Annotated in this window: 54 protein-coding genes, 3 pseudogenes and 1 riboswitch; of the genes and pseudogenes, 27 read left to right on the forward strand and 30 right to left on the reverse strand. The window is 66.7% G+C overall.

Features of this window, described 5'->3' with window-relative positions:
• Positions 1–100 precede the first annotated feature (100 nt).
• Positions 101–964 carry an SDR family NAD(P)-dependent oxidoreductase gene (locus AC5Y3P_RS19695; protein WP_500047622.1) on the forward strand — a complete coding sequence of 288 codons (864 nt, stop codon included), beginning with the start codon at positions 101–103 and terminating at the stop codon, positions 962–964.
• A gap of 9 nt (positions 965–973) precedes the next feature.
• Positions 974–1,906, forward strand: a complete 933-nt coding sequence (locus tag AC5Y3P_RS19700) for a TIGR03564 family F420-dependent LLM class oxidoreductase (protein WP_500047623.1) — start codon at positions 974–976, stop codon at positions 1,904–1,906.
• A 17-nt stretch (positions 1,907–1,923) separates the two neighbouring features.
• Here AC5Y3P_RS19700 and AC5Y3P_RS19705 read toward each other — a convergent pair whose 3' ends face one another.
• The 4 genes from AC5Y3P_RS19705 to AC5Y3P_RS19720 all read right to left on the reverse strand — a co-directional run bounded on the left by AC5Y3P_RS19705 (position 1,924) and on the right by AC5Y3P_RS19720 (position 7,042).
• On the reverse strand, positions 1,924–2,562 hold the full coding sequence (locus tag AC5Y3P_RS19705) for a TetR/AcrR family transcriptional regulator (protein WP_500047624.1): 639 nt from the start codon (positions 2,560–2,562) through the stop codon (positions 1,924–1,926).
• A gap of 90 nt (positions 2,563–2,652) precedes the next feature.
• The gene (locus AC5Y3P_RS19710; protein ID WP_500047625.1) at positions 2,653–5,232 is read right to left on the reverse strand and encodes a multicopper oxidase domain-containing protein; all 2,580 of its coding nucleotides are present in this window, start codon (positions 5,230–5,232) and stop codon (positions 2,653–2,655) included.
• Complete coding sequence (locus AC5Y3P_RS19715) at positions 5,229–6,329, reverse strand: DUF8744 domain-containing protein (RefSeq protein ID WP_500047626.1); 1,101 nt, start codon at positions 6,327–6,329, stop codon at positions 5,229–5,231. Before AC5Y3P_RS19715 ends, AC5Y3P_RS19710 begins: the two co-directional genes overlap by 4 nt.
• An 11-nt stretch (positions 6,330–6,340) precedes the next feature.
• Complete coding sequence (locus AC5Y3P_RS19720; RefSeq protein WP_500047671.1) at positions 6,341–7,042, reverse strand: helix-turn-helix transcriptional regulator; 702 nt, start codon at positions 7,040–7,042, stop codon at positions 6,341–6,343.
• Positions 7,043–7,139: 97 nt separating this feature from the next.
• On the opposite strand from AC5Y3P_RS19720, the gene AC5Y3P_RS19725 reads away from it, so the two are divergent.
• The 5 genes and pseudogenes from AC5Y3P_RS19725 (at position 7,140) to AC5Y3P_RS19745 (ending at position 11,268) form a co-directional block, all read left to right on the forward strand.
• Positions 7,140–7,901: a DUF2249 domain-containing protein gene (locus AC5Y3P_RS19725; RefSeq protein ID WP_500047627.1), complete on the forward strand. Its 762-nt coding sequence runs from the start codon at positions 7,140–7,142 to the stop codon at positions 7,899–7,901.
• A gap of 158 nt (positions 7,902–8,059) precedes the next feature.
• Positions 8,060–8,506, forward strand: a pseudogene (locus tag AC5Y3P_RS19730) (dihydrodipicolinate reductase); the annotation flags it as partial.
• A pseudogene (locus tag AC5Y3P_RS19735) lies at positions 8,506–9,516 on the forward strand (hydroxyacid dehydrogenase); the annotation flags it as partial. The pseudogenes AC5Y3P_RS19730 and AC5Y3P_RS19735, both read left to right, overlap by 1 nt.
• A gap of 11 nt (positions 9,517–9,527) precedes the next feature.
• Positions 9,528–10,373 (forward strand): enoyl-CoA hydratase/isomerase family protein, encoded by an 846-nt coding sequence (locus AC5Y3P_RS19740; RefSeq protein ID WP_500047628.1) that lies wholly within the window; start codon positions 9,528–9,530, stop codon positions 10,371–10,373.
• Between the two features lie 112 nt (positions 10,374–10,485).
• Positions 10,486–11,268, forward strand: a complete 783-nt coding sequence (locus AC5Y3P_RS19745; RefSeq protein WP_500047629.1) for a TetR/AcrR family transcriptional regulator — start codon at positions 10,486–10,488, stop codon at positions 11,266–11,268.
• On the opposite strand, the gene AC5Y3P_RS19750 is transcribed toward AC5Y3P_RS19745, so the two are convergent.
• The gene (locus AC5Y3P_RS19750; RefSeq protein WP_500047630.1) at positions 11,257–12,267 is read right to left on the reverse strand and encodes an acyl-CoA dehydrogenase family protein; all 1,011 of its coding nucleotides are present in this window, start codon (positions 12,265–12,267) and stop codon (positions 11,257–11,259) included. The two genes, AC5Y3P_RS19745 and AC5Y3P_RS19750, sit on opposite strands and share 12 nt — an antisense overlap.
• Before the next feature lie 20 nt (positions 12,268–12,287).
• Here AC5Y3P_RS19750 and AC5Y3P_RS19755 point away from each other — a divergent pair, with 20 nt between their 5' ends.
• Positions 12,288–13,013, forward strand: coding sequence for an SDR family oxidoreductase (locus tag AC5Y3P_RS19755; RefSeq protein ID WP_500047631.1), 726 nt, complete (start codon positions 12,288–12,290; stop codon positions 13,011–13,013).
• A 99-nt stretch (positions 13,014–13,112) separates the two neighbouring features.
• On the opposite strand, the gene AC5Y3P_RS19760 is transcribed toward AC5Y3P_RS19755, so the two are convergent.
• Entirely contained in the window at positions 13,113–13,916 is an 804-nt protein-coding gene (locus AC5Y3P_RS19760; RefSeq protein WP_500047632.1) for a siderophore-interacting protein, read from the reverse strand.
• 480 nt (positions 13,917–14,396) lie between these two features.
• Between AC5Y3P_RS19760 and AC5Y3P_RS19765 the strand changes: the two are divergent.
• A pseudogene (locus AC5Y3P_RS19765) lies at positions 14,397–14,633 on the forward strand (alpha/beta hydrolase family protein); the annotation flags it as partial.
• A 484-nt stretch (positions 14,634–15,117) separates the two neighbouring features.
• Here AC5Y3P_RS19765 and AC5Y3P_RS19770 read toward each other — a convergent pair.
• From AC5Y3P_RS19770 to AC5Y3P_RS19810, 9 genes are all read right to left on the reverse strand, one after another.
• Positions 15,118–15,360, reverse strand: a complete 243-nt coding sequence (locus AC5Y3P_RS19770; protein ID WP_500047633.1) for an alpha/beta fold hydrolase — start codon at positions 15,358–15,360, stop codon at positions 15,118–15,120.
• Positions 15,281–15,544 carry a hypothetical protein gene (locus AC5Y3P_RS19775; protein WP_500047675.1) on the reverse strand — a complete coding sequence of 88 codons (264 nt, stop codon included), beginning with the start codon at positions 15,542–15,544 and terminating at the stop codon, positions 15,281–15,283. The genes AC5Y3P_RS19770 and AC5Y3P_RS19775 overlap by 80 nt, the downstream gene beginning before the upstream one ends.
• A 4-nt stretch (positions 15,545–15,548) precedes the next feature.
• Complete coding sequence (locus AC5Y3P_RS19780) at positions 15,549–15,956, reverse strand: helix-turn-helix domain-containing protein (protein WP_500047634.1); 408 nt, start codon at positions 15,954–15,956, stop codon at positions 15,549–15,551.
• Between the two features lie 116 nt (positions 15,957–16,072).
• The gene (locus AC5Y3P_RS19785; protein ID WP_500047635.1) at positions 16,073–16,930 is read right to left on the reverse strand and encodes a 3-hydroxybutyryl-CoA dehydrogenase; all 858 of its coding nucleotides are present in this window, start codon (positions 16,928–16,930) and stop codon (positions 16,073–16,075) included.
• Positions 16,931–17,066: 136 nt separating this feature from the next.
• Positions 17,067–17,789: a maleylpyruvate isomerase family mycothiol-dependent enzyme gene (locus AC5Y3P_RS19790; RefSeq protein ID WP_500047636.1), complete on the reverse strand. Its 723-nt coding sequence runs from the start codon at positions 17,787–17,789 to the stop codon at positions 17,067–17,069.
• A gap of 51 nt (positions 17,790–17,840) precedes the next feature.
• Positions 17,841–18,737, reverse strand: a complete 897-nt coding sequence (locus AC5Y3P_RS19795) for a patatin-like phospholipase family protein (protein WP_500047637.1) — start codon at positions 18,735–18,737, stop codon at positions 17,841–17,843.
• On the reverse strand, positions 18,734–19,141 hold the full coding sequence (locus AC5Y3P_RS19800) for a hypothetical protein (protein WP_500047638.1): 408 nt from the start codon (positions 19,139–19,141) through the stop codon (positions 18,734–18,736). Before AC5Y3P_RS19800 ends, AC5Y3P_RS19795 begins: the two co-directional genes overlap by 4 nt.
• 75 nt (positions 19,142–19,216) lie before the next feature.
• Positions 19,217–19,906, reverse strand: a complete 690-nt coding sequence (locus AC5Y3P_RS19805; RefSeq protein WP_500047639.1) for a cutinase family protein — start codon at positions 19,904–19,906, stop codon at positions 19,217–19,219.
• 235 nt (positions 19,907–20,141) lie between these two features.
• The gene (locus tag AC5Y3P_RS19810; RefSeq protein WP_500047640.1) at positions 20,142–20,468 is read right to left on the reverse strand and encodes a hypothetical protein; all 327 of its coding nucleotides are present in this window, start codon (positions 20,466–20,468) and stop codon (positions 20,142–20,144) included.
• A gap of 222 nt (positions 20,469–20,690) precedes the next feature.
• Between AC5Y3P_RS19810 and AC5Y3P_RS19815 the strand changes: the two genes are divergently transcribed.
• Both AC5Y3P_RS19815 and AC5Y3P_RS19820 read left to right on the forward strand, forming a co-directional pair.
• Positions 20,691–21,212: a hypothetical protein gene (locus tag AC5Y3P_RS19815; RefSeq protein ID WP_500047641.1), complete on the forward strand. Its 522-nt coding sequence runs from the start codon at positions 20,691–20,693 to the stop codon at positions 21,210–21,212.
• Positions 21,209–21,766 (forward strand): RES domain-containing protein, encoded by a 558-nt coding sequence (locus tag AC5Y3P_RS19820; RefSeq protein ID WP_500047642.1) that lies wholly within the window; start codon positions 21,209–21,211, stop codon positions 21,764–21,766. Before AC5Y3P_RS19815 ends, AC5Y3P_RS19820 begins: the two co-directional genes overlap by 4 nt.
• 238 nt (positions 21,767–22,004) lie before the next feature.
• Here AC5Y3P_RS19820 and AC5Y3P_RS19825 read toward each other — a convergent pair whose 3' ends face one another.
• Both AC5Y3P_RS19825 and AC5Y3P_RS19830 read right to left on the reverse strand, forming a co-directional pair.
• Positions 22,005–23,699: a PHA/PHB synthase family protein gene (locus tag AC5Y3P_RS19825; protein WP_500047643.1), complete on the reverse strand. Its 1,695-nt coding sequence runs from the start codon at positions 23,697–23,699 to the stop codon at positions 22,005–22,007.
• 163 nt (positions 23,700–23,862) lie between these two features.
• Positions 23,863–24,291 (reverse strand): CAP domain-containing protein, encoded by a 429-nt coding sequence (locus AC5Y3P_RS19830; RefSeq protein WP_500047672.1) that lies wholly within the window; start codon positions 24,289–24,291, stop codon positions 23,863–23,865.
• Between the two features lie 353 nt (positions 24,292–24,644).
• Between AC5Y3P_RS19830 and AC5Y3P_RS19835 the strand changes: the two genes are divergently transcribed.
• From AC5Y3P_RS19835 to AC5Y3P_RS19860, 6 genes are all read left to right on the forward strand, one after another.
• Positions 24,645–24,827, forward strand: coding sequence for a hypothetical protein (locus AC5Y3P_RS19835; protein ID WP_500047644.1), 183 nt, complete (start codon positions 24,645–24,647; stop codon positions 24,825–24,827).
• Between the two features lie 50 nt (positions 24,828–24,877).
• Positions 24,878–25,069, forward strand: a riboswitch (cobalamin riboswitch).
• Between the two features lie 135 nt (positions 25,070–25,204).
• Positions 25,205–26,221, forward strand: a complete 1,017-nt coding sequence (locus tag AC5Y3P_RS19840; RefSeq protein WP_500047645.1) for a FecCD family ABC transporter permease — start codon at positions 25,205–25,207, stop codon at positions 26,219–26,221.
• The gene (locus AC5Y3P_RS19845) at positions 26,218–27,009 is read left to right on the forward strand and encodes an ABC transporter ATP-binding protein (RefSeq protein WP_500047646.1); all 792 of its coding nucleotides are present in this window, start codon (positions 26,218–26,220) and stop codon (positions 27,007–27,009) included. Before AC5Y3P_RS19840 ends, AC5Y3P_RS19845 begins: the two co-directional genes overlap by 4 nt.
• A gap of 32 nt (positions 27,010–27,041) precedes the next feature.
• Complete coding sequence (locus AC5Y3P_RS19850) at positions 27,042–28,115, forward strand: ABC transporter substrate-binding protein (protein ID WP_500047673.1); 1,074 nt, start codon at positions 27,042–27,044, stop codon at positions 28,113–28,115.
• 126 nt (positions 28,116–28,241) lie between these two features.
• A complete protein-coding gene (locus AC5Y3P_RS19855; RefSeq protein WP_500047674.1) occupies positions 28,242–28,394 on the forward strand; it encodes a DUF1214 domain-containing protein in 153 nt (50 codons plus the stop codon).
• A gap of 112 nt (positions 28,395–28,506) precedes the next feature.
• Complete coding sequence (locus AC5Y3P_RS19860) at positions 28,507–29,700, forward strand: FAD-dependent oxidoreductase (RefSeq protein ID WP_500047647.1); 1,194 nt, start codon at positions 28,507–28,509, stop codon at positions 29,698–29,700.
• Positions 29,701–29,784: 84 nt separating this feature from the next.
• Here the strand turns inward: AC5Y3P_RS19860 and AC5Y3P_RS19865 are convergent, their stop codons facing one another.
• From AC5Y3P_RS19865 to AC5Y3P_RS19880, 4 genes are all read right to left on the reverse strand, one after another.
• On the reverse strand, positions 29,785–31,299 hold the full coding sequence (locus AC5Y3P_RS19865) for a wax ester/triacylglycerol synthase family O-acyltransferase (RefSeq protein ID WP_500047648.1): 1,515 nt from the start codon (positions 31,297–31,299) through the stop codon (positions 29,785–29,787).
• A 9-nt stretch (positions 31,300–31,308) separates the two neighbouring features.
• Entirely contained in the window at positions 31,309–32,514 is a 1,206-nt protein-coding gene (locus tag AC5Y3P_RS19870; RefSeq protein ID WP_500047649.1) for an alpha/beta hydrolase family protein, read from the reverse strand.
• A gap of 342 nt (positions 32,515–32,856) precedes the next feature.
• Entirely contained in the window at positions 32,857–34,461 is a 1,605-nt protein-coding gene (locus tag AC5Y3P_RS19875) for a peptide chain release factor 3 (RefSeq protein ID WP_500047650.1), read from the reverse strand.
• A gap of 97 nt (positions 34,462–34,558) precedes the next feature.
• Positions 34,559–35,557, reverse strand: a complete 999-nt coding sequence (locus AC5Y3P_RS19880; RefSeq protein ID WP_500047651.1) for an NAD-dependent epimerase/dehydratase family protein — start codon at positions 35,555–35,557, stop codon at positions 34,559–34,561.
• Positions 35,558–35,639: 82 nt separating this feature from the next.
• Between AC5Y3P_RS19880 and AC5Y3P_RS19885 the strand changes: the two genes are divergently transcribed.
• Together AC5Y3P_RS19885 and AC5Y3P_RS19890 are read left to right on the forward strand one after the other, a co-directional pair.
• On the forward strand, positions 35,640–36,101 hold the full coding sequence (locus AC5Y3P_RS19885; RefSeq protein WP_500047652.1) for a MarR family winged helix-turn-helix transcriptional regulator: 462 nt from the start codon (positions 35,640–35,642) through the stop codon (positions 36,099–36,101).
• Positions 36,102–36,329: 228 nt separating this feature from the next.
• Complete coding sequence (locus tag AC5Y3P_RS19890) at positions 36,330–36,779, forward strand: VOC family protein (RefSeq protein ID WP_500047653.1); 450 nt, start codon at positions 36,330–36,332, stop codon at positions 36,777–36,779.
• A 6-nt stretch (positions 36,780–36,785) separates the two neighbouring features.
• Here AC5Y3P_RS19890 and AC5Y3P_RS19895 read toward each other — a convergent pair whose 3' ends face one another.
• The 5 genes from AC5Y3P_RS19895 to AC5Y3P_RS19915 are packed head-to-tail and all read right to left on the reverse strand — an operon-like array spanning position 36,786 to position 43,207.
• Entirely contained in the window at positions 36,786–38,243 is a 1,458-nt protein-coding gene (locus AC5Y3P_RS19895) for a class I adenylate-forming enzyme family protein (protein WP_500047654.1), read from the reverse strand.
• Positions 38,240–38,992, reverse strand: coding sequence for an SDR family oxidoreductase (locus AC5Y3P_RS19900; protein ID WP_500047655.1), 753 nt, complete (start codon positions 38,990–38,992; stop codon positions 38,240–38,242). Before AC5Y3P_RS19900 ends, AC5Y3P_RS19895 begins: the two co-directional genes overlap by 4 nt.
• Entirely contained in the window at positions 38,986–39,954 is a 969-nt protein-coding gene (locus AC5Y3P_RS19905; protein WP_500047656.1) for an amidohydrolase family protein, read from the reverse strand. The genes AC5Y3P_RS19900 and AC5Y3P_RS19905 overlap by 7 nt, the downstream gene beginning before the upstream one ends.
• Complete coding sequence (locus tag AC5Y3P_RS19910; RefSeq protein WP_500047657.1) at positions 39,846–41,423, reverse strand: SDR family NAD(P)-dependent oxidoreductase; 1,578 nt, start codon at positions 41,421–41,423, stop codon at positions 39,846–39,848. Before AC5Y3P_RS19910 ends, AC5Y3P_RS19905 begins: the two co-directional genes overlap by 109 nt.
• The gene (locus tag AC5Y3P_RS19915) at positions 41,420–43,207 is read right to left on the reverse strand and encodes a flavin-containing monooxygenase (protein ID WP_500047658.1); all 1,788 of its coding nucleotides are present in this window, start codon (positions 43,205–43,207) and stop codon (positions 41,420–41,422) included. Before AC5Y3P_RS19915 ends, AC5Y3P_RS19910 begins: the two co-directional genes overlap by 4 nt.
• A 121-nt stretch (positions 43,208–43,328) precedes the next feature.
• On the opposite strand from AC5Y3P_RS19915, the gene AC5Y3P_RS19920 reads away from it, so the two are divergent.
• Complete coding sequence (locus AC5Y3P_RS19920; RefSeq protein ID WP_500047659.1) at positions 43,329–44,162, forward strand: alpha/beta fold hydrolase; 834 nt, start codon at positions 43,329–43,331, stop codon at positions 44,160–44,162.
• Here the strand turns inward: AC5Y3P_RS19920 and AC5Y3P_RS19925 are convergent.
• Entirely contained in the window at positions 44,148–44,699 is a 552-nt protein-coding gene (locus AC5Y3P_RS19925; RefSeq protein ID WP_500047660.1) for a TetR/AcrR family transcriptional regulator, read from the reverse strand. The two genes, AC5Y3P_RS19920 and AC5Y3P_RS19925, sit on opposite strands and share 15 nt — an antisense overlap.
• A gap of 143 nt (positions 44,700–44,842) precedes the next feature.
• Here AC5Y3P_RS19925 and AC5Y3P_RS19930 point away from each other — a divergent pair, with 143 nt between their 5' ends.
• Genes AC5Y3P_RS19930 through AC5Y3P_RS19950 form a run of 5 tightly spaced genes read left to right on the forward strand, consistent with a single transcriptional unit; the run spans position 44,843 to position 50,134 of the window.
• A complete protein-coding gene (locus AC5Y3P_RS19930; RefSeq protein ID WP_500047661.1) occupies positions 44,843–45,775 on the forward strand; it encodes a metal-dependent hydrolase in 933 nt (310 codons plus the stop codon).
• 41 nt (positions 45,776–45,816) lie between these two features.
• The gene (locus tag AC5Y3P_RS19935) at positions 45,817–47,295 is read left to right on the forward strand and encodes a flavin-containing monooxygenase (RefSeq protein ID WP_500047662.1); all 1,479 of its coding nucleotides are present in this window, start codon (positions 45,817–45,819) and stop codon (positions 47,293–47,295) included.
• 12 nt (positions 47,296–47,307) lie between these two features.
• A complete protein-coding gene (locus AC5Y3P_RS19940; protein ID WP_500047663.1) occupies positions 47,308–47,757 on the forward strand; it encodes a VOC family protein in 450 nt (149 codons plus the stop codon).
• Positions 47,754–48,485 carry an SDR family NAD(P)-dependent oxidoreductase gene (locus AC5Y3P_RS19945; protein ID WP_500047664.1) on the forward strand — a complete coding sequence of 244 codons (732 nt, stop codon included), beginning with the start codon at positions 47,754–47,756 and terminating at the stop codon, positions 48,483–48,485. The genes AC5Y3P_RS19940 and AC5Y3P_RS19945 overlap by 4 nt, the downstream gene beginning before the upstream one ends.
• The gene (locus AC5Y3P_RS19950; RefSeq protein ID WP_500047665.1) at positions 48,482–50,134 is read left to right on the forward strand and encodes an N-acyl-D-amino-acid deacylase family protein; all 1,653 of its coding nucleotides are present in this window, start codon (positions 48,482–48,484) and stop codon (positions 50,132–50,134) included. The genes AC5Y3P_RS19945 and AC5Y3P_RS19950 overlap by 4 nt, the downstream gene beginning before the upstream one ends.
• A gap of 161 nt (positions 50,135–50,295) precedes the next feature.
• Here the strand turns inward: AC5Y3P_RS19950 and AC5Y3P_RS19955 are convergent.
• A protein-coding gene (locus AC5Y3P_RS19955) for an IS3 family transposase (protein ID WP_500047666.1) occupies positions 50,296–51,413 on the reverse strand; the annotation gives its coding sequence in 2 pieces (ribosomal slippage) (positions 50,296–51,146 and positions 51,146–51,413; 1,119 coding nt in all).
• Between the two features lie 242 nt (positions 51,414–51,655).
• Between AC5Y3P_RS19955 and AC5Y3P_RS19960 the strand changes: the two genes are divergently transcribed.
• Together AC5Y3P_RS19960 and AC5Y3P_RS19965 are read left to right on the forward strand one after the other, a co-directional pair.
• Positions 51,656–52,183 (forward strand): hypothetical protein, encoded by a 528-nt coding sequence (locus AC5Y3P_RS19960; protein ID WP_500047667.1) that lies wholly within the window; start codon positions 51,656–51,658, stop codon positions 52,181–52,183.
• Positions 52,184–52,188: 5 nt separating this feature from the next.
• The gene (locus tag AC5Y3P_RS19965; RefSeq protein WP_500047668.1) at positions 52,189–52,350 is read left to right on the forward strand and encodes a hypothetical protein; all 162 of its coding nucleotides are present in this window, start codon (positions 52,189–52,191) and stop codon (positions 52,348–52,350) included.
• A 7-nt stretch (positions 52,351–52,357) separates the two neighbouring features.
• Here the strand turns inward: AC5Y3P_RS19965 and istB are convergent, their stop codons facing one another.
• Together istB and AC5Y3P_RS19975 are read right to left on the reverse strand one after the other, a co-directional pair.
• The gene (gene istB, locus AC5Y3P_RS19970) at positions 52,358–53,215 is read right to left on the reverse strand and encodes an IS21-like element helper ATPase IstB (protein WP_500047669.1); all 858 of its coding nucleotides are present in this window, start codon (positions 53,213–53,215) and stop codon (positions 52,358–52,360) included.
• Positions 53,212–54,458: Mu transposase domain-containing protein (locus tag AC5Y3P_RS19975; RefSeq protein ID WP_500047670.1), on the reverse strand; the 1,247-nt coding region annotated here is incomplete at its 5' end. The genes istB and AC5Y3P_RS19975, both read right to left, overlap by 4 nt.

A 54,458-nucleotide genomic window follows, 5' to 3' on the forward strand; every position in this document is an offset into this window, starting at 1 on the left:
CGGTGTTCCCTTCGAGTCTGACCACCCGGCGACCGGGCGCTGTACATGTGTATAGCATAGCGTGAGTACCGGGCCGCGCCCCGGAAACGGAAGGGAAGCCATGTCAGATTCGCCGCTTGTCGCAGTCGTCACCGGCGCCAGCCGGGGGGCCGGCGCCGGGATCGCACATGCGCTGGGCCAACATGGCGCATGCGTGTACGTCACCGGCCGCACTACCAACCCCGCGGACCCCAGCGCGCCGGACACCGTCGACCACACCGCTGCGGCCGTCACGGCGGCCGGCGGACGCGGGATCGCGGTGCAGGTGGACCACGGCGACGATGAGCAGGTGCGCGAGTTGTTCGCGCGGATCGAGCGCGACCACGGCCGCATCGACATCCTGGTGAACAATGCGGCCATCATCCGCGACGAAATGATGGGCCGCACCAAGTTCTGGGAAGAGCCACTCAACGTCATGGACACCCTCGACGTCGGGGTGCGCAGCAGCTATGTGGCGACCGTCCTGGCAGCGCCGCTGATGCTGCCGCAGCGACGAGGTCTGGTGGTCAACACGTCGTCGTCCGGGGCGGTGCACTATGCGTTCGGACCGGCCTACGGCGTGCCCAAGGCCGCGGTCGACAAGATGGCCGCCGACATGGCGTTCGACTTCCGCGAGTTCGGGATCGCGGCGATCTCACTGTGGATGGGTTCGCTGCTGACCGACCGGGTCCGCGCGATCGTGGCCGCTAACCCGGACAAATTCGGCCACATCCTGGATAGCGCCGAAACCCCGGAACTCACCGGCCACGTGATCTGGGCGCTGTACCACGATCCCGATCTGATGAAGCTCAGCGGTCAGACCCTGATCGGTGCGGAACTGGCGCGCGACTACGGCATTCGCGATGAAGGTGACCGGCAGCCGCCGTCGTACCGAGAGCTCTTCGACGTCGCGCCGTCGAAGCAGTGCGCACATGTGATGCGATAGCTTCACCCGATGCGGATCGGTTTGAGCGGTGCCGGATCATCGGTCGACGGCATCATCGAGCAGGCCAAAAAAGCCGAGGCCGACGGCTTCAGCTCGCTGTGGTATGCCAGCGGGGTAGCCGGTGACCCGCTGGTGACCATGACGCTGGCCGGGCGCGCCACCACATCGATCGAGTTGGGCACTGCGGTACTGCAGACCTACCCGTGTCATCCGCTGCTGCAAGCCAACCGGGTGGCCGCCGCCGCCAACGCCATGGGCCGTGCCGGACTGACGTTGGGTCTGGGTCCCTCACACGCACCGGTGGTCGAGGACGTGCTGGGCCTGTCCTATGCCCGCCCGGCCGCCAACACCGAGGAGTACCTGCAGATCGTCACCGGTCTGTTGTCCGGTGCCACAGTCGATTTCGACGGTGAATCCTGGGCCGTGCACAGTGCCGGTCGGATGGCCACGCTCGAATACCCGGTCCCGGTGTTGCTGGCGGCGCTCTCGCCGCGGATGCTCAAAATTGCCGGCCGGCTCGCCGACGGCGTGGTGCTGTGGATGGCTGGGCGCACGGCCATCCAGAACACGATCATGCCGCAGCTGAGGGCCGCTTGCCGCGACGCGGGCCGGCCCGCACCGCGAGTCGTCGCCGGCCTGCCGGTCGCCGTGCATGACGATCTAGCCGAGGCTCGCGCAGCGGTGGCCGCGACCGCCACCGGCTACGGATCGATGCCGAACTTCCAACGTGTCATCGCGGCCGGCGGGGGAGCGCATCCCGCCGACGTCGCCGTACTGGGGGACGAAGCAAGCGTCGAACGTCAACTGCGCGACCTGGTTGCGCTCGGGGTCACCGATATCTGGGCCCAGTCGGTGGCGGTCGGCACCGATCGGGATGCCCGCCGGTCATCGTTGGCACGCACCCGGGCGCTACTGATTCAGCTCGCTGGGACCGACAGTTGACCCGGCGGCCATCCCGATCATGAACGCCGTTGCGCAGGCTTGCGTTTCGGTGTCGCAGTCGGTTCCCTCGGCGGTTCGATCGACGCGAGATACTGCTCGAATGCGGTGGTGACTTCCTTGTGCGCGGTCTTCACGCCGATGCCCTCCTCGAGGTTGAGGAACTTGGGCAGGCCGGATATCAGCAGTTGCAGTGCAGGCAGCGAGAAGTGGCCGCCGGGGCGGGCATTCTTGCCGAACTTGGCCACCAGCGCGTCGACCTGGAGCTTGCGGCCCGCCTCGGTCACCGCGGCGATCTCGGCCTGAATCGACTTGCGGTGGTTGCCGAGCGCCATGAATTCGGTCATCAGGGCGCCGGACGCTTCGCTGCGGTTGTACTCCCACAGCGCCAGCAGCGGATCATCGGGACGCTTGTCCAACAACTTGGTGAGGTACTGCAGGTTGCGCTCGGAGTAGCGCCGGATCGCGGAGAGGAAGATGTCATCGAGGGTGGGGAAGTAGTACTGCACCAGACTGGGAGTGACACCGGCCGCCGAGGCCAACGCTCGGTAGGACACGCTGGCGTAGCCCTCGGCCAGCAGCATCTTCTCGACGTGATCGAGCAGGGCATCGCGGGTCTTGGATGTCTCGGCGCCGACGCGCCGGCCATTTGCTGCCATGGTCTCCTCGTTCGGTCGATTCCCGCATATTGTGACACTCGATCGCCGCTGTACGGTCGTATAGCATACGATTCTAGCCCGGCACCGGCGTCAAGGCAGAACGTTCACCACCCCGTGCGCGCCCCGTTCGCCGTCGATCATGGCGTGCGAGACGAACGGGTAGTGCCCCGGCTCCGGGAAGCTCAACTCCACGAAACCGCCTTGTGCCGGGAACAGGCCCAGCACCTGGGACCCAGTGGGCCCGGGCCGCAGCCGGTATGCGCCTTCGGCCCAGACCGTGTCGAACTGACCGCCGACCACGTGAAACGCCGTACCACGGTTGGGGCCGGCCGCCAGCACCCAGAACCGGACCCGCTCCCCGACGCGGGCCGGTAGTTGGGCGTGATCGTATTGCTGGGCGTAGCCGTTGAACACCACCAGATCGGGTTCCTCGGCCAGCACCTTGTCGGCGTTGACTTCACCGCCGGGTGCACCGAGATAGAACTCAGATTGCACCATCAGGTATTCGCGGTCCACGGCCGGCAGGTCCGGTGGGTCGATGATCACCGCACCGAACATGCCGTTGGCGATGTGCACCGACATCGGCATGGTGGAACAGTGGTACAGCCAGATACCGGCCTTGGTAGCCGTGAAGCGGTAGCTCAGCTGCTCACCGGGTTCGATAGTCCGCATCGGCCGGTCCGGTGCCAGCGATCCGGCGTGGAAATCGATCGAATGTCCGATCGTGCCGTCGTTGATCAGGGTGACCTCGAAGACGTCACCGACCTTGCCGCGCAACGTCGGACCCGGTGCCGACCCGCCGAACGTCCACAGCCGCTGGGTGATACCGGGGGACACTTCTCGTTCGGTTTCGCTGACCTGCAGCGTCACCTGGTGCAGGCCGGTACCCGCGGGTGCGAGCGCCGGATCGCGCGCTTCGAACTCCGGGCCGGGTGCGCTGCCCAGGCTGTGCGCGATGTCGGCTGCCGGGATGGCCGCGTCGGCGGCAGCTGCGGCCGGGTCGGCGTGCTGGTGCACCGGGCTCTGTTGTGCGGCGCCGATCGCCTTGACGGTCAACGTCATACCCATCTGCCGGTGTCCGGCCACCGAGCACCAACCGTCCAGGTCCGCGCCGATCACGCCGGCGTCGAGCACGGCGCTGACGCCCGGCGCGATGCGCTCGGTCCGGGCGCCGTTGGCCAGCACCAGATCGTGGCGGTCATCGCCGGTGTTGACGAAGGTGATCTGCAACCGGTCACCGACCGGCACCTCGATGGTGTTCGGCACATAGTGCATTCCGTCGACGCGCACCTCGACGGCCGTGGTGTGCCCGGTTGCCGCGACCGAAACCTGTGGTGCGGTGGCGATCCCCAGGCTGGCCGGGTCGGCGGCGATACCCGCCGCAGCGGTCAGTACGACGACCGCGAACCCGGCGGCCGCGATACCCACCTGCTGGGTCAGTGGGCGCGGCTCGGGACGGCCAGGTTTGGACGGCACGCCGGTGTTGCGGCGGGCCAACCATACGGCCCGCGCCAGCAGCGGCAGGAACGACCCGTAGGCCAGCAGCACCAGCACCGAGCAGGCAACCCGCACCAGGCTCGGCACCGGCAGCACACACAGCAGCAACGCGGTGTTGGCCACGCTGATCCGCCACGGGGCACCGCGTTCCAAGGTGGCGATCGCCACCAGGGCCGAGGCCCGCCCACCTATCACCACCGGAATCAAGTAGGCCAGCGCCCCGAACAGCACCTGCACCAAGAAGCCGGCCAGCAGCGCCGGAACCACCGCAGAGCTGACCTCGATCGCCGCGGGCCAACTTCGGGCAGCCAGCAGCCCGAATCCGACGTATCCCAGTGATCCGATCAGCCAGACCACACCGCACAGCACCGACAGGGTGGCGAAGTCCGACGGTCGTTTGCGCCGCACTTCATCGATGTGCGGCCACAGCACGAATCCCGCGGCAGCCAAGTAGCCGAGTGCCCCCAGACCGAGGATCTGCGGGGAGGCGACCAACGCACCCGCGACGGCCACCCCGAGGGCCGTCACCAACCACGGCAGGCCCCGGGACGCGGCGCGTTCGACGCCCTCGGCCATCCGGGTACGCAACATGGTCGGCCATAACGTGACCAGGGTGCCGAGTATCGTCATGGTCACCCAGCCGAACACGTTCAGCACGGCGTGCGCGGTCCGGAAGCGGTCGGCCAATTCTCCGGGCAGCGCCGAATTCGCCATTGCCACACCGAGTCCCGCACCCACCGCCAGCATCCCCGCCGCCACCACGTAGTAGTGCACGGTGATCGCGAACCGTGCCGGCAGCGCCGCCCGCAGAAACCGGAGCAGGTCCGTCGCGTGCAGCACGGCCACCCCGGCCACCACGATGCCGCCGACCAGCACCACGGGCCACCACAATCCGAGCATGCCGATGACCACCAGCACCGCACCGATGTTGAACGCCGACAACCGCAGCGCCTGGCCCGGATACGGCGGGTCCGGTGTACGGCGCAACAACGCGTCGGCGAAGTGTCGACTCCAGATCAGGATTGCGTTACTGGCCGCGCCCAAGCCCAGCAGGTGCACCAACAACCACCCGGACAACGGAATGTACTGGTGCGCAAGCGCGACCACGACGAGCGCCGACAACCAGGCGAAGACCACCGAACCCGCCCGCAGGTGCCAGCTGGAACGCTTCATGCCGTCACCTGCTGCTTCTGCTGCTTGCCGGCGCGGCTCGCCGAGACCACCGCCACCACGACGAAGGCCAGCACGGCCACGATGTTGAGCACGCCGCCCAGCTGCACGGCGGCCTGCTGGTCCCCAGCGTCACCGACAGCGATCCGCACCAGCAGCGAAACATGCAGCAGCGCAACCGGTCCGTACATCACCGGGGTGTAGGGCAAGGACCGGCGCAGCACCGCCGGCAAGATGACCGGGGCGTGCGCCATGATCATCGAGATGACGAAGCCCAGCATCACCGCATGCACGATCGCGTCGTAACCGCGGCCGTCGGGCACCGGACCGCGCAGCAGCCAGGCCACGGCGGGCAGCAGCAGCCAGGCGTAGCCTGCCAACAGGCACACCGCCATGTAGCGGGGTAGCCCGCTGGCCCGCACGGTGCGCCGGGCCACGTCGTGGGCGGCCAGCCAGCCGACCATGGTCAGCAGTGCGATACCGAGCAGGCGATAACCCAGCGTCGGCCACAACAGTGCGGCCAGCGCGGCCACCACGTATCCCATGGCGATGCCGACCAGTTGGGCTTCTTTGCGCAGATCCGCCGACAGCACCCGGGTGAGTTCCAGGCGTTCCCCCGCGATGGTCAGGATCAGGAAGCCGAACAACCACGGCAGCACGGTGGGCACCGGCACGTCGGCCAGCCACAGCAGCGCCGCACCCACCGCCAGTACTGCTCCGCCGGCCTGGATCAGCACCGCCAGATCGGCGCTGCGCCGCCACAGCGGGACATAGAGTGCGAGCAGCCCGACGGTGCCGATCAGCAGTGCGGTGCCGCCCACCCGCTCCGGGGCCGGCGACACCAGCAACACCGCACCGGCGCCGAGGGCGGCCGGCGCCAGGTAGCCCAGCGGGTGTTTGGCCGCGACCGCTCGTTCCAGCGCGATCACGGTGCCGACGAACCCGAGCGTGAGCAGGATTCCGTGTACGTCTTCGAGCCGGTCCGAACGCACCGGGGCCGACAGTCCGAGTAGCGGGAACGCGGCGTTCAGACCCGCCAACAGCGCCAGGCCGCCCGGCAGCAGGAACAGTCCGCGCGGTGACACCCTGGATCCCGTCACGTCTGCCCCCCTTACCCCAGCCCAGGATCGGGTAGGAACAGTCTGCATGCTCCCGGCTCGGCGAACGGGACCAGGGCGAGATCCCCGTCGACGTCGGCCCCGATCCGATCCAGGATGCCTTCCACGATGCCCAGGTGTACCTGGCAGACGATGCTCGGGTAGCGCTGCGCGGCATCGAGCAGGGGACAGCTGCGCAGCGCCACGCCGGCCTCGGTCGGCTCGTGATCATCCGGCGCAAACCCGAGCCGGGCCAAGATGGCGAGCACGGTACGGCGGGGGTCCGGCCCCGGATCGGTGCCGCGCGCGGCTTCACCGGCCAGTTCCCGGCCCCATTCCCACCCGGCGGAGCGCGCATCGCGCTCCGGGTTCGGGCTGGTGCGGGCAAGGTGGCCGGCCAGCGCGGTGGCCAGACCGGCGTAATCCGCGGTGGCGACGGCCGGGTCAGCGGCCGTCGGGCGGTACAGCGCAGCCGGACGGCCGCGCCCGGTCGGCTGCTCGGCGACACGTTCCACCAGGCCGTGGTCCAGCAGAGCGTCGAGATGCTCACGAATGGTGTTGGCGTGCAGTCCCAGCTCGTCAGCCAGCGTGCTGATCCGGACCGGAGCGTGGCTGCGCACCTGCTCGAGCACACTGAGTCGCTGCCGGGACAGCGGGGGATAACCGGTCGCCGTCGGCGTCGGGTGAGGCCCGAGCCGCTGGCCCGGACCGCCCATCGCGCCACCCTCTTTATTCACGGAAATAACTGTAGTAAATTGAAGGCGTTGAGGCCAGTGGCGACGCTCCCGCCGCCACGGCGGACAGGAGGAAGTCATGTCGATCGATGAACTGGTCGTCGCATCCACCGAGGCCGACGCCCGAGCTGTGGAGACCATCAAGGCTCACCACGCACAGCTCGCCGGCAGCCTGGCCACGCTGACCGAAGCGATGCTCACCGCGGCCGAGCGGGGCGCCGATCTGGACCAGGCGCGCGCAGCCACGTTGCACTTCCTCGACACCGAGCTGATGCCGCACGCGGCAGCCGAGGAGGACGCGCTCTATCCGGCTGCAGCCCGGACGGATCGGGCCGGACCATTGATCGAGTCGATGGTCGCAGCGCATCGGGTGATCGCGGCCCTGGTCGACGAGATACGCAGCGAGGGGTCGCCGACCCGGGCCGCGGCGGCCGCCAAGGCATTGCGGGTGGTCTTCGATGCACACCTGGTCGACGAGAACGAGCGGATCCTGCCGATCGTGGCTGCCAATCCCGACATCTCGCTGGCCGAGGTCACCCACGGCATGCACGAACTACTCGGCGAGGGTGGCTGCTCGGAGCCGGCGCACACCTGCGGGTGCGGTGAGACCGACAGCGACGAACCGGTGCTCGACGTGCGCGAGGTACCGCACAAGATCCGGCACGCCACGGTTTTCGGTGCGTTCGACGCGGTACCGCCCGGTGGTGCGCTGATCCTGGTGGCACCGCACGATCCGATCCCGCTGTTGCACCAGTTGGTCGATCGCACCGCGGGCCAGCTCGGCGTCGACTACCAGCAACGCGGACCCGATGCCTGGCGGTTGCGGTTGACCAGGATCTGACCGCGCCAGCCGGCGGTACCCGCGCCAGCAGATCGGCCGCTTCCCATCCACTCCGACCAGCGGGCGGGGAGCGGCCGGGCGCCAGGAACCATTGTGGAAACGTCGTACCCGTTATATGAGAGTATGGATTCGCACCGGGTCGACGAGAGGCGGCGTGCATGGTTCCGGAACGCAATCCACGGGTAATCCTCTGGGGCCCCGGGCAGGTGGGCATCGGAGCGCTGCGCGCCGTGATCGCCCACCCGGGTCTGGATCTGACCGGCCTGGTGGTACACAACCCCGCCAAGGCCGGCCGAGACGCCGGCGAGTTGTGCGGGATGCCGGATACCGGCGTGCTGGCCACCACCGATGCCGGCGCTGCGCTTGCCACCGAGGCCGACGTGGTGGCCTACTTCGCATCCGGTGATTACCGCTACCGGGAGGCCGCCGAGGACATTGCGGCCTGCCTACGGGCCGGCAAGAACGTGGTGACCACCTCGCTGGTGCCGCTGTGCTACCCACCGGCCGCCGATCGAGAGACCGTCGAACTACTCGAGCAGGCCTGCACCGAAGGGCAGACCAGCCTGTTCAACAGCGGTGTGGACCCGGGCTGGGCCAATGACCTGAGCTGCTGCCGCTGGACCTGGCCCGACCGGCGGAATCCAACTGGGGTGCTTTGCAAAGCGCACACGGCTATTAGGCCGCGACCCGCACCGACCTGGCCACCAGCAGTACCGGTCGGCAGTACCTGGCCGGCGCCGAGCTGATCGCACGCTGTCCTGAACTGCTGGCGATCTGCTCGGCCGGCGCCGGCTACGACGTGATCGACGTCGATGCCGCCACCGCGGCCGGGGTCGCGGTGTGCAACAACTCCGGGCCTGGAGCCGAAGCCGTGGCCGAACACGCACTGGGCTTCATGCTGGACCTGGCCAAGAAGATCACCGTGGCCGACCGGGTGTTACGCCGCGGCGAGTTGGACGGGCGGGCCGCGCTGCGCGGCAGCCAACTCAACGGACGCACCCTGGGCGTGATCGGGATGGGCGCGATCGGGAGCCGGTTGATCGAGTTGTGCGTACCGTTCCGGATGCAGGTCCTGGTCTTCGATCCCTACGTGGATCGGGCGGCCGCCGCCGCACTGGGGGTCACGCCGGTGAGTCTGACCGAACTGCTGCAACGCGCCGATTTCGTCCAGGTCACCTGCCCGCTGACCGCCGAGACCACCGGATTGATCGGCACCGAGCAGTTCGCCGCGATGAAACCGACCGCGTTCTTCATCAGTACGGCGCGCGGCCCGGTGCATGACGAACGCGCGCTGCACGCCGCCCTGACCGAGGGGCGGATCGCCGGCGCCGGGTTGGATGTCTTCCACCAGGAACCGCCGCAGGCCGACAATCCGCTGCTGGGCTTGGACAACGTGGTGGCCACCCCACACATCGCCGGGATCACCGTCGAGGCCGGCCGCGACATCGCGGTGGCCACCGCCGAGCAGTGGCGGACCATCTTCGATGCTGCGATGCCGCCGCGCCTACTCAATCCGGAAGTCTGGCCGCGTTACTGCGACCGCTTCGCCGAGATCTTCGGGATCAGGCCGACCGCAACGCCGGTGGGCGCCGCGACCGTCAACCAGAGCAGCTGAGGATGCCGCAGATGACCGTACAAGCCAACCCACAGGCCGGATTTCAGACCATCGACTATCAGGTCCGTGGTCACACCGCATGCATCACGTTGAATCGGCCCGACGTGCTCAACGCCATCAACGACGAAATGATCGCCGAGTTGGCCGTGGCCTATGACCAGGCCGAGCGCTCATCGGAGGTCTGGACCGTGATCGTCACGGGCGCCGGCCGCGCCCTGTGTGTGGGAGCCGACGTCAACAAGGCCGCCGACCACGACACCGAGAACGCCGCCGGGATCGACAACCAGGGGGAGCCGATCCTGTCCTCACTGCGCCAGTGGGACGCCCCGCAGGAAGCCAGCCCACCGTGGCTGCGGATGACCAAACCGATCATCTGCGCGGTGAACGGGATCGCCTGCGGCGCCGGACTGGATCTGCTGACCACCGCCGACATCACCATCGCCTCCGATCGGGCGTCGTTCATGGATCCGCACGTCAGCATCGGCGTCTCTTCTGGGCGGGAAGCCGTGCGCCTGGCCAGAATTCTGCCGCTGCCGGTCGCCATGCGGATGGTGTTGATGGGCAAGCACGAACGGATGGACGTGCAGCGGGCCTATCAACTGGGACTGGTCACCGAGGTGGTGGAACACGAGCAGCTGATGCCGCGGGCCTGGGAGATCGCCGAAATGATCAACTCCAATGCGCCGCTGGCCGTGCGTGGTTCACGGATGGGCGTGCGCAACGGGCTGACATTGCCGATCTACGAGGCCGAACTGCTGGCCGAGAACTACCGGATGAAAGTAGCCCTGACCCGCGACGCCGTCGAAGGCCCGCGCGCCTTCCTGGACAAGCGAGATCCGGTGTGGCAGGCCCGTTGAGCGGTGCAGATCCGGTGCGATCGAGAATGGGGTTATGCAGATTGCGATATGACGTCATTACGGCAGGCGAGAGCACTCATTCTGACCCCGATCGAGTAATCTGGGCAGCATCATGAGCCCACGAGTAAATTCCGACGCCAAGGGCGCCGAACTGGAGATCGTCGATCCGGAGATCGAAGTCGCCGCACCCTGGCAGCAGCGCACCATCGACCGCCGGCTCAGCAGCGCCCGGGCCCGCGCGCTGGCGCGCAGCTCGCGGTTCCTGGCCACCGCCCTCGAGCTGGTCGAGGAGTCCGGGCGGGCCGACTTCACCATCCAGACCCTGATCGACCGTTCCAACCTCAGCCTGCGCGCGTTCTACCAGCATTTCGCCGGTAAGGAAGAGCTGCTGCTGGCGCTCTACGAGAACATCACGAGTCAGTTCACCGAATCGATCCGCCAAGAGGTTGCCCAGGCCGACGGCCCGATGGAGAAACTCGAAGCATTCTGCCGCGGGTTCCTGTCCCGGGCCGAATCCTCGGAGCGGATGGGTGGGCGAGTGGTGACCATCTACCATCTGAGCCTCGAGATCGAGCGTCCGGCGGACTTCGCGAAGGTGTGGGAGCCGCAGCAGAAGTTGCTCACCAAGATCCTCACCGATTGTGCGCGTGCAGGTTTGGTCCGCAAGGACGTCACCCCCGCGCAGTTGACCGTGCTGCTCAGTTCGACGTTGACCGCCCTGGCACAGATCGGTGTGTTCAACGTCGGCAGCAAGAATGTCCGGCTCACCGAGGACCAGATGTGGGCGTGGTGCCGGCAGGCGGTCAGCCCACCGGCTGAAACCGCGATCCCGGCCGGCGGCACCCGGCGCGCCCGCAAGGCCACCGGAAGCCGGCCCAAGAAATCAGCGGGGTAGCCCGAGTCCACGCTGGGCGATGATGTTGCGCTGGATTTCACTGGTTCCGGCATAGATGGTGGTGCCCAGCGCGAACCGCATCAGGTACTCGGTGTGGCCGCGCTGCGGCGCGGTGGGCTCCAGGTAGCTGCGGATACCGTCGGGGCCCATCATCTCGACGACGTCCTGGCTGGCGCGGACCAGCGCCTCGGTGCTGAACAGCTTGGACATCGAGCCCTCGGCCACCGGATGTTGGCCGTTCTCGATCATCCACACGCAGCGGTGTTGCAGCAACGCAGCCACCTCGGCCTCGGTGGCCAGCCGGGCCAATCGCCGGCGGACGTCGGGGTCGGCCGGGGTCAGCCGGCCGTCGTCGCGGGCCCAACGTTCGGCGTCGTCGAGCAGGCGGTCCAGGTGCGGTCCCCAACCCGAGGCATGCTCGTCGTCGAGCGACAGACCCAGCACCTGCCAGCCGCCGTCGACCGCACCGATGCGGTACCGATCAGCGACCCGGACGTCGCTGTAGAACGTGATGTTGGTGCGCTCCCCGGACAGTGTCCAGACCGCTTGCGCCTCCACCCCGGGTGCGTCCAGTGGAACCAGGAAGGTGGTCAGCCCCCGGTGCTTGGGGACGTCCGGGTCGGTGCGGGCGAGCAGGAACACGTAGTCGGCAATGTGGCCGTTGGTGGTGAACATCTTGGATCCGTTGATGATCCAGTCATCACCGGTGCGCACCGCCTTGGTGCTGGCAGCCGCCACATCCGAGCCGCATTCCGGTTCGGTGAACCCCAGCGCGATGGTGACCTCGGCGCGGTCGGCGCGCGGCAGGATCTCCTCCCGGAGATAGCCTGAGCCGACCTGCCGGATGATCGCGGCCACCATCCGGGTGGTCTCGACCAGATACACCGGTGCGTCGGCCCGCATCAACTCTTCCTTGATGACCTGCGCCGCCGCCGGGGAGTAGCCCCCACCTCCGGATTCGGTCGCCAGTTCAGGGGAATGCCAGCCCCGGGAGGCCACTCGGCGCCGAGGTCACCGCGTTGGACATCAAGGACAGCACCGTGCCGGTGGCGCGCACGCTGCGAATCGATCTGCGGGACAAGGACAGCATCGAGGAAGTCGCTGGGGCCATCGACACACCGGTCGACGGGCTGTTCAGTTGCGCCGGGTTGCCCGGGCCGCCGTTTTCCGAGTGGGACACCATCCTGGTGAACTTCGTCGGCGCGCGCCATTTGGCCGAGTCGTTGCTGCCCAAGATGTCCAACGGGTCGGCAATCAGCGTGATCTCGTCCTCGGCCGCGATCGGCTGGCAGAACCACATCCCGGTGATCACGCAGTTACTGGAGACCAACGGCTTCGATGAGGCCGTCGACTGGCTGCGCGAGCACGAGTCGAAGTGGTCCTGGAGTGGGTACGCCTACTCGAAGTACGTCATCGACGCCTGGGTCGGCTGGTGGTACCCCGATCTCGGCAAGCGAGGGATCCGGATCAACTGCATCAACCCGGGTCCCACCGAGACCGCGATGATGCCGGCCTTCCAGGACCTGATGGGTAAGGATGTCGTCGACCAGGCGATCGGCCCGGTGGGCCGCTATTCACGGCCGGAGGAACAGGCTTGGCCGCTGGTGTGTCTGGGCAGCCCGCGGTTGAGTTACGTCGGTGGGGAGGTGCTGTGGACCGACGGCGGCTGGAATGGCGCCATGACCATGGGGCGCCACCAGGCACAGTGGGCCACCGACACCGAGGACATCGCCAAGAGCCGGTAGCGCCGTCGGCGCTTTGGCCACTCGCTCAACCATTTCCTTCCCGCTCAACAGGCCCGGTGATCGGGAGGGAAATGGCTGAGCGGCAAGGAGTTTAGCCTCTCAGAGACCGGCGCGTTCGAGCGCGTCGTCGAACTCCTCGGCGGCCTGCTTCGGGGCCTTGCCCGCGTCCCGAGCCTGCTGGTAGACCGCATAGAGTTCGTCGGCCAACGGCGCGTAGCGGGCATCCCAGGCCTGGGAGTCGTGACGCCAGTAACCGACGATGTCGTAGCCGGCGGTCGACCAGCCCAGTCCCCGCAGGTGTTTGCGTACCGATCGGCCCTGGCCGGCCTCCGCAGCGAACCAGCAGTAGCCCGAGCCGTCGGGCAGCGTCAGCTGCTGCACGGTCTCGGCGAGTTTGCTTGACACAACACCATTTCCACTCCCGATCAGATCCACGCGGGTGAGTCCAGCCCGGTCCGGCAGGTAGTCCAGATCGGCTGCGGCGGGCACCTCGGCGACCACCGTCACGGGTGTCGAGTCGGACAGCTCGTGGAGGATGCGGGCCGCCGCGGGCAGGCCGGCCAGGTCACACACCAATAGTTGCCAGCCTGCGCCGCTCGGCGGCTGATACCAGGAATTGGCGTGGTCGAGTTCGACTCGATCACCCGGACGGGCCGAGCGCGCCCAGCGGGTGCCCGGACCGTGAGTGTGCAGGACGACGTCGATCGTGATGCAGTCCTGCTCCTGAGCGCGTACCGAATACGTGCGTCCCACAGACGACGACCCGGGAAAGTACACGCCCACCGCGGCATCGGGTGCCGCCGGGATGCCCAGCGCAACGGGATCATCGAGGCGCAACACCATGCGCTGCATCCGCGCACCGAGCCGGCCGGTGTCGATGACCGTGGCTCCGCAACAACTCACCGGATCAGGCTAGCCGGGCGCCGCAGGCGCTGCGCATAATGGCCTAGATGAGGTTGGGCGAACTGCTGCTGTGCACCGCGAACGCCGTCGGGCTGGTGCTGCTGTTCCTCCCGCGACGCTGGGCGCGCCCGACGCGTTTCTTTCCAGCCGTGCCACCGGTGGTGGCGATCGCCCAGATCGCAGTGGAGGGCTATCGCTGGCAATTGGTTCCGGCGTACGGTCTGGCCGCTGCGATCACCGTCGGCTGGCTGGTTTCACTGTTCAGATCTGGGGTCTCGGCTGCGCCGGTGGGCCATAGTTGTCGGCGCCGTTGCGGCCGGCGTGGTCTTCGTCGCCTCGGCTGCGGTGCCGGTACTGGTACCGGTGTTCCGGCTTCCGACGCCCGATGGGCCGTACCCGATCGGCACGGTGACCTATCACTGGCGCGACGCGGACCGTCGCGAGATCTTCGATCCGGACCCGGCCGCGCGACGCGAACTGATGGCCCAGGTCTGGTATCCCGCTCGGCCGGACAGTGAAACCCCGGTTGTGCCATATGTTTCGAATGCAGCAGCGGTGTCAGCGCAGGCCGGCCGGGTCCGCGGCGTGCCGGGGTTCCTGTTCGGCCACTTCAACCGGGTTCCGACGCACGCGACCAAGGGGCCGCCGCTGGCCGACGGCCAAGACAGCTACCCGGTGTTGGTGTTCGCCTCCGGACTCAACGGGCTGCGCCAATCCAACCTGTTCCAGGTTCAACAACTGGTGTCGCAGGGTTTCGTGGTGGTCGGACTGGATCAGCCGCACACCTCGGTACTGACCGAATTCCCGGACGGACGCCAGGTACCGGGGCAGAGCAAGGATCAGTTGCAGGCCGTCATCCAGCAGAGCATCACGCCCACCGAGGCGCCGCCCGCGCTCGGCGGCACTGTGCTGCCCGGCGGGATATATCCCTATCTGGCAAAGGATTTCAGTACGGTGCTCGATGAGCTTACCGCGTTGAACGCCTCAGATCCGACCGGGCTGTTCACCGGCCGACTCGATCTGGAACGAGCCGGCGCTCTCGGTGTCTCCCTGGGGGCCAGCACGGTAGGCCAAGCCTGTCACGACGAACCACGGCTGCAGGCCTGCCTGATGATGGACGCCGCGATGCCTGCCGGGTTGCCGGTGCGGTCGAGTCCGTGGTGCGCACCGCGGGCGCGAGCCGCTGGATGTCCGCTGCGCATCATCGGCAAGGAATACACCGATTACGGCGCGCTCGACCGTGTGGTCCTGTTGATGCGGGCCCAACCGGCCGTCGCCACAACAGCTGAGCGACCAGGCCGCCCATCGAATATCCGACCGCGATGAACCGCTCGATGCCCAACGAATCAGCAAGCGCGGCAGCATCATCCGCGCAGTCCTCCAGACGGAAGGACGACGACGGGGAACCGCTGCGGCCGTGACCCCGCAAATCCGGGGCGATCACCCGGAAGTGCTCGCGCAAGCGTCGCGTAGGTGCCCATCCAGTTGAGGTCGGCGGTCACGCCGATGCCGTGCAGCAGCAGTACCGTCGGCGCGCCGGGCGGCCCGGCCAGGTCACGGTAGGCGACTTCGGCGCCATGCGGCAGCCGCAACGTCCGGTGCGGCGCGACGACGTCGTCGCAAATCATGGTGCTATCCCTCCGCGAGGAAGTTGCGATAGACACCGAGCAGTGCTTCGCGCTGGGCTTGGCTCAACCGGGGGTCGGTCTTGATCGCGCGTTCGGTGTCCAACGTTGTGGCTTCGCCCGACTCGCCGGCGACGGGCGCACCGGAGTCCGGAGTGCTGATGCCGGCCTGGCGCAACAGGTCAGCGGTCGGGATCCCGAGGGCGTCGGCGATCGACTGCATCACCTTCAGCGACGGCTGATGCAGGTTGCGCTCGACCTGGGACAGGTAGGCGTTGGACACCGCGGTCATCGCAGCCATCTCCCGCAACGAAAGCTGCGCCAGTTGGCGCTGCATCCGGATGAAACTGCCCAGTGTGCTCGACTGGTCCGGCTCCGCATCCTCGGAGCCGGGCTTGTCGTTCGCAGTAGCCATATCGATATTGTGCCCGCCGTTGCGCGCAAACCGTGCCGGGCTCACCGATACGGTCCGGCTTGCCGGCCAGTGGCCCCCCGCCCGAATCGGGCGAGGGCCACCGTGCACCCTACGGTTCAGCGCTTGGCGTAGCTGAAGAAGCCGCGCCCGCTCTTGCGCCCGAGCTCACCGGCCTCGACCTTGCGCAGCAGCAGCGGCGGCGGCGCGAAGAGCTGCTCCTTGGTCTCGGCGTACATCGATTCGGCCACCGCCATGGTGGTGTCCAGTCCGATCAGGTCGGTCAGGGCCAGCGGTCCCATCGGGTGGTTGCAGCCGCCCACCATGGCCTTGTCGATGTCCTCGGCAGCGGCCAGACCGGCATCGGCCATCCGGATCGCCGACAGCAGGTAGGGGATCAGCAGTGCGTTGACCACGAAGCCGGCCCGGTCCTTGGCCACCACGGTGGTCTTGCCCAGCTGCTCGGCGGCGAATTCGATTGCCCGGTTCACCGTTCCCTCCGAGCTGACCTCGCACGGGATGATCTCCACCAGCGGCATCACCGGCGCCGGGTTGAAGAAGTGCAAACCGACCACCCGCTCCGGGTGATCAGTGGCCGCGGCCAACTGCATGATCGGGATCGACGAGGTGTTGCTGGACAGCAACGTGTCGGGGCGCACCACCCGGCTGAGCAACTCGAAGATCTCGGTCTTGACCGCCAAATCCTCGACCACGGACTCGATCACCAGGTCGCGATCGGCCAACTCGACGATCCGGTGGGTGAAGCGAACGCGTCCCCGGATCTCGTCGCGTTCGGCCTGGGTCAACTTGGCCTTGCTGACCGCCAGGTCCAGCGAGTCGTCGAGCTTCTTCTTGGCGACTTCGACCAGTTCCTCGTTGACCTCACGCAGCACCACGTCGCATCCGGCGCGAGCCGCTACTTCCGCGATGCCGCATCCCATGATCCCGCCACCGACGATTCCTACGGCCTTTTCCACGTTCTGCTCCCTTCATGAGGAGTTCGCCCGGCGGTGCGCCGCGGCGATCCTCGTGTCAGGCGATGTTAGCGGCACCGGTTTTGCGGGCAATTTCGTTCCCACTGGACGGTGTGTGACCCAGCTCACCGCGACATCGTCACAGGTTACCGACCGCGGGGTCGGGACGCTCCGGCAACTTGCCGTCGTAGCGCAACCCGTCGGTGCTGCCGCGGGTCAGCCACCCGATCACCGCATCGCGGCCACCTGAAAGCTTGGTGGCGCCGTCACCGATGACGTGATGGTCACGCTCATCGGTGTCGATGGTGAGCCCGGGGAAGTCCGGATTGGCCGACAACCGATCCACCAGCAGTTCCAGCGTGTCCTCGAGCGCATCGATGTCGGCCTCTTCGAGTTCCCACACGGTGTCCAGGTCAGCGTGGTGCACCAGGACCTCGGCGGTCCGCAGGGTCGGAATGGCGTAGGCATTCAGATCCGCACCGTCCGGGCCGGTGACCGTCTCGGTCTGGACTCCGTCGGCCAGGGTCGCGGCCTTGGCCGCGAAGCCGTCCACCGCGGCGTGCAGCGCGGCCTTGAGGTCGGCCGGCCCGCGTCGGGCCAGTTCCTCGATCGCGGTGTCGCGGGCCTGCGCCGACGGATAGGCCGGTAGATCCACCCCGGTGGTGGCCCAGCTGATCAGATTGCCCAACGCGTCAGCACCGAGCGCGAGGTGGGCCACGACGTGCGCCCGGGTCCACCCCGGGCATTTCGAGGGCACGGCGAACTCGTCGTCGCCGAAGCTGTCCACCGTGGCCAGCACCATGCCGGTCTCACGGTCCAAGCGGTTCAAGTCACCCGGCAGATGCGCTGCGGTCTTGTACATGTCTTCCTCTCCTGGTCAACCAGTCCTGATCGAACAATCCGGCGATGCCGGTCAGCCCAATACGGTGTGCAGATCGAAGGTGCCGCGAACCCCGATCGCGTCGTAGTGCTGCGCCAGCCAGGCCTGCGCGGTTTCTCGGCCGGCGTCGCGGAGTTTGACGAAGAACCGCCATTCCGCATTGAGCCGCGAGGAGGCCTGATAGCCGTCCAGCACCCCGCTGGCATCGATGCGATGCAGGTGTACGTCCTTGTACTCCTCGACCGATACGGTGCCCTCGTCGATCAGACGCTTGACGAACGCCACCGCCCGCAACTCGCGAAGCAGGTTGCCGTTGAACGTGATTTCGTTGAGGCGACTGTGGATCTCGCGCGCGGTACGCGGTGTCTGACGACGCTCCAGCGGGTTGATCTGCACCAGCAGGATGTCGTCGGTCATCGTCTCGTAGTACAGCGGGTAGAGCGCCGGGTTGCCCATGAAACCGCCGTCCCAGTAGGGCACCCCGTCGATTTCGACAGCCCGGAACACCGTCGGCAGACATGCCGAAGCCATCAGATGGTCAGCGGTCAGTTCACGGCGCCGAAAGATCTTCGGCTTTCCGGTCCAGACGTTGGTGGCGCTGATGAAGATCTTGACGTCCGAACAGGCCCGAACCCGCTCGAAGTCGATCAGCTCGTCGATCGCGCTGCGCAGCGGATTCACGTTCAGCGGGTTCATCTGATACGGGCTGTACCGTCGGGCGATCACCTCGGACCAGGCCCGGTTGCTCCACCAACCCAGCATCTGACTCAGCAGCGTGCGCTGCAGCCGGGACAGCGAACCATCCAGACTGGCTCGCCGCCAAAAGGTTTCGAGCTGGGCGCGGGCCCCGTCGGCGCCCCCGCCCAGCCAGCCTTCGACCAGCACGACGGCGTTCATTGCGCCGGCGCTGGCGCACCGGGGACACGTCAAGACTTCGATCGGGGCGAACGACCTTTGGGGGAACTGCGTTTGGCCGCGGCCTCGGTGCCGAACGGGCTGAACTTGCCCAGTGTCGACATGCCCGGGATCGAGGACACCGCCGAGTACACGTCGTTGCCGGTGGCGACCAAGGTTTCCAGCTGCGGCAGCAGCGCGTCCATGGTGCGCATCATCGGTTCGGCCAGCGCCAAATAGCGTTCGGTGCGGTCGATTGCGGTGTTGAGCCGCTCGGTGGCGGTCGCCAGGTTCTCGATCAGTTCCGGCATTTCGGCGGCCAGTTGCAGTGAGGCGGTGGGCAGTCGCAGCGCGCCGACCGCAGCGGCTTGGGCTGCGTCCGCTGCGGCTTGGGCCGCGCCGATCAAGTCTTTCGGGGAGGGGGGTTTCTGCTTCGTCATGAATCAACGATGCCGCACCGCAGGCGGTCGGCGTGCCGTTTGCCGACAAACGGTTTGACGCGGCTGTGCCCGGCTTCAGAGCGGTGCCGGAACGGGATCCAATTGACCGACGACGAAACCAGCAGCCTGGTCGGTCATCCCGTTGACCGGGTACGCGCCGTGCGCCCCGTCCGATCCCGGGCCGATACCGCCCGAGCACACCGGATCACCTGGCGCACACAACTCGAGTGACTTGGTCGCGAAGGCCGGACCGACGTCCAGCGTCGGCGCGCCGTACTTCGGCACCGAGGCACCCGCGGGTTTGCCGAACAACACGACGGCGGCGACCTCGTCGGCGACCGGGGCCGGCAGCGGGCCGGGCACCGTGGCCGGGTTCACCCCGGCGGGCACCACGCCCGACGTGAGAAGTGCGGTGACGGCCGCGCCCTGCGAATACCCGCCGAGCACCATCTCGGTGTCGGGGCAGACCGAGAGCACACCCTGCACGTGACTGGATTCGTCGCGCACCCCGTCGACCAGGTTCTGGGTGAACTCGGGGCCGGCGAAGTTGCTGCTGGCCGGGTAGTTGACGCCGTGCACGCCGACGGTACGGGGGAAAGCCTGCGCACGCAGCGCATCGACGAACCGTTGGCCGACCGCGCCCGGCCCAGGTTGCTCGGCGGTGCCGCGGGCGAACACCACGCCGATGTCGGGGCAGGGTTCGGCAGCCGCCGGCGTCGGCACCAGACACAGTCCAGCCACCGTCAAAACGGTGGCTGCGAACATGCGGGGGAGCCATCGATACGAAGCGACCACTCTCACCTCCATTGGCGACGTGCGGCAGCGAACTCCTGCCAGGGTATGGGTTGGCCCGGTCGCAGGGGAGGAGATTCCGTCGCTCAGGAAAACCCGGTCAACCCGACGATCTGGTCCACCCACGATCTGGTTCGCCACGCCCGCAGCGGCAGGGCCGGCCAGCGCTTGGCATGCGCTGGCCGGCCCTGTGCGACTGCTGGATGTGTCAGGCGCTCTTCGGAGCCTCCGGCGCCTCGTTGCCGGTGCAGTTCAGCGCCACCCGAACGACGTTGTCGTCGAAGGTGTAGCGCCGACCACCGGGGCGCAGGTAGGAGGTGTCGGATGCGTTGGTGACGATGCACTCGGCATCCTTGCCCTTGTTGCCGACCCGCGAGACGACCTTCGGGGTGCCGCCCTTGGCGCGGATCGCTCCGGCCGCGTCGGCGTAGGTCTGCCCATCGACGTCGGGAGCTGCGCTGGCCAGTCCGGCCGAGGTGATGGCGATGACACCGCCGGCAACAACCGCTCCTGCGTAACCGATCAACCGATTCATGATCAACGTCCTCCAGATCCTTCGGTGACCTCTGCTGTGGTGCACCTCATTCATTGAAGACGAGCGTAAGAAGCACCACACCGGAAGCCAAGGAATCGCTCTCGCTGGTTGGAAGTGCCACCAAAATTGGCGTCTGCGCTGGTCAAAACGGGGTCGGTAGCAGCCCCGCGAAGCCGATTCGTGCCGATCATGCAGTATGCTTGAGTGCATTAATCGCACTTGTTGGAATTCGCGATGACGGCAGCTCACGGCCACTTCGTTGACGTGGCGCAGCGCATCAGGGACAGCGCCGTGGCCCTCGGCGAGGCAATCGATTCGGTCCAGGTCTACACCGACCCCGCCGTCGCCCGCGCGGTGCAGGCCGAGCGCAATCTGTACGACCGCATCGAGGCCGAGTTCGGGTTGCTCACCAGTGCCGAGGTCGGCCGCCGGCTGGGTTCGCGGTCGAGCGCACCGCGCAATCTCGCGGTCACCACACGTCGCAACGGGGCATTATTGGCCATCGCCCGCGGCCACCAGTTGCTGTTTCCGGGGTTTCAGTTCGGCTCGACCGGCCGACCGCTTCCGGTGATCCGCCAGTTGCGCGACCTCGCTCAGGAGACCGGCTGGTCGGAGACCGGCGTCGTGCAATGGCTGTGTGCGCCTACCACCTACCTCGGCGATCTGCGCCCGGTCGATCTGCTGGCCGGCGACCCCGATCGCGTCGTCGAAACGGCGCGGCGGGCGTGGACCGTTCAGTGGTGACACCGGTCCCACCGACGCCGTTCACACCACGAACCACGACCCTCGACGCCGGAACCCAGCTGTATCGGGTCTGCACCGCCGTCGATGGCCGCACCGCCACCATCTTCAATCCCGGCTTCGGCGCGCCGACCAGGTTCGCCTTCTTCGGCGAACCGGTGGTTCCGGTCCTGTACGCGGCGGCGTCCGAGGAAGCCGCCGTCGCCGAGACTCTCTTGCACGACGTCCCGGTCAGCGGCGGCATCCTGCCGTACGAGAAGTACGGCCGGACCGTAATGGTGCGGTTACGGCTGGCCCGGCCGGTGACCGTTGCCGCCCAGACCTATCCCGAGACCGTCGAATGGGCGCGCGCAGCACACGCCGCCGGTCTGGACGGCTTGGTGTGGATGTCGCGACTGTGCAATGACGCCAAAGCCTATGTGTTCTTCGGCGATCGCCGCGCGGACGCTTTCCTACAGGACACCACCTTTGGGAGACTGTTCGCCACTGGGACAGACCAGCTTTGGCTGATCGACCTGTGCGCGTCGCTGCGGGTGGACGTGCTGCTGGGGCAGTGACCGGGAACCGCAGCGCAAATGGAGGGGGTCAGAACAAGTGGTCGAGTGCCAGAAGTGCGCAGCGGGCCTGTGCAGCCATGCGGCGCAGTGCCCGATGTTGATCCGCTGGTACGACGATCCGTGGGACGGCACGTTCTGGCGGCGCTGCGAGTGCACCGACTCGATCAGCAGCTCGACCTATCCGGTGACGGTTCGGCGCATCGACGAGCGCTAGCCGAGCGGGCGGCGGCCGGCTGGGTCAGGGCGTCGGGGCCTTTTCCTTGACGTAGCTGCCGGGTGCCGCCTCGATCACGGTGTGCTCGTCGTTGCCGGGAGCCTGCGGTGCAGCCACCTTCTCGCCGGCGGTCTGGGCCACCCAGTCGTGCCAGGTCGGCCACCAGCTACCCGGGATACTCACGGCACCGTCCAACCACTTGTCCGGGTCGGGGTCGAAGGATTGGTCTTCGTGGACCCAGAAGTTGCGCTTCTTCTTGGCCGGGGGATTGATCACGCCGGCGATGTGCCCGCTGGCACCGAGGACGAATGTCCGCTCACCACCCAGTATTTGGGTGCTGGCGTAGGCCGCGGTCCAGGGCACGATGTGGTCGGCACGCGAGGCATACAAGAACGACGGGATGTCGATGGACCCGAGGTCAACCGGGACGCCGCACTGCACGGTGCCGCCGGGCTCACGTAACTTGTTCTCCAGGTAGGTGTTTCGGACATACCAGCAGAACATCGGTCCCGGCAGGTTGGTGTCGTCGCTGTTCCAGTACAGCAGGTCGAACGGCGGGGGAGCCTGTCCCTGCAGGTAGCCCTTGACCACATACGGCCAGATCAGATCGTTGGCCCGCAGCAGCGAGAACACCTGGGCCAACTCGCTGCCCTGCAACACCCCGCCGCCGCCGATCGCGGTCTCGCGTTGGGCGACGCTGTTCTCGTCGACCAGCAGACCGATCTCACCGGCGTCACTGAAATCCAGGAAGGTGGTCAACAGCGTCATGCTCGCGGCCTTCTGTTCACCGCGAGCCTGCAGAATGGCCAGGGCGCTGGCCAGCAGCGTGCCACCGATGCAGAATCCGAGCGTGTTCGCCTGCTCGGCGCCGCTGATCTGGAGGGCCACGTCGAGGGCCCGCAAGACACCGTCGTCGATGTAGTCATCCCAAGTCAGCCGGCCCTGGTCGGGGCCGGCGTTGCGCCAGGACACCAGGAAGACGGTGTGCCCCTCGGCGACCGCGTGGCCGACGAACGAGTTCTCTGGCTGCAAATCGAGGATGTAGAACTTGTTGATGCACGGCGGGACGATCAGCAGCGGCCGCTCGTACACCTCGTCGGTGGTCGGCGAGTATTGGATCACCTGCATGATCTCGTTCTGGAAGATCACCGAACCCGGTGTGGTGGCGACGTTTTCGCCGACCTGGAAGGCGGTTTCATCGGTCATCGAGATCCGGCCCTTGGCCAGATCTTCGGTGAACAGCTGAATTCCCTCGATCAGGCTCTTGCCGCCGGTTTCCAGCGCGCGCTGTTGTGCCTCCGGATTGGTCATCAGGTTGTTTGCCGGGCTGAGCGCGTCGGCGACCTGCCGCAGCGCAAAGCTCCACTGGCCTTTGCTGCGCTCATCGAGCGGTGCAGCTTCGAGCGCTTTGGTCAGCAGGTCCACTTGCGCGAGATAAGTCCGTGCGGTGGCTTCGAAGCGTGGATCCTTGGTCCAGGCGTCACCGGAGAACCGGCGGTCCTTGATCGGCTCTGCGGACGAACCGAGCCCGAACATCGCGGCCCAACTGTTGGTGAGCTGATTCCAGGTCTCCAACTGCCACTTGGTGGATGCGGCCAACGCATCGGTCCACTGCTTGGCGAACGGGAACTCTGGGCCACCGGCGGTGCTGAGCAGCGCCTGCTGCGAGTCGATCAGGTCGGTGAACCAGCGCGTGGGATCCTGCGCGGACTCGGACATGGCGTCGCCTCCAATGGCTAGGGCAGGCGTGAACCTGTACTCGCTGAGCGGTCATGGATACGTGGCGGATGGCCACCAGCCTCCGGCCCCAGCTTGCCTCGGGACAGCCGGCGACGTCACCTACGATCCGCTGGCTGAAAACTGCGGGCCGGGGCCGCTGGTGTCAGACGCCCGCGAAGTCACCGACGGCGGTCATCTTGTTGCCGTCGCTGGCGGTCGCGAACCCGACTGCGGTGAAGTTGCAGTTCAAGATGATTGCGCTGTGCGGAGGGCTTTGCATCCACGCGTCGAACGCCGCAGCCGGTGTGGCAGCAGATCCGGTGCCCCAGTAGACGATTTCACCGGTGTAGCCGGCCGGGTGGCCGGCGTCCGCGATACGGGCTTGTGGTGACGAACCATCCGAACCGGTGTGCCCGCCCACGCCGCTGCGCAGCATGTCATCGGCATGCCGTTGAGCGGCCGCCGTCAAACGCGGATCGTCGCCAATCCCGGTGCAGGATTGCCGAATCTGGTCGACCTGGCCGTGCAAGCCGGCCACGAAATCGTCTGCCTGGGCCGGGAATCCAGCGACGACAACCCCGGCCAGGACGATTACGGCCGCAGTGCAGTCCGAGGAGACCCGACGATCTTGCGTTTCGTCATCATGGCTGTCTCGAAGGACGGTTGTTCTGCTGGTGCAGCCATCGATTTTACGACTCCGCGGTCTGCAATGTTCGAAATCGCACCAATGCCGCCGGTGCCCGCTCAGGTGCGGATGCGGCGAGATGCCTGCCTCGGGCCGTACTTACGCCGAGGATTTTTTTCCGAATACTGACTGCAATCCTCGGCAAAAGCGCTCCGGTAGCCGGGCCGAAGGGAAGCGCCGCCGGCTCCGGCGGGTCGACCAGTCGTTTGGGCGCTCACACCAGGGGTAGTCGTAGGCATCACCGTGCAGGAGGTATGCCCGTGAGTAAGGACCGAACGAGCCCCAGCAGTGCGGACCGTCGCGATGAGCCCGACCCGTCGGCTTTCGGGATGAGCGACGACGCCGAACCTCAGGTCGGGGCCCGGGCTCCCGATGACGACTTCGACGCCGACGAAACCGGCGCCGAGGCGCGTAGCGCGCAGCAGCACGACGACAACGACTGAACTCAGCACCCGCGATTGGTTGCTACGCGGTGCCCTGGCCGGCCTTGGTAGGGTCCTGATCCGAGGTCGGTCGCATCCGTGCTGAGCGGATGCCAGGGAACCCGGTGCGAATCCGGGACTGGCGCGCAGCGGTATGGGAGACGGGCTCGACACAAGCCACTGGAGGTTCTCGCGGACCTCTGGGAAGGCGTCGAGTTCGGATGATCCCAAGTCCGAATACCTGCCGGCCTCATCGAGTCCACGTGTATCTCGCGCACAGATACCTCGGCAGATGAAGGCAAGACGTGTCGAACCTCCGACGGCCCGTGATCGTCGTCGAGGAGGCTGTCCGTCGCCGCGGCACGACACCGGTTCCACCGGTTGGACGCGTCCCGGCCGTGGCACTGTCCGCGGTGCTCGCGGGTCTGACGCTGGTGAGCATCGTGGTGTCGGTCGCCTTCGGCGCGGAGGACATCCCGCTCGGTGACGTCTGGCGGGCGGTGACCGGCCGCTTCGTCGCGGGCACCGAGGTCGACACGGCCTACGACGTCATCATCTGGGACTTGCGGCTGCCGCGGTCCATCCTCGCGGCGACCGTGGGTGCCGGGTTGGCGCTGGCCGGAGCGCTGATGCAGGCGTTGGTCCGCAACCCGCTGGCCGAGCCGTATCTGCTGGGGGTATCCGCGGGCGCGGCGGTCGGCGCCACGGCAGTGCTGACGCTGGGGGCGTTGTCCGCGCTGGGCGTGTGGGCCCTGTCCGGCGGGGCGCTGCTGGGCGCGGTGCTCGCCACTCTGACCGGCTACGCGGTGGCCCGCGCTCAGGGCGGACTGTCCGCACTCCGGCTGATCCTGTCGGGCGTGGTGCTGTCCTCGGCGTTCATGGCGATGTCGTCGTTGTTGGTATTCACCGCCGGCGACCCACACGCCGCCGAGAGCGTCATGTTCTGGCTGCTGGGCAGCGTGGCCGGAGCGACCTGGGCGAAGGTTCCGCTCGCGGCTGCGGTGGTGCTGGTCGTGCTGATCGGGGCGCTGTTGATCCACTCCTGGCTGGACGCCTACGCGGCCGGCACCGACACCGCCACCTCGCTCGGGGTGCCGGTACGGGCCCTGCGCAATGCGCTGTTCGCCACCCAAGGTGTCCTGGTCGGGGTGCTGGTTGCGGTGTCGGGCGGCATCGGTTTCGTCGGGCTCATCGTGCCGCATGCGGCGCGCCTGGTCGTCGGCGCCACTCATCGCGCGATGCTGCCGGTCACGGTGTGTGGCGGGGCGCTGTTCTTGGTCTGGGTCGACGTGATCTCCCGAGAGCTGGCCGCGCCCCGGGAGATGCCGTTGGGCATCGTCACCGGGCTGATCGGCGCGCCGGTGTTTCTCTTCCTGATGGGCCGTCGGCGCTACGAATTCGGCAGCGGCACATGAGCGCCGCAGCGGTCAGCGCGTCCGGCCTGCAATGTCGGCGCAGCGGGAGAACCGTGTTGTCCGGTGTGGATCTGGCGGTTGCTGCCGGCAGCCGATTGGCCGTGGTGGGCCCCAACGGCGCCGGCAAGACCACCCTGCTGCGGGCGCTGTCGGGGCTCGAGGCGCCGAGGTCCGGAACGGTTCTGGTCGACGGCGCAGATGTATATCGAATGCCGGCGCGGCAGCGGGCACGCACACTAGCCGTGGTCGGGCAGGAAGAGCGGCCATCGGGAGAACTGACGGTCGCAGAAGCGGTCGGCCTCGGCCGGACTCCGTATCGGAATCCATGGTCCACGGTAGGGGTCGGGGAGCAGACGATCATCGACTCCGCCTTGAACGCAGTCGGTTTGGCCGGTCAGGGGCATCGGTCTTGCGCGCAGCTCTCCGGCGGGGAACGGCATCGCGTCGTGTTGGCGCGGGCCTTGGCCCAGCAGACGTCGGTGCTCGTCCTCGACGAACCGACCAATCATCTCGACGCCGCCTGGCGGCTGAGGTTCATGCGCGTCCTCGACGGCCTGGCCGGCACGGTCATCGCCGCCATCCACGACCTGGATCTGGTGTTGCGGCATTTCGACGCCGTCGCAGTCATTGCGGCCGGTGGGCTCGTCGCGCACGGACCGCCGGTCGAGGTCCTCGACGCCGACCTGCTCGCTGCGGTCTTCGACGTCGCCGGCGATGTCATCACCCATCCCACGACGGGCCTTTCCCACCTGCTGCTGACCCATGCCGACCCGGCTTCCGACTCCTAGCAAGGACAATCATTGTGAGACAACCGTTTTGGATGACCCGGCGCACCGGACTGGCGGTCGTGGCGATCGCTTCGGCGCTGGCGCTGGGTTCGACCACTGGGTGCAGTTCGCCGAACCGGGACTCCGTCGCCGCCGCCACCGTGACCGTGACCAACTGCGGTGCGCAGGTCAGTTACGACCAACCCCTGGACCGGTTGTTCGTCAACGACGGCGGCATGATCGCCATCGCACTGGCCGCCGGTGCGCGTGCGCAGATGGTGGCCGTCAGCTCGATGGCCCGTGACGTCGATGTCCTTCGTCTGGCATACGGTTCGCAGGTCGACGACCTCAACGAAGTCGCCCCGAGTCAGCCGACCTTGGAGAACATCGTCGCCGCACGACCGCAGGTGATCTTCGCCGGCTACAACTACGGCATGGGCGAGGCCCGCGGTATCACTCCGGAAATCCTTGCCGGACATGGCATCGAGGTCTACCAACTGTCCGAGGCGTGCCGGCAGGTCGAAGGTGAGTCCGTGCGCGGCACCATGGACCCGTGGGTGGCGCTGGACACCGATCTGCGCAACATCGGCATCATCACCGGCAATGCCGAACACGGTGCCCGAGCCGCCGACGAGGTGGGCACGCGACTCGAAACACTGCGCGCCGCACCCCAACCCGAACAGAAGCCCACCATCTTCCTGTTCGACAGCGGCAGCGACACCGTGTTCTCCTCCGGGTCGTTCGGCGGGCCGCAAGGGATCATCGACGCTGCCGGTGCCCGTAACGCCACCGAGGACATCGCCGACACCTGGACCACGGTGAGCTGGGAGCGGATCGCCACGTCCGACCCCGACCTGATCGCATTCGTCGACTATCCGGGCCAGTCGGTGCAGGAGAAGATCCAGGCCCTGCGCTCCAATCCCGCGAGCCAGAACTTGCGAGCGGTGCGGGAAAACCGGTTCATCAACCTGCCGTACGCGATGTGGGTTTCCAGTCCGCTCAACATCGATGCCGCCGAGGTACTGCGGTCGGTACTGGAAAACCATGGGTTGGCACCGCAGTCCGGCATCGAACCCGTCCTCGACGTGAAATCGCTTGGCCTGGCGGGCAACGACTGGCTCGAATGAGAGCAGGCCAGCTCGGTTTGCCGGTAGCGAAGCACTTACGCCGAGGATCGTTGCCACATACTGACTGCAATCCTCGGCGTAACTCGCATCGCGGGACGTTCACCCGGCAGCGGTACCAGACATGCGCTGCACGGCGGCCGCAGCTACCGAGTCGTCTTCCCGCCCGGCCGGGAACCGCCGGTGCAGGGGTTCTGGTCGCTGACCCTCTCTGATCGCCCGGGAAAGCCGCTGGTGGATTTGTCACAACACTGCCGCAGGCATATAGTTAGCCGCGTCTAAATAAACACACATGCGCGAAAAATCGCTTTCGAATGGTGTTTCGGAGCGGCGTCCGCAGGACGTTCCAACCCGGTGTTCGGGTTCCAGTGCTTTCACACGAAGGCAGGAATCTGTGCACAACTCATATCGCGTCGCCATCATCGGCGCCGGTCTCGGCGGTCTCGTTCTGGCCCACGGCCTATCCCAACTCGGCTTCGACGTCGCCGTCTACGAGCGGGACGCGGGGCCCGAGACCCGCCATCAGGGCTACCGCATCCAACTCGACCAACCCGGCCTGAACGGCCTGCGCCGCTGCCTGCCGCCCTCGTTGCTGCAGCTGTGCCTCGACACCGCGGGCGCGCCGCCGGCCCGGGTCAGCATCCTCAATCCGCAGCTCGAGACCATCACCGAGAAGATCCCGCATCAGGTGTCCGCGCAGCCACGGTCCTTCGACCGGGCCACCTTGCGCCGCATCCTGATCGCCGGACTGGGCGACCGGATCCATTTCGGCGCACGGCTGGCGTCCCACCGCCTGGACGACTCCGACGGTGTGCAGATCACGTTCGACGACGGCCAGTGCGTGCGCGCCGACCTGTTGGTGGGTGCCGACGGTGTCGACTCGGCCGTCCGGACCCAGCTGCTGCCCGACGCCGTGGTCGACGACGCCGGCCTGCGACTCTTCTACGGCAAGATCAACCTCGATGACCCAGATCTATTGCCGCCGTGGGTGTTCGAATCGATCTTCACCGTGATCACCGCCGGGCCGGGCCGCCCGCACCTCGGCGTCGGGCCGGTCCAGCCGGTGACCGCGCCGCCGGTGGCCGGAGCTGCGCACACCCCGCCGATCGACCTGCCGGCCACACCGCCGTATCTGGCCTTCTTGGTCGGCGCCCCCACCGGGCACCCGCAGCTACCCGACGATGCCGAGCTGCGTGCCATGGCTCCCGCACAGTTGCGACAGGCCGCGGTCGACGTACTGGCCGGCACCGGATGGCATCCCGACGTCGACCGGTTGGTCGCCGCGTGGCATCCGCCGTCGCTGATTGCGTTGCGGGTCAGCACCGCTGAGGTCATCGCCACCATGCCGGCCGGCCCGATGACCCTCATCGGCGATGCCATCCACCCGATGAGTCCGGTGCTGGCGATGGGGGCCAACACCGCGATCCGCGACGCCGCCGAACTCACCGAGCAGCTGAGCGCGGCAGCCGACGGCACCCTGACCCCGGTCGAGGCTCTGCAGCGCTACCAGCACCGGATGGCCGAGTACGCGGGCGCCCTGGTGGCCGCGTCACGCCAAACCGGACAGGCCCGGGTCGGGCAGCGCTGATCGCGCGGGCGGTCGACTGACCGAGCAGTACTGAGTTCTGCTGTCCGCGAGCAGTTTTCGCCTGCCGACGACTCGTGACTGCGGTCAGGACGGTGTCTTGCGCGGGGCTGGTTTCTTGCGGCGGCTGCGAGCCGGCTTGGTGCGCGCGCGGGCAGCGTCGAGCAGTTCATCGACGGCCCCGCTCAGGCACTGCTCGTAGACCTCGGGGTCGGGGATGGCCTTACGATCGGCGGTGAAGCAGAAGGTGATGCGGTTGCCGTAGCTGCCGATGCCATTGTTGAGGCCCATGCCGTCGAGCACCGGGCCCAGGCCGGTGGTGTCGACCATCTGCGCACCGCAGAAGTACATCGGGGTCAGGGGCCCGGGAACGTTGCTCACCAGGGTGTGCGCGGCGACGGTGCGCCCGGTTCGGCTCAGAGCGCGTACGGCCGCCCGTTGCACGGTGCCCATCAGCCCGCCGAAGGCCTCCTCGGACATCGCCATCAGCGATCGGACCGGGTGGGCACCGGAATCCTTCACGTGCGCAGTCGATCTCACGATCCGCGCGAGCCGATCGAGCGGGTCGGCTTCGTCGGTCGCCATCGTAATGGGCGCGATCGAGTACTCGTTGCCGCTGGTCGCGGTGCCGGTGTCCGAACTCACCGTGCCGCTGGCGCGGGTGGCCGTGGGCCGCACCGAGATCGGCATCATCGCCACCATGGCTTCGTCGGGCAACTCATCCTTGTCGAGGAGGTAGCGCCGGATGGCCCCGCCGACCACGGCGACGCCGACGTCGTTGATGGTGGCGTGCGGCACCGCGGCGCGGATCTCCTTGAGCACGTCCAACGTGGTGTAGGCGGTGCCGAATACCCGGTGCGGCGAGACCACCTGGTTGAAGCGGGTTGCCTTGGGCAGCGATGCCGGCGACGTCACGGCCGGATCGCGGGTGTCGGTCACCAACGCAGGCAGTTGCGGCGCGACCTTGCGGACCTGGCGCAGGACGTCGATCGGCCGGACCGCGCCGTGCAACGCGGCACGGCGCAGCAGACCGAGGTCAGACGGGACGGCGTCCGGCTCCCAGTGGTAGTCGTCCGGGGCCACCGGCGGGTCCTCGTCGGGCTCGTGGCTGTGCAGCGCGGTGAGGATCTCGGCGCCGGCGACACCGTCGATGGCGGCGTGGTGCACGCGCAGGAAGATCGCGAATGCGCCCTGCGGCAGATGGTCCACCCCGTCGAGGCCGTCGATCAGGTACAGCTCCCAGGGCGGCCTGCCGAGGTCCAGGGGCCGCGCGTGAATCCGGGCGACCTGGGTGCACAGTTGGCGCCAGCTGCCCGGCCGCGGCAGCGCGACGTGCCGGACGTGGTATTCCAGGTCGAAGTCGCCGTCGCGGATCCACCACGGCCGGTCCAGCCCGAACGGCACCTCGACGAGCCGTTCCCGGAAGCTCTCGGCGACGTGCAGGCGTGCCTCGATGTACTTGAGCACTTCCTCGTAGCTGACCGGCTCGTGTGAACCGCTGCGCGTCGACGGGTCATAGATGCCGACGATGCCGATGGTGTTGTGCGCGGTCGCGGTGTCCAGGGACACCATCGTCCAGTCCGCACTGGAAAGCTGGCGCATGATCTCTCCTCAGCGTCGACTGGATTGGTGGTGCAGCCCGGCCGAGCTGAGGACCGAGGCGATGTGGTCGTCGTAGGCCGCGCCCCGCCACGCGGTGACGTGGCCGCGCGGGCACCACGCGATCGACGGCTCGTCCCAATGCCGCCAGAGCTCGGCCGCGCCGTGCGGTGGCGCAATCCGGTCGACCTGTCCGGCCACGATGTGGCGCCGCTGGTGGGGGACCAGGCACGGTCCGGCCAGCGGCGAAACGACGCGGTGCACCAGCGCCGAACGCTCGTCGTGCACCTCGCGGTGCAGCCGCCGTTTCGTCGGCGTGACCGGCGCTGCGTCGCGCATCGAGGCGGCCAGGTCACTGGTCGGAACGACGGCGACCAGGCAGGCCAGGTCGTGCTCGACCGTCGACAGCAGATTGATGACGTAGGAGCCCAGCGACAGGCCGAGCAGACCGACCGAGGGGGCCTGCTGGTCTTCGCGCAGCCAGCGCAGCAGGCGACGGATGTCCCACACCGATTGGGTCAGGCCCAGCACGTTGTTGGTCGCGAAGATGTTGGACGAGAACTGCCGCTGAGAGGAAAAGCCGCAGGAGCGTGGACCGTGCAACGGCAGCACCGGGAGTGCCACGTTGATGCCGAGTTCGTCGTGCAGGCGGCGCACGCGCAGCATCTTGAGGTCCGACGGCCGCCCCATCCCTTGCCCGTGCACGGCGATCAGCCAGGGCCGGGGGGCGCCGGGGTGGCGCAGCAGCCGGACCGGCACCTGTTCGTTGGCACGGAAGGTCCGCCAGCGTTGGCCGCCGGGTTCGCCGCTTTCGGGCCGCCACCCGCTGTCGAACCGGGCGACTTCCATCCCGGACGAAAGCGCCGAGATTGCAACGTCTCTCGGCGGGTTCGGGCGCCGGTGTCGACGCAGCGGGGTGTCCAGCCAGCCGGCCTTACCGTAGTAGCGGACCGCGGCGTCGAGTTCGGTCGCTGCCAGCGCGTAGTCCTCCGCGGACCCGAGTGAGGACAGCAGCGGCATCGGGGTGGCCAACAGCGCGTCGACGGCGGCGGCCACACCGAGCCCGAACGACGGTTTCGGCACCGGCACGCCGTCGCGGGTGGTGACACCGCGCCGACGTGCGGTGTCGGCGCGCAGCACTTCGCGGGCCCCGGCCACACCGGCCGCGACCAGGGGGCTGGCGACCGCCGCCATGCCCAGCCACCGCGCAGGTCTCACCGTTGTCCTTCCGTCTTGCGATGCAGGATCATCGGGCTGTCCGTCAGAAACCGGGGGAGCCGTGGAAGAGGGGGCCGTCGAGTCGCTGTGAGCTGCAGCTTGGGACACCGCACCAGTTTTGCAGCCCGCTCATGGATAGTCATGCTTATCGGCTGTTCTGCCGCCAGCGAGTCTTCGCCCAGCGAGAACAACGCCCGCGGTCCTGACCCGGCTTCCGGAAAGGCCGGGCTCGGGTCTCAGCACCGAAAGTCCTTGTCTCCGAATCAGCCAGCGGTCAACCGGGGCGATTCGGGTGGACTCGGCCCGTTCGCACCGCATTGGCCACGCTGAGCCAGGCTACTATCACTCGGCCGCCACCAGGCTGCGCAACTCGATGTCAGGGTTATCCCGCTGGAATCCCTCGAGCCGCCACGGTGTGGAGAACAGCACCAGCAGAACACCGTCCGCGCGGGCCAGCACCTCGGCCGAGACCTGCCGATTCACGAAATCAGCGTCCTTGGGGTCTACTACCCGGGCCACCTGATAGGGCAGCGACTCCAAGGCAATTGGTGCACCGATTTCGGTGGCCATCCGATGTGCGGCCACCTCGAACTGCATGGGGCCCACGGCAGCGAACACCGGCGCCTGCTCGCCACGCTTGTCCGAGCGCAGCACATGCACCACGCCCTCTTGATCGAGTTGCTCGATGCCCCGGCGGAACTGTTTGTGCTTGCTGGGATCGGTACCACGCGCGACGGCGAAATACTCGGGGGAGAAGCTCGGGATCGGCGGGAACTGCACGGCGGTTTCCATGTACAGCGTGTCGCCCGGGCGCAGCGCGGCGGCGTTGGCCAGGCCGATCACGTCACCGGGCCAGGCGCTGTCCAGGGTGCTGCGTTGCTGGCCGAACACCGACTGCGCGTACTTGGTGACGAACGGCTTGCCGGTGGCGGCGTGGGTCAGCACGTCGCCACGTTCGAAGGTGCCCGAACACACTCGGGCGTAGGCGATCCGGTCCCGGTGCGAGGAGTCCATGCCGGCCTGCACCTTGAACACGAACGCACTGAACGGGCCGTCGACGGGTCGTGGGTTACCGTCGACATCCACGATGGCTCCGGGCGGCGGTGCCAGTTCGACCAGTACGTCGAGCAATTGGTTCACGCCGAAGTTCAGCGCAGCGGAGGTGAACAGCACCGGGGACGTCTGGCCGGCAAGGAAGGTGTCCCGGTCGAAGTCGGACCCGTCGGCCGACAACAGCTCGGATTCCTCCACGGCGGTGGCCCAGTCGACACCGGCGGCGTCGTGGGCTAGGTCTGCCGGGATGTGCTCTTCCGGGGCGGCTGTGGCGCCACCTGCTGTCCGGGTGAACCGGATGTAGTGCCCCTTGCGGCGGTCCAGCACTCCCTGGAAGTCCCCGGCGATACCGACCGGCCAGGTCAGGGGAGTGGTGCGCAACCCGATGCGGTCATGGATCTCGTCCATCAGCTCCAGCGCATGCCGGCCTGGACGGTCCCACTTGTTGATCACGGTGATGATCGGAATTCCGCGATGTTTGCACACCTGGAACAGCTTCAGCGTCTGCGGCTCGAGGCCTTTCGCGGCATCGATGAGCATCACCGCGGCGTCGACGGCGGTCAGTACCCGATAGGTGTCCTCGGAGAAGTCCGCGTGGCCAGGGGTGTCGAGCAGGTTGATCACGCAATCGCGGTAGGGAAACTGCAGTGCCGCCGAGGTGATCGAGATGCCGCGGGCCTTCTCCATCTCCATCCAGTCCGACACCGTGGAACGCCGGCCCGCCTTGCCGTGGACGGCGCCGGCCCCGGTGATCGCGCGGGCATGCAGGGCCAACGCCTCGGTCAGCGTGGACTTACCTGCGTCGGGGTGGCTGATGACGGCAAAGGTGCGACGGCGGGCGGCTTCGGCGGCTACCTGGACAGCGCTCAGCGTGGGTGAAGCGATTTCGGTCATATCGCCATCGATGGTATGGGCCGACGGCTCAAAGAAATAATCGGTCCCGCGGCTGTGGCCGTGTCGAAGTGGTGCGAGTGGTCAAGTCGGCAGGCGGTTAGTCGGACCGGTCCGTTGCGGTGTGCGTGGAAACCATCTCCGTGAGTCCCTGCGACACGGGTACGTGAGGGCGGTAGCCGAGGTCGCGGCGGGCGGCGGTGATGTCGTAGTGGCGGTCATGGCCCAAGAATGTGACCAGCCAGTTGGTCAGCATGGGCGGTTTGGGCCGGCGCAACAGCCGTGCGCCGCCATCGAGCACCGCCGCCAGCGGTGTGGCGACCCCGAGTGGGACGCTACGCGCGTGGCTCACGTCGACGCCCTGGGTCGCCAACAGCGGGGTCATGAACTCGCGTATCGGCATCGGAGTGGCATCGGTGACGTAGTAGATGCCACCAGCTTGACCCCGAGTCAGTGCGAGTTCGGTGGCCGCAGCCAAATTGCAGACATGGACGAAGTCCATGATGTGGCGACCCCGATCAATCCACGTCCATCCGCCGGCTCGCGCCAGGTCGGCCAGCTCGGTCACCGTGCTCATCCCGGCGCCCCAGATGAACGGCGGGCGCAGCACCACGGTGTCCATCGTGGGTGCATTTGCGGACAGCAGGGCCTGCTCGGTGGCGAGCTTGACGCGACTGTAGGCGGTGTTGGGTCGGCCATTATCGGTGTTTTCGTCCACCACCGCTGCCCGCTGGCTGCCACTGGAGACGCTGGCCGCGCTGATCAACACAAACCTGCCGACCCCTGCCGCGGCGGCCGCCTCGTGCAGCGCCACCGTGGGGACGAGGTTGTCGCGGCGAAAGCTGGCGTCGGGCCCCCAGAACTCCATCCGGGCGGCCCCATGAATGACGGCATCGCATCCGGTTAAGACAGGTGTCCAAGCGGGCGGTGCACCGCCAGGCGTCAGGTCGCCCATCACGGCGTTCCCGCCGGCGGCTGTAACCAGCTCAGCGGCACGTTCGGAACGCGCCAACGCCAGCACGACATGCCCGTCTTCGGTGAGGCGGCGTATCACGTGCTGACCAACGAATCCACTGCCACCCGTCACGAAGACCTTCATGATGAACTCCTATCACGACGAATAATTTGACCTCAAAATATTAGGCGTCTTGATATGCTTCCGTCAACAGCAGAGGAGCTCCATGGCCAGACACCCCGCCAAGCCGACGGATCAGCTGCCCGGCGAACTGGCTGACGCCTTCGGCCGCGCCGGAAAATCGGTGGTCCGGGCCTTCGACGAACGCCTCGGGGAGCACGGGGTGTCCACGCCGCGCTCCAAGCTCCTGGCCGAGATCCAGCGACTCGGCCCGGTGCGGCTCGCCGACCTCGCACGCGCGGTCGGCATCACCCAAGGGACCGCCTCAACACTGGTCGAGGCTCTCGTGCGAGACCAGCTTGTGGTGCGAAGCACCGATAACGAGGATCGCCGCGCCATCCGGCTCTCCGTCACCCCGCACGGTGACGACCAGGCGGCCCGCTGGATCAGCGACTACCTCGACGCAGCGCGAGAAATCTTCGCCTGCTTCAATCCCGCCGAACAACGCAGACTCGCGGAATTCCTCACCCGCCTTGCCGACACCCTCGAGACAGCGCCTGAACAATAGCCCGCGTCCATGCTTCCCGAACGCAACGTCGCCAGGGCAGTGGAGCCTGAAACGGGACTGCCTGCACCACGGTAATGGGTGCTGCATACGTTGTCGCACATCTTGATCCGCGAGATGGCGATGTCCGGCGGCAAGCCTGACCGAATGGGTCTACGGCTGGCCTCTGTCAGGCCAAGCTATTGAGTACAACTCTCAAAAGCATTGGTCCAGGTTGATAGAATGGGGCGCGTGTCCGAACTAGCCTCATTCAATCACGTCGGCATCTGTGTACGGGATCGTCATGTCGCGCAGCGGTTTTACGAAGGGGTGTTCGGGTTCGAGTTCTGGTGGGAGCTGGATCCGCCCGACGATGGTACAGATCGGCTCCTGCAATTGGAGCCGCCCATCGGCGCGCACGCCACCTATCTCGTCCGTGACGGACTGGTCCTGGAACTGATCAGCTATGCCCACCGGCAGCCCCGCAGAGAAATCGTGCGGGTCATGGATGAACTGGGCCTGACCCACATTTCGCTGTCGGTACCGGATATGCCGCACACGTTGGCATTGATTCCGCAGTTCGGCGGCTCGGTCGAAGAGCAGACTGTCACCGAACGCTCGGCCATGGTGCGAGACCCCGATGGTCAGCTCCTGGAACTGCTGACCATGGACTGGCTCAACGCATTACCGCCACGGCCATAGCCGGCGTCAGCCGCCACGCTCCTGCACCATGGCCGAACGGCTGACCTTTGTTGCTGCCGTGCGCGGGATTTCGTCCACGAGTTCCACCGACTTGGGTACCTTGTAGGCGGCCAAACGACCTCGGGCATATTCGATTACGCCGTCGGCCGTGGGTGGGTGGGCCTGGTCTGAGGCTTGCACCACAGCGTGTACCCGCCGGCCCCACCGGTCGTCGCTGAGACCGATGACCACGACATCGGCAATCCCGGGATGGTCGATGAGCGCCGACTCCACTTCCGCGGGAAACACGTTGACGCCGCCGGTGACGATCATGTCGGTGCGCCGATCGGCGATGTAGAGGTAACCGTCGGCGTCGAGCCGGCCGAGATCACCAGCGGAGGTGAACCCGTCTGCGGTGGTGGGCAGCGGCGGGGCACCTCCGATGTAGCGGTACTGCCCGGTCATGGGCGCCCGCAGGTAGATCTCGCCGATCTCCCCGGTGGGCACCGGTTCGCCTGCGTCATCGAGGATCCGGATCTCGGTGTCGCGGAATCCCCGTCCCACACTGCCCGGATGTTCGAGCCACTCGTCGCCGCGCAGCGCGGCGAGGCCGAGGTTCTCGGTCATGCCGTAGGACAGCACCACTTGTTCCGGGCTCAACAGGTCGAACCAGCGACGCAACAGGGTGGGCGGCATCACCGCGGCGCCCTGGAGTATCCACTCGACGCTGGAGAGATCCCGCTGGTCCATGTCGGGCTGATCGGCAAGCCGCGACAGCATGGTGGGCGTGGCGGTGAACGTGGTGATCCGGTGCCGTTCCACCGCGTCGAGAAAGACCTGCGCGTCGAACTTCTCCAGCACCACCAACCGGTCCCCGCCGAGCAGGAAACGCAGCGGGATGAAACCATTGGTGTGATACATCGGTGCCGGCACCAGAATGGTCTGCGGCTGCCTCACCGGCGCCCAATGCGCCATGAACGGCAGGCTCGACGCCGGGGTCCAGACGCCCGGCGAGGTGTTGAGAATGATCTTCGGCAGGCCGGTAGATCCCGAGCTACAAATGCCGTTGACAGCGGGGGAGACGACGACCGGTAGCGGTGCATCGGATTGCGACGCGGCCAGGCGTCCCAGTTCACCAGTGCTGGAATCATCGAGGATGAACGCGGGGGCAATGACTTCCAACAGGCGGCGTTGTTCCCAGTCCGGCAGATCCCAGCGCATCGGGATGGGGACCGCACCGATCTTCCACGCGGCAAGGGCCGTCACCACCAACTCGACCGAGTTCGGAACCGACAGCGCCACGTAGGACCCGAGCGTGACACCCATCGCCAACAACGCTCGCCCAAAGGAATTCGCTGCCAGCTCGAGCTGTTCCCACGACAGCGATGTTTCCGTACCTTCGCGGGCCACGAAGATCAGCGCGGTACCGGACGGGTCGGCGTCGGCGAGGCTGGTGAGTTGCTTGCCATAGGGGATTTCGGTCACGCGCGCTCGGTCTCTGGTCGCCGGGCCCGGCGCCGCGCCTCCAACGGCACCACCGGCGGGCGAGCAGTCGGCCCCCGGGTAATAGCGTTCAGTCGTATCTCCGGCAGATCCACCGAGGCCTGCACCGTGTCCAGCCACGCCACCGTCTGGGCGACATCCTCGGCGGTGACGGCGTACATCTCGAACGGAACATCCTGCAGCATCTCGGTTTCCACCGGTCCGGGCGTGACGATGTTGACGTTGATGCCGTCGCGGTCGACTTCGAGTGCGAGCGCGCGGGCGAAGGCGTTCATCCCTGCTTTGGACGCCGAGTAGGCTGTGCGTCCGGGCATGGGCTCGTGCGCCGATGACGACGACACGAACACGAACCGAGATCCCACTGTCATCAGCGGCAGGGCCGCCTGGGTCACGACGAAGCAGGAATCCAGATTGGCCGACAGCGTATTCCGCCACTGCTCGAAGGTCTGTTTGCGCGCGTAGGTTCCGTCCAGGGTGCCCGCCGCATGCACCAGCAGATCAACTCGGTCGAGCGTGGAGATGGCTGCGCCGAATGACGATGGCGATGAGGCATCGCCGACGACGTACCCGGCGCCAATCTCGTCGGCGGCGGCGCGCAACGCGGATTCGCGGCGTGCGGTGAGGACGACGTCGTACCCACGCGCAACCAACTCGCGCCCGCAGGCCTTGCCGATTCCGCCGCTGCCACCGGTGATGATAGCGACGCGGGTCCCGTCGGTTCGGTTCAGCATCGGTAGATCCGTTCAGCATTGGCGGCGAACAACTTGTCGCGATCCTCGGCTGATAGACCGGCCGTGACAGTCCAATACGTATTCCAGAGCTGGTCCAGCGTGCCGTGCAGGCCGTCCACGGGGAAGTTGCTGCCGAAGAAGCATCGATCCACCCCGAACGTCGCGATCGCGTACTCCAGGCCCGGCCTGAAAGCAGCGACGTGCATCGAACCCAATGGCATCGCCAGCCCGGACAGCTTGCACATCACCGTGGGACTCACCTCGGCCAATGCCCGCAGACCCTGCTGCCAGAGCTGCCGCTCGGTAACCGAATCGTCACGCGGCCAACCAGTGTGTTCGACGACCACCAGAAGATCATCGTAGTGCTGCAGCCCCTGCGCCGCGGTCAGGAGTTGGTCGGGGTGCGCCATGATCTCGTAGATGAGGCCGCGCTCGGCGAGCACCTTGAGAACCTCGTCGGCGGGTAGCGGACCTTCGTAGGCGCCCATGGGGCGCACCCCGCGGAATCGCGCCGCTTCCTGTTGACGGTCCAGCGCCGAAATGGCTTCGGACGGCGACTCAGTGAACGGAAGACCGCCGATGATGGCATCCACTTCGCCACGCCGATCCAGTTCCAGCGTTTCGTCGACCGAGAACCAGCTGGTGGCCGCCGCGACGTTGATGATCTTCTCGACGTTCCATTCCCCAGCCTCGGACTGATAGGTGGACCTGTCGAAGCGCCTGGCCATGCCGCTGACATCACCCATGTTGAGTTGGGCCTGATCGGCCGACAGGTAGGGGTACCAGTCGGTGCGGGCCGGATCCCACAGGTGCACATGGGTGTCGACGATTCTGCTCGGTGCTGTCGCCGCTGTCATCGCTGCACAATCTCCTGGAGAGGATCGTCGAACCATGCCGGGATCTGCCGTCCGCCGTAGGTGATACCGCCCGTCGGGCGAGGGTGGCTGCGGAGGCCGAACCATCCCGAACCTGCGACGAGCTCTGCTCCGGCAAGTTCGTCGGCGTGCGGACTGCAGACCAGATGTGTAATGAGTTCGACTGGAGGTGACTCCGTTTCGACGCTGACAGCGAAGTGGTGCACCAGGCCACCGGTGGCCTTGAGGCCGGCGCGGGACAGTTGCGTCGAGGCTTGTGCGCGAGTGCGCCCGCCGGATGTGGTGGCACCGTGTGCGATTACCAGGCGTACCTGGCGTTTGGCGTTCATCGCGAGGCGGGCAACAGCACGGGCCCACAAAGTGTCGCTGCCGATCTGTGACGCGATGTCGTCGTGCTCGTCGAGGATTCGCTGCCACTCTGGTGACGACCTCGACACTGCAGGGCGGTCCGTCAGCGCGACGACGACCGCATCCAGGTTCGGCATGCCGGTGAGAGCGCCAGGATTGTCGACCGCTGTCACGGCCACTCCCCGTGCCTGCAACGCAGCGGTGATGTCTGCCGCCACGCCGGCCGAATCTGCGAACACCGCACAGGTGCTGGCGACCGGTGGTGGCACATCAGCGGTCTGGACGTGCTCGAATCCCGTGCCGAATCGGGCGTTGCTGCCACCACTGCTGGTCTGGGTCTTCTCGGCGGGGGCGAGCGCCAGCGTGGTAACTGCATCGAGAACTGCTGGGGCAGACCAAGAATCGCTGTCATGGACGACCTCGAGAAGACGAGGTTCATCGACCACCGCTATCTCCGAGCCGGCGGCGAACAGCACCGAGCCTTGGCATGCGGTGAACGTTCCGCTGACCAGATGCGTGCCCAGCGGACCGATTTCCTCTGGTTCGGGCAGGGCGCTCAGTGACAACCCTCCGGTGACCGCTGTGGACTTTCGTGCAGCTTCCAGCGCACCAGCGACCATCCTGGTCGCGGCAATGGGGGAGATGGCGTTGATCGTCACGCCGTCGGGCGCGTGGCGTCCGAGCTGCCAGGTGAGTGCGGCCACAGCACGTTTGGCGCAGCCGTAGGCGCCGGTGTCGGCTGCTCGCCACCCTGATCCTGACGTGACGCCCAGAATGTGTCCCCGACCGGCGGCAGCCATCAGGGGCAACGCTGCGCACAGCACATTGCGGTAGCCGGCCAGGTGGACTTCCAGCACGGCAGTCCAGTCCGCGTCCTCACCGCCGGTGTAGCTGGTGGGCCGGCTGATACCTGCGACGTTCACCACGGCGTCGAGTCCGCCGAACTCCTCAGCCAACTCGGTCAACAGGGCGGTGACGGCTGGTGCATCGGTAACCGAGACCCCCGACGCCCGTGCACCACCACCGGCGGCGATGATCCGGTCAGCGGTCGTCTGCTCAGCACCGTGCAGGATCTGGGCACCGTCGAGCGATACCAACGGATCCATGGTCACCACATAGTCGCCGGCGCGGCCGAGTTCCACGGCGATCGCAGCGCCGATGCCGGCGCCGCCTCCGGTCACCACTACCACACGTTGTCGGCCACTCACAGCAGGTCCAGTCCGGCCAGATCACCTGCAGCCAGCCAGTTCTCCAACAGATCACGGTAAGCGAAGTAGTCACCGAAGCCGCGCCCGAAGTTGGTGTCACGAGCTTGGATGGCGCCGGGGTCGCCCTCGTTGTTCAGCCGCGACGGTGTGCACGCCGACATCACGGCGCTGGCATCGACGTAGGTCTCGACGATCTGGGCGACCCAGTCCGCCTCGGCCTGAGCACCGACGTCGAACCCCTGGGCGCCCTGCTTCTCGAGCAGCGCCACCGTGGCACCCACGAACTCGGCACCCAGCACGGCAAGTTGGGTGTAGTTGACGGTGACCACCGACTGCTGCCCGGGCGCCGGCATGACGAACATGTTCGGGAAGCCGTGGCTCATCAGGCCGAACAAGGTCCCCGATGCGCCTGCGGCCCATTTGGCGGCGAGTGTGGTGCCGCCGCGGCCGACGATCTCGTGCCCCGCCCGCCGGGGCAGGGGTGTCACCTCGGCCTCAAATCCGGTGCCGTAGATGATGCAGTCCACGTCATACGTGCGGCCGTCGACCACCAGCCCGCGCTCGGTGATGCGCTCGACACCGGACGGACAGTTCACGAGTGTGACGTTCGGCCGGTTGTAGGCATCGAAGTACTCGTCGTGAAAACACGGCCGCTTGCACAGGTAGCGGTAGTACGGCTTCAACTGTTCGGCGGTCTGCGGGTCGGCCACCAGCTGGTCGATCCGCTGCCGATGCTGTTCCATGATCTCGAAGTCGAGGCGCTCGGCATTGCGGATGAACTCGGCCATGTCCGCGCCCGCAATGCGAGGTGGGTTCTGCACGGCCGCATAGTGATTCGTCCAACCATCATCGGTCAGATCGACGTCGACGGGACGACCCAACATGATGGACTGGAAGTTGTCCATCCGCCGTTTCTGCCACCCGGGTTCCAGGCTGCGCCGGAACTCGGGGTCGGTAGGCCGGTTGCCGCGGACCCCGATGGCCGACGGCGTCCGCTGGAACACGTACACCTGCCGGGCCGCCTGAGCGAGCGGACCCAGCGCCTGCAACCCACTGGCCCCCGTACCGACCAGGGCCACGGTCTTGTCGCCGAGCTTCGTCATGGGTTGGCCCGAGCCGCCGCCGGTGTAGCCGTAGTCCCACCGCGCGGTGTGGAACGCCACGCCCCCGAAATCATCCATGCCGGGGATATCGGGCAGCTTGAGCAGGTTGAGGATGCCGGCCGCGACCACGTAGTAGCGCGCTCGGAGCACATCGCCGCGGTCGGTGTCGATCACCCAGCGCCGAGCGTCCTCATCCCAGGCCGCACATTGGATCCCGGTGTGGAACAGGGCATCCCAAGCGAGGTCGAAGTGGTCGGCGATGGACTGCAGATGTTGCCGGATCTCCTCGCCGTAGGCGTAGCGCCGCGTCGGGATGTAATCGAGTTCTTCCAGAAGAGGCAGGTACTGGTAGGACTCGATATCGCACATGACGCCCGGGTACCGATTCCAGTACCAGGTGCCACCGATCCCGCCGGCGCGGTCAACGATACGGATCCGGTCGATGCCGGCCTTGCGCAGCTGGACCGCCGCCAGCAGGCCCGCGATTCCGGCACCCAGGATGACGACATCGGGGTCGTCGGTGATCGGTTCGCGCTCGAGCGGCGCGGCGAACGGGTCCGCCAGGAAGCTGGCGACGCGCTCATCATGGAAGAAGTCGCGGAGGGCGGCACGGCTGGGCACCAGCCGCCGGTCGCGCTCCGCGCGGTATTTGGCATTCACAGCTTCGAGGTCGAACGACATCGAGCTCCCTTTCGATGACTTCACGCAAGTCACATCAGCCACCAACGATGTAACGCTAGGATCCGGGTTGCGAATAGATTTACATACGAGGGTCCATATGTAAACAACGGGAGAGACTGCAGTGCCGGAACTGACGTTCGGAGACATCGACGACGTAACCAAACCGCTGGCGATCCTCGTGCACGGATTTCCCGACACGCCACACACCTGGCGCCACCTCGGCCCCGAGCTCGCCGAGGCGGGCTACCGGGTGTCGGCGCCGTGGCTGCCCGGTTATCGCGACGCGGCGGCCGGCCCGGTCAGCGTCGGGACCTACGTGCGGCACATCCTCGCCGAGCGCACAGCGCGCGGGGGTGACGAACGGGCCGTACTCATCGGGCACGACTGGGGTGCGAACGCCGGGTACGGCGTGGTCGCCACCGATCCTGGCGCATTCCGGCGCTACGTGGCGTTGGCGGTGCCACCGACACCCGCGCTGGGCAGTGGCATCTTCTCCTATGCGCAGCTCAAGCGGTCCTTCTACATCTGGTTCATCCAGCAGGTTGGCTTGGCCGAATCCGTGCTGCTGGAACCGGGATTTTGGGAGTCACTGTGGTCGGACTGGTCGCCCGGTTACGACGCAGCCGTGGACATTGCCGTGTTGCGTCGGTATGTCGACGCCACAACCGTCACCGGCGTCGTGAACCCGTACCGGGCCTCTTTCAATCCGGAGTTCGCGGATCCGGCCACCATGGACGAGGCCGCCGCCTCGCTGGCGTCGCCGCCGATTCCGACGCTGTACCTGCATGGATCCAGAGACGGTGCGATCGGCGCCGATCTGCTCGGTGGTGCCGCCGAACACCTCCCGGCCAGCGGATCGACCTTCCGGATAGTCGACGGGGCGGGCCACTTCCTGCATCTCGAGCGCCCCGCGGAAATCGCCGCAACCATCCTGGACTGGCTAGCGGACGGCTGATCCGCGCTTACGGCGCGGCTCCAACCCCGCGGCGTGACGCAGCTCGGCAAGAAATGTCGCCCGGTCGCCACCCCCGACGAGGTAGTGACACACAGCGATACGCACCACCGCCGCCGCGGCGACATCGGCGTTCTCGCCAGACAGGACTCGGCGCATACCTTCCTCCATCATCGGCAGCACCCGCACCATCTGGGATATCGAGTATTCGGGTTCGAGTTCGACCAGCGTGGCCAGCGAATGGGAGAACTGATAATCGACGATGAACTGCAGCGTCGCATCCACGCGGTCCGCACCCCGCAAACCTGCTGTGGCCGAGGCCATTCCCGCTGCGAAATTGTCCTGCTCGTAGAGAGCGAACGCGTCCAGCAGCCCCTCTTTCGACCCGAAGTAGCGATACACGGTCGGCCGGGATACCCCGGCCGTCGCGGCGACGTCGAGAAGCTGGAGCTTGCGGCGACCGCACCGGGCGACCACCTCGAAGGTGGCGTCCAGGATTCGTCTGCGGATGGATTGCTCACTCTCAGCGGGCACGTACACCCCCTCCGGTGGTTTACATATAGACCATCAAATGTCACACTGTTGGAACGCACCTTACGCATCATCGCACCATTTGGTGCATCGACTGCGCAACGCAAGGTGGCTTCATGTTAAGACCTGACCGCACAATGAGGTGACATCCGATGACGGACCTGGTGGTGCGAAAGATCCGTTGGGACTTCGACGCGACAGTGCCGTTCCTCTGGCAACCGGCCAATCCCAACTTCGGAATGTTCTGCAATGCGTTCACCTTCATCGCAGTGCCGTTCGAGCGGTACCTGATCAAAGCGCTTCGCCAGGCGCAGGCCCAGTTCGACCGGTCGCCGGTCGTGGCCGCCGAGGCGGATGCGTTCCTCCGTCAGGAAGGCCAGCACGCGGCGGCACATCGCAAGCACATGACGGCCCTGATTGCCCGGTATCCAGGTCTCGAACGCGCCCATGACGAAGCCAACAGGGCGTTCGATGAACTGAGCGAGACGCATCCGGTGCAGTTTCACGCCGCGTACATCGCCAATCTGGAAGCGACGTTCACGCCGCTGTTCAAAGTGATCCTGGACAACCGCAACTCCCTGTTCTCCGGGTCGGATCCGCGGGTAGCGGCGCTGATGACATGGCACTTCGTCGAAGAGATCGAGCACCGTAGCTCGGGGTTGATCCTTTACAACCACCTGACGTCCGATCGGTGGTATCGGGTGCGGCACATCCGCCACACCTTCCGGCATATCGGCGAGGTCGCGGCTGCGATTGCCCGGACAATCGATGAGGTCGTCCCGGTCGAGGATCGCGTGGTGTCCGCCGAGGAGCTGATGTCGCCGGCGATGTTCGTCGATGAGTTCAAGTTCCGCGGACCGGGCGGACATCGCCGCCGGAGAAAGGCGGCCGGCGCACCGTCACTGTTCACCTCCGTGCCCTCCGGTGACCTGGTACGCATGGTGTGGCGATTGGCCTTGTCCCAGACGCCATACCACGACCCAGCCGATCAGCCGCTGCCAGCGTGGGCCCAGACCTGGATGTCGCAATATGACCGCGGCCACGACATGACGCTGCTGACCGTGGATGACCGCGCGTCCGGCTGATTCCAGCTCGACCGTCACTGCCATCAATGAAGGATCGATACGTGAGCCCGAAACCGGACAAGCCGACCGTCGCCGTCATCGGAGCGGGTCCTGGCGGCATCGCGATGGGTGCGCTGCTGGCTGCCGGCGGGTACCAGTTCACAATCTTCGACCGCAATGACGGTTTCGGTGGCACCTGGCGCAACAACACCTATCCGGGAGCGTCGTGCGATGTACCGTCGCATTTCTACTCGTTCTCGTTTGCGCCGAATCCCTGGTGGAGCAAGACTTTTGCGAACCAGCCGGAGATCCTCGAATATTTGGAACGCGTGGCTGACGAGCATGGCCTCCGAAGCCATCTGCTGCCGAACACCCGTGTGGTGTCGTTGCGCTGGTCTGACGCCGACGAATTCTGGTCGGTGCAAACCGAGTCCGGCGATGTGCACCGGTTCGATGTCGTCGTGAGTGCTGTCGGCATGCTCGACGTCCCCAACATTCCGGATATTCCCGGAGCAGAACTGTTCGCCGGACGCGTCTTTCACTCTTCGAGGTGGGACCATTCTCGTTCCACTGCAGGGGAGCGGGTAGCATCAATCGGCACCGGTGCCAGCGCGGTGCAGTACGTACCGGCGATCGCGCGAGAAACCGGCCATCTAACCGTCTTTCAGCGCACTCCTATCTGGGTGACACCACGGCCCGACGAGCCATTCACCCGCGAACAGCAGGAGTCGTTCGCACGACACCCGGAAGAAGCCCGAAAGCTCCGTGACGCCGCGTGCCAGCAGTACGAGATGGCCGACTTCGCCGAACATGCTGATCAGACGCGGAACTTCACCGAGATGTCACGGAAGTTTCTGCACCGTCAGATCAAAGACCCGGCGCTTCGATCCAAACTGACTCCTGACTATCCGGTGGGGTGCAAGCGGCCGCTATTGTCCGGGGAGTGGTGGCCGACCTTCACACTGCCCAATGTCACGTTGGAAACCTCGCCGATCGTTGAGTTCACCCGTCACGGATTGCGGACCGCAGACGGCGTCGAGCACCGAGTCGACACCGTCATCTACGGCACCGGCTTCCGGGCCGCGGATTATCTGAGCAGCCTGCAGGTATACGGGCGTGATGACGCGTGCCTGCGCGACGCGTGGCGCGACGGTGCGGAGGCCTACCTGGGCACCGCGGTCCCCGGCTATCCGAACCTGTTCACGCTGTACGGTCCGAACACCAATGGCGTCACCTCCATCATCCACATTCTGGAGATCCAGACGGCCTATGTGCGCCAACTACTGGACGCGATGTCGGATCGCGGGCTGCGCACTGTCGAGGTGCGCCAGGAAGTGCATGCGCGCTACAACTCCGAGATCCAGACAGCGATGGAGGGCACGGTCTGGCTAGCCAACTGCCACAACTACTACCGGCACCCGAACGGCAAGGTAGTCACCCAGTTCCCGTACAGCGGCAATGTTTTCGCCGATTATCTGCGCACCGCGAGGCTTGACGACTATCACCTGTCCGCTGCCGGCACGGCCCTGACTGCAATCTGAGGAGTAACACTCGTGCGTGCCCTACACCACACGGCGGTCGTCACCACCGATATCGAACTGTCACTGCGGTTCTGGTGCGATGGTCTCGGTCTGTCCCAGTTACTGGACCACACGTTCACCGGTGACTGGCCGACCCTGTTCGGCGCAGATACCGACACGTTGCGTTCGGTGTTCCTCGGGGATCCAGAACGGCCCGACGCGGGGATCGTCGAACTCGTGCAGTTCATCGGTGCGTCGGACCTCACCGGTGCCGAGCCGCATACCGGACCGCCCCGGCCGGGCCTCTTCCTGGTCTCGCTGGAACGCGATGTTGACCTGACTCTGCCTGCGTTGGAGTCACTGGGATTCAGCGAAGGGATCCGGCGCATCTCGATGCCGGCGCCCGGCGGCAAGAGCGTGGAAATGGCGGTCCTCACCGCGCCCGACGGCGTTCTCGTCGAGCTGATCGGAGCGGCACAATGAACGCCGTTGTGGTCGGCGGAGCATCGGGGATCGGCGCAGCGGTGGTTCGACGGTTGCGCGCCCAGGGCCGGCGCGTCGTGGTGTGGGATCTCGCCGATGCCGATTTCATCTGTGACATCAGCGATCCCGCCGCCGTCAGCGCGGCCATGGCCTGGACCGTCGAGAACATGGGATGCCCGGACCGGTTCATCACCTGCGCCGGCATCGGGGCGTCGGGACTGCTCCTGGAGCAGACACCCGAACACTGGAAAAGGGTCCTCGACGTCAACCTCACCGGGACGTGGTTGGTGATGCGTGCCGGTGCGGCCGCAATGATCGAGGCGGGGATCCACGGGTCGATCATCGCGGTGTCGAGCATCAGCGGGACCTTGGCCGATCGGGACATGGGCGCATACTGCGTGTCGAAGGCCGGCCTCGACATGCTCATCCGAGTGGCGGCCGCAGAATGGGGCGTTCATGGTCTTCGGGTCAATGCGGTGGGGCCCGGCGTGACCCGTACACCCATGCTCGCCAAACCCGAACAGTTGCCCGGCTGGGTAGAGGGGCTGACCGAACGAACTGCGTTGGGCAGGCTCGGTGAAGCCGACGACATCGCCGAGACCATCGTCGGTTTGCTCGAGATGTCCTGGGTGACCGGCCAAACCATCTTCGCCGACGGTGGGTTGGCGTTGCAGAGCCCCATTGATGCCTACGGGCAGATCCAACGGCTGAAAGCGAGGACATCATGAGCTACGACTTGGTCATCCGCGGTGGCACGGTGATCGATGGGACGGGGCAGCCCGGCCACAGCGGCGATGTCGCCATTACCGACGGGGTGATCGCCGACGTCGGCCGCGTGGACGGACGTGGACGCCGGGAGATCGACGCCGATGGCGCGCTGGTGGCGCCGGGATTCGTCGACATCCACACCCACTACGACGGCCAGGTCACTTGGGACAACCGTCTGCAGCCATCATCCACCCATGGCGTCACCACCGCGCTGATGGGCAACTGCGGCATGGGATTCGCGCCGGTGCGGCCGGCCGATCACGCGCAACTGATCGAGTTGATGGAGGGCGTCGAGGACCTGCCCGGGCCGGTGTTGCACGAAGGACTGCCCTGGACCTGGCAATCATTCGAGGAGTACCTCGACGCCGTCGACAGCCTGCCGCACGACATCGACATCGCCGCCCAGGTGACCCATGACCCCCTGCGACTGTTCGTCATGGGCCAGCGTGCTGCCGACCGGGAAGCTGCCACTTTTGAGGACATCGCCGAAATGGCCCGCCTGGCGAGCGCGGGAATCCGGGCGGGCGCCTTGGGTTTCAGCACCTCACGCACCGAGTGGCACAAGACCAGCCGTGGCGAGCAGACTCCGTCGGTACGCGCCGAGATCAACGAGCTTGTCGGTATCGCCAAGGCCATCGGCGAGACGGGTACCGGTGTCTTCCAAGTGGTCTCGGATCTCAAAGGATTCGATCACGAAGTCGAGGTGATGTACGAGATGATGCGGGTCTCGGGCCGGCCGTTGTCGCTGTCGGTGATGCAGCACGAAGCCGGCGACGGCTACCGTCGGACGTTACAAGCGATCGAACAGGCCAATGCCGAGGGGTTGCAGATGACGGCGGTGGTCGCACCACGCGCCATCGGAGTTCTGGTCGACTTCAAGGGCACTTACAACCCGTTCGTGTTGTCACGATTCTTCCGCAGCGGACCCGACCTGCACGATCCGGACGTCAAGCGGCCCGTCCTGGCCGAGGTCGCCGAACGTGGGGGACTACGAGCACCACTGGAAACCATCTTCGAGTTGGGTGACCCGCCGAACTACGAACCCTCGCCGGAAGATTCGGTGGCGGCGCGCGCGGCCCGGGAAGGCAAGGACCCGGCCGAGGTGCTCTACGACATCATGCTGAACGGTCCGGCGTACATGCCGGTGTTCAACTATCACAGCGGCAATCTCGATGTGGTGCACGAAATGCTTTCCCATCCCAACGCCCTGCCCGGGCTCAGCGACGGCGGAGCCCATGTGTCCACCATCTGTGACGCCAGCTTCTCCACCACGTTGTTGACGCACTGGGGCCGCGACCGTGGCCGTGACCAGTTTGACCTGACCTGGCTGATCCAACGCCAATGCCGCGATACCGCACGCATGGTCGGTCTCAATGACCGTGGTGTGCTGGCACCCGGATACAAGGCCGACGTCAACGTCATCGATTTCGACAAGCTGACCGCCCGGGCGCCACGGTTGGTCGCCGACCTGCCCGCCGGTGGGCAACGGGTGCTGCAGGCCGCCGACGGCTACCTGCACACCCTGGTCACCGGCGTAGAGGTGTATGCCGATGGAGAAGCCACCGGCGCACTCCCGGGCCGGTTGGTCAGGGGCGCGCAGAAGGTGTGAGTCAGCTGGCGGGCGGAGGCCTACCGGTGTTCGTGAATGCCTGAATGGCCTGATGCCGGATGAACTTGTAGTAAGTGGTGCCTGCGCTGTTGCGGCTTGCCGGTGCTTCGGCGCGCCGGTGGCCGGACCCCGTGAACTGGTCCATGGCGAACGAGAGTCGTTCATCGGTGGGTACAGGTGGCAGCGTAGCGGGCCGGGGGTTGGTAGCCCAGCGATGAGTGCCGGCGGTGGTGGTTGTAGTCGTGTTTCCAGTCGCCGATGACGACGCGGGCCTGGGTCAGGGACCAGAAGCTGTTGATGTTGAGGCATTCGTCGCGGAGGCGGGAGTTGAAGGATTCGACGTAGCCGTTGGGCCACGGCTCGCCGGGCGGGATGAAGTGCAGCCCAACCTGGCCTGAGGCCCAGTCGGTCATTGCGCCACAGGCCAGTTCGGGTCCGTTGTCGCAGCGCAGGACTGTCGGATAGGTGCCGCGCTGAGCGGCTAGGCGGTCCAGTTCGTCGACGAGGTGCTCACCGGTGATGCTGCGCTCGACCATGCCGCCGAGGCATTCACGGGTGTGTTCGTCGATGATCGAGACGATCTTGATGGGCCGTCCGTCGGTGGTGACGTCGAACTGGAAGTCGACCGCCCATACCCGGTCGGGGGCATCGGCGGTCACGGCGAGCGGAGCGGTGGAGGTGCCGTGACGTTTGCGCTTGCGCCGCTGTGGAACACGTAGGCCTTCCTCGCGCCAAAGGCGTTGGATCTTCTTGTGGTTCACGTGCCAGCCTTCGCCGCGGGCATCGTGGTAGGCGGGCCGGAAGCCGCGCCGCGGGTGTTTCTCGGCGTAGGCGCGTAGCCAGTCCCGCAGGGCAGCGTCAGGGTCGTCCGGGGTCGCCGCGGTCGGTTCGTGGCGTTGGGTAGCGCGGTGTTGCCCGGTGACGCGGCAGGCGAACCGTTCGCTGACCCCCAGCACGCGCTGAAGGTGATGAACGGCCGCCCGCCGGCGTTCCGGGCCTAGAAGTTTCCCTTCGCGATCTCCCGCAGCGCGTCCTTCTCCAACTCGGCATCGGCCAACAATCGCTTGAGGGTGGCGTTCTCGCGTTCGAGGTCCTTGAGCCTCTTGGCGTCCTCGGCTTTCAGACCGCCGAACTGGTTACGCCAGCGGTGGTAAGTGGCCTCGGACACCCCGAGCTCGCGACACACCGCCGCCGTGTCCTTCCCCTCGGCCAACAGCCGATCCGCAGCCATCAACTTCCGCACAATCTGCTCCGGACTGTGCCGCTTCCTCGTCGCCATGATCTTGTCGAGCCTTCCTGCCCACAACGTGGGCCGCAAGACTCTCATACACCCTGGATCAACCGATCGGGGTCAGGGCACCGGGTCCGCGTCGATCGTGAAGGCAGTATGCGCGCGCCGCCCGGCAACTGTCGGCGGGCGTCGATATAGTGCCCACCGAAGGCAGTCTTGATGGGGTTTGGTGTTGCTCGGCTCGTCCGTTTGGACGGAGTCATTCGTTTCCGACGGGGGGGACGCGATTGATGGACGACGTTCGTCGTGGGCAGCTGGAGAGGGTAAGACAGACCAGGCCGCACGACTACTTCTACAGTGCTCCCGACCACACCGACACTCTGCCCGACTACAGAAAGCGGGCCCGCGATGCAGGGGAGAGCATCGCGGTCAGCCAGCCGCTGACGCACAACGGACGGGCGTTCTGGAAACTCACCGACGCCGACAGTGGAGCGCTCGCCTGGCTTGCATTCACCCGCCCCGGTGTGCGGTCGGCGAGGCGCAAGGTGTGGACACTGATCCCGAACCTGCTGGAATTCGTGACGAACTGGTTCGTGAGCGTCGACCACGAGCTCATCGATCAGAGCCAGTGGATACATACCAACGTCGATATTTATGAGGCGCGCGAACTGGCACTACTGGTGCCGCAGCCGAACGCCGATGACATCAAACGGATCACCCGTCCCGAGTCTGTACTGAGCCTCGACGACATCGACCGTCACAAAGTGACGACCGTACTGGGTAAGGCAACTGCAGAAGCGATGAGGGCTCGGCGATGACTCACATGGACAAACAGGAATTTCAGGAGTGGGCGTACGACGACCTACTTACCAACACGACCCGCGGGGTGCTGGCCGAGTACATCGTGGCCACAGCGCTCGGCGTTCATGTGATCGCGCTCATCGAAAATCCCCAGGTGTGCTCGTTGAAATTCCTCACCCTGTGAGCACCGGTCAGTGTAGTGGTTGTCGGGTGCCGGTGGTGGCCCGGCGGAGGGCGTCGGCGGTGGCGTGGTGGTTGCGTAGTCGGTAGGACTCGCCGTCGAGGTTGATGACCACCGAGCGGTGCAGCAGGCGGTCGAGCATGGCGGCGGCCACGGTGGTATCGCCGAGGATCTCACCCCAGGCGCCCACGCCGCGGTTCGTGGTGATCACGATGCTGGTTTTCAAATACCGTTGGGAGACAACCTGAAACAAGGCCGATGCCGCTTCGGCGGGCAGCGGAAGATAGCCCAGTTCGTCGATCACCAGAAGGGTCGGCCCGGCGTAGAAGCGCATGGTGGTCGCCCAGCGGCCCTCGATCGCGGCGCGGTGACACCGCGCGGCCAGATCGGCTGCGGTGGTGAAGTAGGTGCGATACCCGGCATGGGCTGCTGCCCTTGCTAGTCCGACCGACAGGTGCGTCTTGCCTGTCCCGGGCGGGCCGATCAGCAAAATGTTGGTCGCCGATTCCAGGTAGCGGCAGGTGCCCAGTTCGTCGATCAGGGCACGGTCGATGCCGGCGGCGGCGTCGACGTCGAAATCGGCCAGGGTGGCCGGGGTCGGCAGGCTGGCGAACCGTAGCCTGCCGGCCAGCCGCCGAGCGGTGCTGGCATCGACTTCGACGGCCAGCAACCGCTCCAGGGCCACGGTCAGTGAGAGGCCCTCGGCGCTGGCCTGATCCAGCACGGCGGGCAGCGCTTCGGCGGCGGCGTGCAGTTTGAGTTCGGCCAGATGTGAGCGCAGCTGCTGATAGCGGCTGGCCGCCGCAGATGGCGATTCCGCGGTGATGGTGGTGGCGGTGGTTTTCGGGGTGCGTGCGGTGGGGGTCATTGCAGGGTCCTGTTCTGGGCGGCCCGCTCGTAGGCGGACAGGTCGATGACGGTGGAATCGGTTGATGGAGTTGAGGAGTGGCCAGTTTGGTTGGTGGCGTCTTTGAGTTGGAGTAGTTGTGCGGCAGCGGCCCCGGCGGCCGGACCGGGTGGGATGCGTTCCTTGCGGCGGTGTGGACGCCCGGTGCTGGCGGTAGCCATCGCGGCGGTGTCCAGGGCGATGACATGACCGCTGTCGCGGACCATCACCCCGAGCCCGTCAGCTGCCATGCGGTGTCGCGCGACCACGATCCCGGCCGCGGTGGCGATGTCGCAGGACTGGGCACCGACGGGATGGCTGATGACGACCTGGGCGCCGGCCAGCTCCGGAGGCACCGAGTACCGGTTGCCGCGGTAGGCCACCAACGCTTGGCGCGAAGCAGTGCGGGTCTCAGAAACGATCACCGGATACGGCGCCGCCGGCACCGCTGCCAACGGTTCATTCTTGGCCACCACCGCCACCGAGGACCGCCCATCGGCGGTGGCCCGCAGGCGGGTGTCACCGCGCATCCGCGCGAAACGGTCCACGTCCGACTGCGCCTGCTCGACGGACAGCTCGTCAGCCAGGGTGCGCCACCAGCGTTGCGCGGCAGTGTGATTGACCTTTTCCACCACGCCTTTGCGGTTGCCGCGTCGCGGCGGGCAGATCGCCACCGACACCCCGTAATACTTGGCCACCCCAGCGAACGACGCGGTCACCCGACCGCTGCCGGGATCGCAGACCGTCGCCATCCGGTCGAACCGCCAGATGCGGGTCAGTCCGCCCAGGCCGCGCACGACGCGGTCGATGGCGGCCACCAGATGAGGTTGGTCCATCGACGGTGACAACACGGCTCGCCACTTGCCGGAATGGGCCAGCGACCCGACCAACAGGAACGCTTTTTTGCCCCAACCCCACGAGGCGGGCGGATCGGGCAATTCCAGCCAGTCCCACTGGGTTTCCTCACCCGGCGGGTGCTCGATGATCGCGTTGGGCCGATCAACCGCGGTGCGACAAGCGGGGCAGTCCGGACGCAAACTGCGGGTGCGGATGTTGCGGGTCAGGCTCTGATACGACAGCGCGAAACCCAGACCTTCGAGTTCGTCGTAGAGGGTGCGGGCCCACAGATGCGGATCCTCGACCAGCCGCGCCGCCACGTAGTCAACGAACGGTTCGAACGGATCCGGGCCCGGTCGCGCCCGAACCCCGGGCTCAGCGTCGCCGT

This window comes from Mycobacterium sp. NGS45, assembly GCF_059812645.1.

Coding starts and splice junctions, on each gene's coding strand:
- AC5Y3P_RS19695 (WP_500047622.1), top strand. CDS start 101: ATGTCAGATTCGCCGCTTGTCGCAGTCGTCACCGGCGCCAGCCGGGGG.
- AC5Y3P_RS19700 (WP_500047623.1), top strand. CDS start 974: ATGCGGATCGGTTTGAGCGGTGCCGGATCATCGGTCGACGGCATCATC.
- AC5Y3P_RS19705 (WP_500047624.1), bottom strand. CDS start 2,562: ATGGCAGCAAATGGCCGGCGCGTCGGCGCCGAGACATCCAAGACCCGC.
- AC5Y3P_RS19710 (WP_500047625.1), bottom strand. CDS start 5,232: ATGAAGCGTTCCAGCTGGCACCTGCGGGCGGGTTCGGTGGTCTTCGCC.
- AC5Y3P_RS19720 (WP_500047671.1), bottom strand. CDS start 7,042: ATGGGCGGTCCGGGCCAGCGGCTCGGGCCTCACCCGACGCCGACGGCG.
- AC5Y3P_RS19725 (WP_500047627.1), top strand. CDS start 7,140: ATGTCGATCGATGAACTGGTCGTCGCATCCACCGAGGCCGACGCCCGA.
- AC5Y3P_RS19740 (WP_500047628.1), top strand. CDS start 9,528: ATGACCGTACAAGCCAACCCACAGGCCGGATTTCAGACCATCGACTAT.
- AC5Y3P_RS19745 (WP_500047629.1), top strand. CDS start 10,486: ATGAGCCCACGAGTAAATTCCGACGCCAAGGGCGCCGAACTGGAGATC.
- AC5Y3P_RS19775 (WP_500047675.1), bottom strand. CDS start 15,544: ATGATTTGCGACGACGTCGTCGCGCCGCACCGGACGTTGCGGCTGCCG.
- AC5Y3P_RS19780 (WP_500047634.1), bottom strand. CDS start 15,956: ATGGCTACTGCGAACGACAAGCCCGGCTCCGAGGATGCGGAGCCGGAC.
- AC5Y3P_RS19790 (WP_500047636.1), bottom strand. CDS start 17,789: ATGTACAAGACCGCAGCGCATCTGCCGGGTGACTTGAACCGCTTGGAC.
- AC5Y3P_RS19800 (WP_500047638.1), bottom strand. CDS start 19,141: ATGACGAAGCAGAAACCCCCCTCCCCGAAAGACTTGATCGGCGCGGCC.
- AC5Y3P_RS19805 (WP_500047639.1), bottom strand. CDS start 19,906: ATGTTCGCAGCCACCGTTTTGACGGTGGCTGGACTGTGTCTGGTGCCG.
- AC5Y3P_RS19810 (WP_500047640.1), bottom strand. CDS start 20,468: ATGAATCGGTTGATCGGTTACGCAGGAGCGGTTGTTGCCGGCGGTGTC.
- AC5Y3P_RS19825 (WP_500047643.1), bottom strand. CDS start 23,699: ATGTCCGAGTCCGCGCAGGATCCCACGCGCTGGTTCACCGACCTGATC.
- AC5Y3P_RS19845 (WP_500047646.1), top strand. CDS start 26,218: ATGAGCGCCGCAGCGGTCAGCGCGTCCGGCCTGCAATGTCGGCGCAGC.
- AC5Y3P_RS19850 (WP_500047673.1), top strand. CDS start 27,042: ATGACCCGGCGCACCGGACTGGCGGTCGTGGCGATCGCTTCGGCGCTG.
- AC5Y3P_RS19865 (WP_500047648.1), bottom strand. CDS start 31,299: ATGCGCCAGCTTTCCAGTGCGGACTGGACGATGGTGTCCCTGGACACC.
- AC5Y3P_RS19875 (WP_500047650.1), bottom strand. CDS start 34,461: ATGACCGAAATCGCTTCACCCACGCTGAGCGCTGTCCAGGTAGCCGCC.
- AC5Y3P_RS19880 (WP_500047651.1), bottom strand. CDS start 35,557: ATGAAGGTCTTCGTGACGGGTGGCAGTGGATTCGTTGGTCAGCACGTG.
- AC5Y3P_RS19885 (WP_500047652.1), top strand. CDS start 35,640: ATGGCCAGACACCCCGCCAAGCCGACGGATCAGCTGCCCGGCGAACTG.
- AC5Y3P_RS19900 (WP_500047655.1), bottom strand. CDS start 38,992: ATGCTGAACCGAACCGACGGGACCCGCGTCGCTATCATCACCGGTGGC.
- AC5Y3P_RS19905 (WP_500047656.1), bottom strand. CDS start 39,954: ATGGTTCGGCCTCCGCAGCCACCCTCGCCCGACGGGCGGTATCACCTA.
- AC5Y3P_RS19915 (WP_500047658.1), bottom strand. CDS start 43,207: ATGTCGTTCGACCTCGAAGCTGTGAATGCCAAATACCGCGCGGAGCGC.
- AC5Y3P_RS19930 (WP_500047661.1), top strand. CDS start 44,843: ATGACGGACCTGGTGGTGCGAAAGATCCGTTGGGACTTCGACGCGACA.
- AC5Y3P_RS19945 (WP_500047664.1), top strand. CDS start 47,754: ATGAACGCCGTTGTGGTCGGCGGAGCATCGGGGATCGGCGCAGCGGTG.
- AC5Y3P_RS19950 (WP_500047665.1), top strand. CDS start 48,482: ATGAGCTACGACTTGGTCATCCGCGGTGGCACGGTGATCGATGGGACG.
- AC5Y3P_RS19960 (WP_500047667.1), top strand. CDS start 51,656: ATGGACGACGTTCGTCGTGGGCAGCTGGAGAGGGTAAGACAGACCAGG.
- AC5Y3P_RS19965 (WP_500047668.1), top strand. CDS start 52,189: ATGGACAAACAGGAATTTCAGGAGTGGGCGTACGACGACCTACTTACC.
- istB (WP_500047669.1), bottom strand. CDS start 53,215: ATGACCCCCACCGCACGCACCCCGAAAACCACCGCCACCACCATCACC.